Origin of the sequence: Shewanella sp. ALD9 (assembly GCF_002836315.1) — a bacterium.
Classification (GTDB): domain Bacteria; phylum Pseudomonadota; class Gammaproteobacteria; order Enterobacterales; family Shewanellaceae; genus Shewanella.
Map to the genome: position 1 here is coordinate 288,357 of NZ_PJCD01000042.1, position 44,542 is coordinate 332,898.

Consider the following 44,542-nt stretch of genomic DNA (forward strand, 5'->3'; position numbering starts at 1 on the left):
GGCTAAATCACTATCAGCTTAGTCCTCTATTTTGAAAGCGCTGGCATACGTTTTACTAAACACTTGGGGGGTTGTATAAAAATAACCCGTAAGCACGGTATGTGTGCTCCGGGTTACCAATAAGCTATTGCAGGTTGAGACTATTTAGCAGCATTACGTGCTTCAGTCAGCCAACCGTTCCATTGATCTTGGTTTTTGGCAATCCACGCATCAACGTGGCGTTGAATGTCCTGTTCACTCTTTTCGCCATCGTTCATCCGAGTATTCTGTTCGTTGACGTCGGCAAGCTGCAGGGTAAATACTTCAAAAAATCTCCTAGCTGCTGGATTTTGCTTGGTGAATTTTTTGTTGGCGACGACCTGGATGTCAGAAGCAACAAAACCAAGTTTTACCGGGTCAGAAACTGCGCCTTCAAGTCCCTTTATCGTCATTCGTTCAACAGCAGAACTTTGTGCTTTGGTCGGATTGATTTCAGGCACGTTGATCCACACAACGTCCTTGCCTGGCTTCAGTTTAAAAATGGTCCAATTTGGTGCCCAAGTATAGAAGAAGATTGGTCCACCATTTTTATAACCCGCCATCGCCGATGCCATTCCTGCTGCATATGCCGCTTTAACTGGATTGATAGCATCTTTGAGACCATATACGTCCATATGATGGGTGATTATTTTTTCACATCCCCAGCCTGGAGGGCAGGCAGTCAGATCGGCCTTGCCATCACCATTGGTATCAAAGGCTTTTTTCACCTCAGGGCGTTTAAAATCTTCAAGGGAGGTAATATTATATTTATCGGCCTCTTTTTTAGACACTAAATAGCCACCCAGTCCACCGGCTTTCATGACATAACCAATCTTTTCAGCTTTTTTATCAAAATTTTTCGGTAGTTGATCGTTATGCATTGGAAACCAACCATTGGTCCAATAATCAATATCACCAAGAGTGACCGTTTTGTAAAAGATTGGATTGACCAGCGTTTTGGGCTTTTCCACATCATACCCAAGAGTCTCAAGACCTCGTCGTACAAGCGCTTCCTGAAAAAAACCGGTGTCCCATGTCGCTCGAGCTGGTTTAACGGTTATGCCTTCTCCTGGCTTGAGAGTATCAGCAAGAGCTACTGACCCCGTCATTGTGATTGCAGCTAAAGCTGCGCCCAGTATTACTTTTTTAAGTATCATTTTACGTCCTTATTTTTTGGGGTTGCCATTGATTGGGTGATTCTATCTAGAATGATTGCTAATAAAACAATCGCAAGACCGCCAACCGTGGCCAAACCAATATCAAGTGTATTTAAGCCCAGAACGACAGGTGCCCCGAGGCCTCCTGCGCCAATCATTGCGGCGATAACCACCATGGAGAGCGACATCATGATGGTCTGATTAAGACCAGCCATGATGGTCGGAAGAGCAAGTGGTATCTGAACTTTAAGTAAAACCTGCGAGCTTGTTGCCCCAAAGGCGAGCGCAGCCTCGACTAACTCTGGGTGTACCTGCCTGATACCGAGACTGGTTAATCTAACCAACGGTGGCAGGGCAAAAATGATGGTTGCAAGAACACCCGCAGTGTTGCCAATAGAAAAAAGCATCACTATAGGTACCAAATAGACAAAGGCTGGCGTTGTCTGCATCGCATCCAAAATGGGTCGTAGAATGTTATTAACACGATCACTGCGTCCAGCCCATATACCAAATGGCACGCCAACAACGGTGCAGAACACAACAGATGAAAATACCATGGCGAGGGTTATCATGGTTTCAGACCAGAAACCAAGCAGACCAATGAGAATCAACGATGCAAGCGTAAAACCAGCAAGTTTGAAACCTGACACCCGCCAAGCAATGACGCCAAACAGTGCAATAACAAGCAGAGGTGAAGTTGCCAGAAGTCCATCTGACACACTCGATAAAATGAAATCTACGGGCCATTTTATCATCTGGAAAAACCATCGATACCCTTCTACCAACCAGTCAACAAGGCTTGTGATCCATGCATCTAAGGGAATAACTCTTTCATTAAAACTGAACATGATATAACACTCCTGAAGCTAGTATTCTAAGATGCTGACTGCTCAAAATAAGTCCCCTTCTCTGCACGGTTTAAGGTACGAAGAAACAGATTTTTAGAAACAACTCCGCGATATCTATTTTCTGAGTTTACAACTGGAATAGGCCAAGAATGAGATGCTACCAAAGATAAAATGTCTTGAAGACTATCGGTTTCCTGAACAGATTTAGCTTCTGCAAGAAAGGCATGCTCAAGTTTGCTGGTACCATTTCCTTGGTCAATAGCGTCGCGCAGGGAATCTGAAGAGACAACACCTAAAAACCGGTGTTCTGAATCTAATACATAGGCAAATTCGCGATCTTTCATACTCAACATTTCTAATGTGGCTCGTGGGCTACCTGCTTTAGTATGCCAAACGACCGTTGGCTGGCTATCGCGGGCAATGTCCCCAGCGGAGATAACACCGGTTGGATCAACACCGCGGAAAAAAGCGCGTACATAATCGTCAGCGGGATTTTGCAAAATCTCTTCTGGCGTCCCGACTTGGATAACTCGGCCGCCCTGCATAATGGCAATTCGGTCACCAATACGTAGTGCTTCGTCTAAATCATGGGAGATAAAAATGATGGTGCGCTCATGACGATCTTGCAGTTTAAGCAGTTCATCTTGCATCTCTGTCTTAATAAGAGGATCAAGCGCCGAAAATGCCTCATCCATGAGCAAGATATCAGGATCAACCGCTAAGCCTCGCGCCAATCCCACTCGCTGCTGCATACCACCACTTAACTCTTTGGGATATGCATTCTCCAAGCCTTCGAGTCCGACTTGTTTTAAAGCATCTAGAGCTCGCTCTTCACGTTGTTTCTTATCCATACCATCAAGCTCGAGTCCAAATGCAGCATTTTCTAACACTGTTTGGTGAGGCATAAGAGCGAAAGACTGAAAGACCATACTGGTTTTACTTCTGCGAAACTTTACCAGCTCATCCTTATTCATTTTGAGGATATTTTGACCATCAACTAACACCTCTCCAGACGTTGGTTCAATAAGCCTGTTTAGCATTCTTACTAGAGTAGATTTTCCTGATCCGGACAGACCCATCACGACAAAAATTTCACCTTTGTTCACAGTAAAGCTTGCACCTTGAACTGCAACAGTTAGTCCTGTCTGTTCGTAAATTTCTTCTTTACTTTTCCCTTGTTCAAGTAATTTTACCCCCTTGCGAGGTTCAGAACCAAAAACCTTATAGAGATTTTTTATTACTATTTTTTCCATAATATTTTCCATGACGCTCTTTTACGCCGTTCTGCTTTTTTGTACTAACGCTACATAAAAAGCACGTGAATAAATTTTGCGCTGTTAAATATTTACCACACACTTTCGCGATATATTTTATACAGTAGTCCCTAAACGCTAATCATGTCAATGTTAGTGTTTTCAAAAATAGACATAAATCATTGAATTTAATTGTAAAAATAAAACCCAGATTAACCTTATATTTGTTAGGGGTAATTTATTGATTTAGTTGTCTACATCATCCTCGTTAACTAAGCACTATGTGGTTAATCATTTAGGCTTATCGTTAATTGGCTAGTTAGTAAATTTATAGGCTTCAGAAACTGAATTAATTTGCTGTTTTTTAATTCACATGAATCAAGTGTTTTATGCAGTGATGACTTATCTTTTCATGGCTAGATTATGAATATTTATCGTACGACGACACAACCACTTTGACTCACTAAGGTTATTGTTGGCTTATACTTTTGTTAAGAAGTATTACATGAGTTTTTCTGTTTCTCTTGTCACATTAATTACGTTGATGCTCCTCGCCAAGCAAGTCACATCACGCGCCCTCTGTTTGATGGGTTATTTATGAGTGTTACCCCTGTCATCGCGGGTTGTAAGCGATGACAGCAAATTACAACCTTCGCCTATAGCCATTTAGAATGATTACAAAAACAGGATGATCATAGAGTCGGGATCGGATCACATTTAACATGATAGTGAAAATTCTATAACCGCAAATAATGATATTTGGTGATGCTGATAATAGCGATATTCGCCATGTGCCTAGCTTACTTGCGGTGATCCTAACGATGACGATGTTTATGTTTGTATCAGTGGCAATTATTCGTGAGAAAGCACTAGATAATACGGCGTTTTTAATTGTAACTCCGATGTCGCTATTGGATATTTTTAGAACCGCTACGCGCTGGTTTAGATTCGTTATTATTGGTATCTTTCTCGTCTATCTGTGTCTGTTTACCATTGAGCTTGTTCATTAATACCATTGCAAAAAACCAACTTCAAACGCTGTAATTATCCATTATTATATTGATGTCATCGATTTGATTATCTGAATTTGTGTTCCTTTATTAAACGATGCCCATATGCGGCACAATCGGTAGAAGAAGCACTGCCTACAGCCCATTTATGGCCAGAGGCATTGTACTTAAATGAGCACAAGTGATGTCATTAGGCCACAATCAACAGTCATTATTCGGCTTTAACTGTAATTTTAGCTGTATTGGTTTTTTAGCGGCAAAGAACGTTAATAAACCTTTATAAACAGCTTAAATAACGATAGTTAGGTAGCATTGATTAAATGACTGTCCTAAATCGCGGTACTTATATAATCAGGCTGCCGCTTAATCGCAACTGCCAATGAGAAGTGTAACGAGCCTTAACATCCAATAGTCAGCGATATGTCATTATATTTTAAACCGACTTAGTTGCTGTTTTAGCATATGGACTTCATGATCTAATCGGTCTCTTTCATCGAGTAATTGTAAAATTAAACCAATGCCACCCCAGTCGAGTGCCAGATCACGTTGAATGCGCGTAGCTTTTTTAACTTGATGTAAATTCTCGACACTAAATTGCCATGTTTCTATCACCTCGCCCTGCAATGGAATCGCAATACTGTGCTCCACAAGTTCAAGTAGTAAGGCTGAGCTGATATCACTGCACTCACACAGTTCATCACTACTCAACCAACAATCTTGTTCGCTTATATTAATCTGCAGCATCGTTATTTACTCCAACTGGCACGTGGGTCGAATTTATTTTTCTCTGCTAATTCAGTCCACAATTGTGTGCTTGTTTCGTCTGGTGATGTCGGGACGACTATTTTGAGTACAGCAAATAAGTCCCCATGTACTTTTTTACTGAGTAAGCCTTTTCCTTTTATACGTAATCGCTGTCCTGACTGACTATTAGCAGGGATAGTGAGCTGAATATGACCGGTTAACGTGGGCAGTTTAAGCTTGGTACCCAGCACGGCTTCCCATGGCGCTATTGGCACAACAATGCTCAAATCTCGGCCATCAACATCAAACATTGGATGAGGCACAAACCGAATTTGTAAATAGAGATCGCCATTGTCGGCCTTGGTCGGTCCCGGACCGCCCTGTCCTTTCAAGCGAATACGTTCGCCATTAACAACGCCAGCAGGAATTTTAACTTTTAACGATTTAGGTTGCTCAACGATACGACCGCTAGGTTCTCGTTGTTGTAAGGTAAACTCGACTGGCTTAAGAGTATCGACCAATGTTTCTTCGAGAAACATCGGAAACTCAATTTCAATATCTTGGCCTTTTGGGGGCTGGGTTTGGCGTTGCCTATGTTGGCCACCTTGTTCAAAACCACCGTGGCTTGAACCAAAAATTGAACTAAAAAAGTCTGAAAATTCTTGATCGGTTTGAGGATCGCTTTGCTGTTGTCCCCAATTTTGACTGGCGCCATTCGCTCCACCTTGATTGGCATAGCTATTTTGGGTTCTATTAAGATGATGATGACGTAACTCGTCATATTCGGCTCGCTTTTTAGTGTTATGCAACACCTCATAGGCTTCACCAATTTCTTTGAATTTTTCTTCTGCATCTGGATGTTTACTCACATCGGGATGATACTGCACGGCGAGTTTTTTATAAGCGACCTTTACCGCTTTATCATTCGCTTTAGGGTCTATGCCTAATACAGTGTAATAGTCTTTAAAATTCATTTTATCCCCTCACAGAGAGCAAGTTTGCAACGGATCAATAAACAGCTTTTAACCCATCTACAGTAATCAGTTTAGGCCCAGAGACAAACTATACGCTTGATCTTGATCAACTCTATTACAGTATGGTCAGTTTAGATAATGAGCATTAATTGATTAAAAAACATCTCTCCTTTAAATAACACTGCATCAGCATAGCCCTATGAAATGGATTTATATCCTAAACACTATGCCTTAACATCATTCACAAAAGTGCCAAGCTTAGTTAACAATATAAAGCTAACTCAATGACACCATAGCAGTACTATCATCCATTTTTGAACACGATGACACCTTACACAACGGCATGAAAACATAGTGTAAGCTGCATAAATTTGATCTGTAAAATATTCAGCCAAAATGGATAATACGCCCATCATCTCGGGCTATTTATGTTGATAAATATCAATAAATTGACTTAGATTGTGCTGCTATTACTGCTTAGTATTGCTTAGTATTGCTTAGTATTGCTTAGTATTGCTTAGTATTGCACTTAAATAAACTGGCACCTCGAGTGCAGCGCTTGCTATCGAATTACATTACGTTCTCCAACCTTATATCGATGTTCACATAATAAGAGACTCTGCTTCATGAACAGCCTTTATCCTCAGAGAAAATTCGTATTTTTAGCTTCTATGGCGTTAATTACGCACGAATAAGTATGGATAGATTAACCACTTAGGCTGGAATTTATAAAATTGCCTTATTAAAATCGAACAGTAAATGTCATCATTGATGACAATATTCAGCAATGTCACTTGTTTCACCAAATTAACTCAATATCTAACCACACAGAAATGCTTTGGGTACAATATCAGAACAGCAGTGCTACTATGGCTAATAACATAAGTAGATTATCGTTCGTTTTGGCTAGGCCACCATCATTACTGGTTAACACGTAAAGGTAACTAATGGCCTCAGCAACCGCTATATATTCGAACACAATAGCAATTTTCACTCGTATGATAGCTAAATAGATATTAACAATTCTCCAGTCATCACCAACTAGCAGGTCTATTCATGACAGCCGAAGTACTCGAAATCCAGAGCTTTATTGCTCAGTACGCCCCATTTGATCAGCTTCCAGAACAAGTGTTAATTGACGTTGCTAAAAGTGTTGAGATTTCTTATTACCGCACAGATAGCATGATTGTTAACTTTAATGACAACGTTAAAGAGCTATATATGATCCGCAGCGGAGTCGTAGAGTTATATCGCCGTAAAGGTGAACTTTATAATCGTTTAGACCAGGGTCAGTTATTTGGACAAATGGGCTTGTTAACCAATAATAAAGTGCGCTTCCCAGCCAAAGCGGTAAAAGATACGCTGGTATACTGTATTCCTGAGTCGGTATTCAATGATTTGTGCGAGAATTATGATGATTTTGCTGATTTTGTTGAAGCTGAGGATTCCACCCGTTTAAAACAAGCGGTAAAAGGAAAAACCGATGATGCTAATGCACTGACCACTTCCAAAGTAAAAACCTTAGTCACCAGAGAGCCTGTGGTTCTGTCCTGTAATAGCAGCATACAAGCTGTGGCCAAAATCATGGCCGAAGAGAATATATCTGCGGTATTAATTAATGACCCAGATATAGATGATCAACAAGATAGCAGTTTCGTTGGTATTATTACCGAACATGATCTCTGCGCTAAGGTCATTGCAGCCGGGGTAAGTGTTGATAATCCTATTTCACAAGTCATGTCGACCGATTTAATTTCGCTGGATCACAACGCGTATATTTTTGAAGCGATGTTGCTTATGCTGCGCAACAATATTGATCATCTGCCCATTCTAAAAAATAAGAAACCGATTGGTCTGATTGAAGTTGCGGATATCATTCGCTACGAATCGCAAAATAGTTTGTTATTTGTAAGCAGTATCTTCCAGCAAAAAAGTAGCGAAGATTTAGTGCTGCTTTCTGCGGAGTTAAAAAACTGTTTTGTACGCATGGTTAACGAAGACGCCAATTCACACATGGTCGGACGGGCAATGTCTGAAATCGGTCGTAACTTTAAACAGCGTTTATTAGAACTTGCAGAAGAAAAGTTCGGCCCGCCACCTGTTCCATATTGCTTCTTAGCTCTGGGTTCGATGGCTCGGGATGAACAGCTAATGGTGACCGATCAGGATAATGCTATTATCCTGGATAATAGCTATAACGTTGCGTTGCATGGAGCATATTTTGAAAAGTTAGCAGATTTTGTTTGTGATGGTTTAGCTGCCTGCGGGTACAGTTACTGCACCGGTGATATTATGGCAAGTAACCCTGAATACCGTAAAACACGCGAACAATGGGAAGAATGTTTCGGTGACTGGATAGAAAACCCCAACCCTCAAGCCTTATTAAACTGCTCTATTTTCTTTGATCTTACGGGGGTTTATGGTCGCATAAAATGGGCCGAACAACTCAATGCCTTTATCTTAAGTAAAGCCAAGAAAAACAACCGCTTTTTAGCCTGTTTAGCACACAATGCCCTCAACCGAAAACCACCTCTGGGATTCTTTAAAGATTTTGTGATGGAAAAAGATGGTCGTCATAATAACTCTATCAATTTAAAACGTCGTGGTACTGCGCCATTGGCCGATTTGATCCGAGTGCATGCCCTTGCCATCGGCTCACAATCACAAAACTCATTTGAACGTTTAGAAGACATTATCGATTCGGGTATTCTGCCCACATCCAAGGGCGAAGATTTACAACATGCCATGGAGCTTATTTCTTTGGTTCGTTTGCGTCATCAGTCAACAGACATAGAGTCTGGGATTGAGCCTGATAATAATATTGAACCCGAAAGTATGTCTGATTTTGAAAGACGCAACCTTAAAGATGCTTTTTTAGTGTTAAGCAATGCGCAAAACTTTTTAAAATATCGCTACAGTTCTAACAAACTTTAAAGGTTAACTCATGACTAATTTCAGCGACCAGGAGATTTTAAACTGGCAAGCCTTTCTAGAATTAAAAGCCAATAACAGTAAAGATAAACGCCTGCATGATTTTTATCATGCAGGTACTTATCATAATGAAACACCATTAAGTGATATTGAGTTTGTCGCATTGGATTTTGAAACTACCGGTTTAGATTCACAGCAAAACAGCATCATTAGTATTGGGCTAGTACCATTTAATTTACAGCGAATTTTTTGTAGTAAAGCAAAAAAATGGTATCTCAACCCTATAGATAAATTACAAGAAAACTCAATTATTATTCACGGTATTACCCACTCAGATTTACAAGGTGCACCAGATTTGTTGTTGATTTTGGAGCAGCTTTTAAATGAATTGGCTGGAAAAGTTGTGGTGGTGCATTATCGGCATATTGAGCGTGATTTTCTTGACCACACTTTACGCATGTTGATTAATGAAGGTATTGTGTTTCCGGTTATCGATACCATGCAGATTGAGGCTAATGTGCAACGGGCGAAGTCACAAGGGTTGCTTAATTTATTTAAAAGAAAGCGCACAGAATCAATTCGGCTTGCCAATAGCCGTGAACGTTATCACTTACCTGCTTATGCCCCTCATGATGCGTTAACCGATGCAATTGCCACCGCAGAGTTACTGCAGGCTCAAATTAAATATCATTTTAGTCCAGACACTGCGATTGACAAATTATGGTTGTAATGTGCTTTGATTGAACAAAAATTATGCTTAAAAAAAAGCCGATGAATCAATCATCGGCTTTTTTGTAGCAAATAAAAACTAGTTTTTATTATGTTTTTCAGTGCGCATGCCCATCAACAAACTGACACACATTACCAATAAAATAATGGTAAAGGGTAAGGCCGTCGAAATGGCACCTGCTTGTAATGCCTCAATCGCCTGAGTGCCACCAACCCAGAGTAATACAGCTGCGATAGCACCCTCAATTGTAGCCCAAAAAATACGTTGTGGGATCGGCGCATCAATTTTACCACCGGCAGTAATACTGTCTATCACCAACGACCCGGAATCGGAAGAGGTAATAAAGAAAACCAGTACCAGTAGCACAGCTATCATTGATAAAATATTGCCTAATGGCAGTGCATCAAACATCTGGAACATAGCAAGCGGAACGTCCGTTAGTCCTTCACTGCCTAATATGCCGACTTCATTGACAACTTGGTCAATAGCGACACCACCAAATACTGACATCCATAAGATAGTCACTGATGTTGGTATAATTAATACTGCGGTAAGAAATTCACGTACCGTACGGCCACGAGAAATACGAGCAATAAACATACCCACAAATGGAGACCATGAAATCCACCATGCCCAATAAAACACGGTCCAGCCGTGCATCCAAGCTTCATCTTCACGACCAATTGGATTACTCAAGGGAATGATATTCTTAACATAACCCATTACTGTGGTCGGAATAGTGCCCATAGAAACAGCAGCGGTCACAAGCGCAACAAAGACAACTAAAACAACAGCAAGTAACATATTGACGTTACTGATTACTTTAACACCACCTTCAAGCCCGCGTACCACAGAGACAATAGCCAGCATGGTCACTACAACAATAATAGTGATTTGCAAGGATAGGTCACCTTCAATACCAAACACGTGCTGGAAACCACCCGCAGCTTGTTGAGCACCTAAACCGAGTGATGTTGCCAAACCAAATAATGTGGCGATTACAGCTAAAACATCAATCACATGTCCGGGCCAACCCCAGGTACGGTCGCCTAATATAGGATAAAAAGCAGAACGTATGGAAAGCGGTAAGCCTTTGTTGTACGCGAAGAAAGATAACGATAAGGCGACTACGCCATAAACCGCCCAAGGGTGTAATCCCCAATGGAACATAGTTGCACCCAGTGCAAGCTCTGCTGCTGCCGGGGTATTGGCGACCACATTCAGTGGTGTTTCATACCAGCCGGTGTAATACGCTAACGGTTCTGCAACGCCCCAAAACATCAAACCAATACCCATACCTGCTGCAAAAAGCATCGCTATCCAGGAAAGTCTTGAATGATCGGCTTTTGCGCCGTCACCACCTAGGCGAATTTTACCATAAGGTGAAACAATTAATGCCAGACAGAAGATCACAAATAGATTCATAGACCACATAAAGAGACCGTCAAATGCCCCTATTATCTGCCATTTCATACCATCTAAAAATTCTTTTGATGTTGCCGGGTCGATAATTAAAATGGCAATTAAAAAAATAGCGATTAAGCCTGCACTCGTTCCAAATACAGGGTTATGTATATCAAAACCCCATTTTTGAATGTTATCTTGCCCGACAGTATAGTCGGTATTATCTATACTGTATTTGTCCTTATTTATCTTCATAAAACCTCAATTAGAGCCGCCTTGCCCTATTAAATTGATACTCGATTGCATCTTCAGGCAAGGATTTTAACAAAATCGGCTCATGATTTCAGGCTTATTTCAAAATCAGGTTAATTTAAAAATAAAAAACATATAAATAATCATATATTTATATATCACATTCTGTATTTTCGCTTCACCAAACACGAACATAAATAACAGCTATTAACAGGCTAATTTTGCGATCACTTTTGTTGCAGTTTTTGGCCTTAAACAGAAAAGCCTAAATATTTAACTTATTAGCCTTTAAAGACTAATAAGTTAAAGATAATGTTTTTACCGATATGAATAAACGGTATGTTTATGGGCGGTTTCTACAAGGTAATAATTTTAGCTTACTTGATTTTTTTACGCTGCTAATGTTGATTGTTAATAACGCACAACAATTGAATTTAGATTGCTGTTCATGTTAGAACTTAGTCAATGAATGAAAAACATGATTCCCCTGTGTTAAGTTTCGTTGGCAACATACTCATAAAATCATAAAAATTAGCCGGATAGAGCTAATTATTTATGACTCTTCGGCCTTGTAACCAATTCTAAATCCTCCCCAATGTTTGCCGTTAACATAAATTGGTGCAGAGAGATCATGCATCACCTCACCGGTATCACGCTTATATGTTTGCAGTAAAAAACTTTCAGTATTGTTGCCGCATCGCTTTCCTGTAGGGTCATTAAAAATGCGTTTGGTGCGATTACCAGCAAGATCTTGCTCCCGGTTTCCGCTTAAAGGCTGAGAAAATTTGATATTGTGGGTAGGAAAATACCCTCTTACATCTACAGCTCCGGCATAAATAATATCGGTGTTATTTTTTAAAATGGCCTCTTGAATGCTAGGTAAATTGGAGTCTGTAAAACGGTCAAAACCAGTGGTAAATTTTTGAGGGTCGGTTTTAGGGATTGGCTGGTAATTTGAGTCAAATAATTGGGCTTGTGTGAGTGAACCTTTTAACAGAGCATTTTCAAAAACCGCTCCGACATCAGCCGCAGCATTGAGTGCTACATTAGCGATAATTGCGTGTTTATCCGATAAATCGAAACTTTGTAAATGACGAAATATCTGTTCTGCAAAGCCACTAAGCTCAAGAACTCGATCTGAAGCTTCTATTAAGTCGGTATCAACTTTGAGTATAGAGGCCCCTATTCCTTCAATATTGGCACCTATGCCATTGGTGTTATCAACGGTAAAACCTACAGTTTGATCCATTTGCAGCATTTCGCTTGCTGCATCGGCCATGCTTTCTTGGCTTGCCTTTGTAAGAATATAAATCTCATTCATACGCTGAGAGAGTTTTCCCCCCATATCACTGACTCGTTGCATTGCTTGTACAGATTGAATGCTATTTTCACCAATTTCTGACAGCAATGATTCTATACCTTGCGTTGCTTCAGCCGTTTTATGTGCCAGATTACGAACTTCATCGGCAACCACGGCAAATCCTCTGCCTTGTTCACCAGCTCTAGCCGCTTCAATTGCAGCATTGAGTGCCAACATATTAGTTTGATCAGATAGTTTATTAATAGTGTCGGTGATACTGCTTATAGCGTTTGCTTTGTTGTTAAGTTCTATTAATAACACTGCAGTTGATTCAATTTCAGTAGACAAGCTGCGTTGTTGTTCATCAACTTGTTTTATTTCTTTGGCGTAGCTTGAAGCTTGGGTATTTGCCTCTTCAACCAGTAAACGTACTTTGGCTGATTGGCCTAACAGTTGTTGAGCACCTTGCTCTAAATTACCCGCACGCTCTGATATTTCTTGAACATGCTTTACTTGCAAACCCATTGCATGTGCTAGCTTTTCAATAAAAAATGACACTTCAGCCCCACCAATAGCAATTCGAGTGGCGGCTTTGCTGATACCACTCGCAACATGCTCATCGTGTTGAGATGACTCAAGGATTTCTGGGCTTATTTGTTTTTTGTGGGTAAGCAGTAGCGTGGCTACGGACGCGAGTGCGATCAATAATGCATACAGCCAAGGAGGTAAGGTTAAATAACTCAGCAGTACAGTGATGGCAAATACCACTAAACCATTAATCAAAATCATTCTATTTAGCATGAATACTCCAATCCATTTTTACTCAGATTAGCACTCTCTATGTCATTGTTGGCTATCGACTTTGGTCTAAGCGTTAATCGTCATCTCAACCGATGCGTTTAAACCGTATCAATGACGTAATCGAGCCATTGCATGATCTTGTTATTGCACATTATTTTCATAGATTGTTTTTCAACAAGCATTGCGTGACCGATTCAAGTATTTGAGTGAAGTTTACCGATGCAACAATTTGACATAACAGTCAGTACTAATACCTAAAGCAGCACGAATGAAACGTTTTTTGTTATCAATAGATCACATAAATAGCATGTCGATTTACCGCAAAAAAACCAACGATTAGTTAAGAAAAAGTCTCTTCACATTTGAATTAGATAAAGCGTTAGTGACTACATCAATTAAGTACAAATGTAGTTTATAGATTTTAAACGTCAGATTTTAAACGTCAGATTTTACACGTTAAGCATTAGACAGCATTGAGTGTTTGCAACTTCTTGTCACCTTTTAGACTAAATGGTCTGATTATTCAGCTTGTTTTTGGAAGGAATGGTTATGTTGTACACTGAATCAATGGAGCAGTTACTCATATCGTACAAAACAGCAAAGGTAATATGATTTACTCTTATCGAGGTCTATTTTTAATGCTTTGGCACTGCAAAGCTGCATAAAATTTATGCAGCCTCATGTTTATTATTGATGTAGTGATAATTTGCTACTTCCAGCGCCCGCTTGACCAAATAGAGAATAACAACCAAATCCCACCGACGGCAGCGCTCAGAAATCCAAGTATGCCAAATAACGGTAAACCAAATAAAGTTGGTCCTCCATCAACTGTCATCACAATAGAAGATCCAATAATCATGGCCGCTACCACATTGCCAATGGCGACTCGACTAGCAGCCCGGTCAAGTTGATTGCCAAAGGCTTTTAGTCTTGTGACATCAATATGCAGCTGAAATCTACCGCTACGGGCTGAACGTAAAAGTTGTTGTAAGTCTTGCGGTAATCCACTTAACAATTCACCAGTATCGACAATGGCTTGCCAACCTCTTTTAGCCAATGCGTCTGGTGCGTATCGTTGTAACATTAACTGGTGTAATAATGGTTTTGCTTCAGACACCATATTAAAGTCAGGATCTAATTGCAGGGCAACACCTTCAAGCGCAATTAATGCTTTGATCAATATAATAATATCAGGAGGTAAGCTGAGGCCATATTCTCTAAGCAGTGATATCAGTTCAGTCAACATCATGCTCAAATGGAAGCTTTTTAACGAAACGCCATGATACTTATCAACAAATTCTTCTACTTCAAAAGTAAGATTCTCACTATTGAGCGGAGGATCGCCAGCCCAAGTCAGTAATACATCAACAACACGAGAAGCATCCAATTCAACCATGCTATGTAAAAGTTGCACCACTTGATGGCGGCGTTCGAAAGACAATCGTCCCACCATGCCAAAGTCAATAAATGCGATTCGATTTTCAGGCAGATAAAAAATATTACCTTGATGGGGATCCGCATGATAAAAACCATCAATTAAAATCATTTTCAACGCAGCTTGACCACCATACTTAGCTAACAGCTTCCTATCTAATCCAGCCTGCTCCACTGCTGCTATATTCCGTCCAGAAATACCATCAATAAACTGTTGAACATTGACGCGTTCACTGCACCACGACCAATACACTTTTGGAATAACGATGTTGGGGTTACTTTTGAAATTGTTTGCCACCCTTTCAGCATTACGACACTCGGCCAATAAATCCAGTTCCCGCCGTAGAGAATGGGTAAATTGACGGACCACCTCACGAGGCCTAAAACGGCGTAGTGTCGGTGACTCTGACTCCATCACCTCTGCAATACGGGCAAGTAAACGTAGATCAGCTTCCATAACAGGTCTTATGCCTGGCCTGCGAACCTTAATAATGACTTCAGCACCATCGTGTAGGCGAGCCCGATGAACTTGGGCAATCGATGCGGCAGCAAAAGGGGTTGGATTAAATTCGGCAAAAGCCTGTTGCGGACTACAACCTAAGTCTTCCTGTAACTGTTTACAGATTAATTCAAATGATACCGGCGGCGCATGATTCTGCAATTTTTCAAATTCAGCAGTCCACTCTGGTGGAAATAGGTCTGAACGCGTAGCAAGGATCTGTCCTAGTTTGATAAAGGTTGGTCCCATTTCTGCCAGTGCATGGCAAAACCTAACCGGTGATTCTAACTGGGTTATTTCAGCTGCATGCTTCCAATGCAGAGCCTTACCGGCGACATTAAACACATTAGCAAGGCCAAGCCTGCGCAACACATCGCCGAAGCCATAACGAATTAAAACCGAAGCAAGCTCATTCAGTCGGCCAATATCTCGCGCGGTACCTAACGTTTCCCAAAGCATGCTTCACCCATTATTGACTCTTATTTGAGTTGGAATTAGATGTTGATTTCTCATCCAATTTTTGTGCAAAAGCATCAAGAAAACCTGCTGCCGCATAAGCGAGGTTACGGGTTACTTTAGCTGCAGAATCGACTCCAGCTGCCACAGTGTCGCTTAACCGCTCAGTTAATTGTTGGTTTAATAATGTAGAAACTTCAGTTACTTTCTGGCCGACGGCGGTACCGCTTACTCGACCATGACGAGCCAAATCATTTAAAGTAACGGATACCGCCTCATTAGCCTCATTAGCCTCTTTTGCCACGTCTTTTAACGTCTCTAAATACATAGCTTCAAGTTCACTAAGGTCATTAATGGTGCGTTGTAAATCTTGTTTACTAAAGGTGTTAACATGCGAACTGGCTTCTTCAACAGCTAATTTGGATGCCTCTACGGCAGAACATAAGGCATCCTCAAGCCCAGCAACCGCCTTAGTGAGCTGATGGGATTGACCATCACGACTATGAATAACTGCACCTAAACCGGCACCTTTAATCACGCAGCTTGCAATCTGTGAGAGCTCATTGAGGTCCAATTTGCATTCACTCAATGCTTTAAGAATAATGCACCGAACGGTTTCCCGAATATCCTTATCTGCCTCAACCGCCTCTTTAATGTCTCCTTCGAGATTGTCACGATGTTTATTGGTATCACTTTTAGCTTTACTCATATTGATTCACCTATAAAACGTCAGGCTGCTAGGACAATCCAAACATTATCGGTCTATTAATGATGCTATTTTACCTTTTTGCTAACCCACCTTGGCTAAGTAGAGCTGAAAGAATCTGATACATAACAGCAAATAAAAATAACACTTACCTAATAAATTTAAGTCAAATGTGTCGATGAAACCTTGATGCACCTCAAAGATGTCGTAAATAACGGACAATAATCACACAACCCTGAAACCTCACTTTTTTAAATGTTTATATTTATGTGAATGTTAAAAATCTAAATCCACTAAATGTCCGAAGCGGTCGAGAAGACGAACTGGAGTATTTTAAAATTAGCAACAATTCAAATATTTACTATTGCGTTGAGTGGCCGTTAAGTGATTGGATTGTAGATATTTTTAATAGAGTCAATTATGATACTCAGTTGAATTAAACTGAGTTCTAAGTGTATCAATGACCTCATCGACATATCGAATAACATCATCAATGCAGGTTTAATGGTCAATAGCCCTAAGCTGATACGATATTATTTTAGATAAAATTATCCTAACGCCGTTACTAAGTGATCTATCAATTTTCTAATCCGAGCTGTTAAATGACGTGCAGAAGGATATACAGCGTATAAGTTAAATACGCTAACCATCTTATCGTCAAACAACAATACCAACTCACCACTTTTAAGAAAGGGTTCAACGGTGTACAGCGGACAACGACCAATACCTAAACCTCCAACGGCCATATGCGCGACCGCCCGAGGCGAATTTGCCGTAAAAGACCCATTTACCCGATATTTTTGTTCTGTGCCAGCAACCGTAAAGGCCCAATGCTCCGGATCTGCTGACGATGATTGTAATAAACAATTATGTGTTGATAAATCGCTAGGATGTAATGGTTCACCATGTGTATTGATATATTCCGGTGATGCAAACACCACTAATCGCATAGTAAGCAACTTACGAGCAATAAGCGTAGAATTTTGCAGTGGACCAAAACGAATGGCGAGATCAAAACCTTCGTCAAGTATATCGACATGCTGATCGGACAGATGCAGATTGATAGACACTTTAGGGTGTGCAATTTGAAAAGGTCGAATCGCTTCTACCAATTCCCTTGACCCAAATCCTGTTGGCGCAGTAATACGAATAGGCCCCGCAAGTTCGGATTGACGCTCTTGAACTAAACCTTCTAACTCATCAAATTGATCAATTATAAACACGCAGCGTTCAAAATACGCGAGTCCTGTATCACTCAAAGTGACACGTCTAGTTGTCCGATGAATAAGTTGCGCACCTAAACGGGCCTCTAACTGTCGCACATGCTTGCTGGCCAAATTGGTACTAATACCTAGCTGTTTTGCCCCCGCCGTAAACGATTTTTGCCCCGCTACAGCAACAAAAATACGCATACTATCAATCGTATCCATAGATGATCCTCACATGAGTAATGACCATTAATAACAGCCATTAATATTATATCCATAATAGAGATAATGTTTCAATAAAACAGGTCATTGTATTTATGCCGTGTGAACTTTATTCTTTTCTCACGCACAAATCATTCAACCCTTAAAGGAACACATCATGTCTAATGCCATTAAAATTCACAGTTTCCCACTTTCAGGTCATGCTCATCGCGTGCAGCTATTTGCGAGTGTCGCGGGGATTGCGCACAACATTATCCACGTAGATCTTCCTGCTGGGGAGCATAAAAAAGCACCGTTTCTTACCCTTAACCCTTTGGGTTTGGTCCCTGTTATTGAAGACGGTGATGCGGTTGTTCACGACTCAATTTCAATCCTCATTTATCTGGCTCGTAAATATGCGCCTTCGTTTATCCCTCAAGATCTGCAACATGAAGCAGAAATGCATCGTTTTCTTGCGATGTCAGCGGGCGAAATCTCTTATGGCGTAGGCGCAGCGAGGTTAATTAATGTTTTCAATTCACCATCAGATCCGGTGTTTGCTAAAGCCACAGCAGAAAAAGCGTTAACAAAATTAGAAGCACAACTTATCGACCAAGATTATTTGGTCGCAAATAAAATCAGCTTAGCTGACTTTGCTATATACAGTTACGTTGCTCATGCACCTGAAGGCGATGTGTCATTAGCACCTTACCCAAATGTACGTCGCTGGTTAACAAACATTGAAGGGTTGAGAGGATTTGTTGCTATGCCAGCAACCAAAGCTGGATTAGTAGCATAAGACGACTAGCTCTTGGCAGCTCGCACATCCACTGCGGATTTTTGGTACCGATGAGTTTGTGAGCCAGTCGTAGGGCCTGTTGATTTATTCAATATCCAGTGCCACCGAAATCCCGCTAAGAGATGCCTATTATGCAAAACCAAACTCGCGATAAGACCCATCAAAAATCAGCTTTATCGCCATTTCATCCTGGTGAACAGAACATTCAGGATCGTGTTGGTAAACGCGCTGTGATGGAGAGTTTTGGACAACGCGCAATACGTCCATACATTCCGGAACAACATCGTGAGTTTTATCAACAACTGCCGTTTATTGTTGCTGGCAGTGTTGACCAACAAGGTTGGCCTTGGGCATCGATACTTTCGGGATATCCAGGATTTATAACATCACCAGACTCAACAACATTAACGATTAATGCATCGGCAATAGCTGGAGACCCTATCGCGCCACAACTAAAAAATGATGGTAGTCCTTTAGGGTTACTTGGTATTGAAATGCACTCTCGTCGTCGTAATCGTGTAAATGGCCGGGTTCATAAAATCAGTCCTACTCATTTTTCAATATCTGTCGATCAATCTTTTGGCAATTGTCCGCAATATATACAAAGCCGCAGTATTCAATTTAATAAACAATCTCACGTCACTAATCCAGCCTCTAACATAGAAGAATTTACGGTATTGAGTCATGATGTTAGTAAGATAATCCGTGATGCTGATACCTTTTTTGTGTCCAGTTATGTGCCAGCTAAAGAACACCCAGAACATGAAGGTGTCGACATTTCACACCGTGGAGGACGGCCTGGTTTTGTGAAAGTAGACGGCAATACACTGACTATTCCTGATTATTCAGGCAACAATTTTTTTAACACTCTCGGTAACTTTTTGGTTAACCCTAAAGCAGGCTTGGTATTTATCGACTTTTCGACTGGTGACTTATTTATGTTAACCGGCACTGTCGAATTATTATGGGAAGACACTCCAGAAGTCAGCGCTTTTAAAGGTGCTGAACGAGCATGGCGTTTCACTCTCAGCCACGGAGTGACATTAAGGAATGCACTACCCTTTCGCGCATCGTTTACTGCGTATTCACCAAATACTTTAATGGCTGGTGATTGGGAACAAGCACATGCTTCACTGGCAGCTGAAGCCACAAGAGAATCTTGGTTATCTTATACAGTCAAACGTATTGAAAATGAGAGTAGTGTTATTCGTTCATTTTATTTAGAACCAAAAGACAACACCCCGTTAGTGTCTTCAAAAGCGGGGCAGTTTTTAACGGTGCGTCTTACCCCACCCAATGCAAACACAGCCGTGATAAGAACTTATACCGTATCATCAACACCAGACGACATGTATTACCGCATTTCAGTTAAACGAGAAGCTAATGGCACTATTTCGCAATGCTTACACGATAATGTGCGCATCGGCGATGTTATTGAAGCTAAAGCTCCTTCGGGTAATTTTTATATTGATGCAGCAGAAAAGCGCCCGGCCGTATTAATCGGCGCAGGCGTAGGGATTACGCCAATGATTGCGATGACCTCGCATATCCTAAATGAAGCTGAGCGTACCCGTCATTTAAGACCATTGACCATATTACACGCCGCTAAAACGACCCAACAACGCGCTTTTACACAAAACTTCCGTGATGCTGAAATAAAATCTAATGGTAAAATTCGATATTATTCAATTATCACTCAACCTAGTGAGCAGGAAAAAATAGGCATTGATTTTAATGCAATCGACCACATTACCGCCGATACACTTCGGCAAATATTAGCACTAGACGATTATGATTTTTACTTATGTGGTCCACCTGCGTTTATGCAAGCACTCTATGATGAAATACGCAGTTTAGGAGTACGTGATGCACGTATTTTTGCCGAAGCGTTCGGGCCTGCGGCACTTATTCGCCAAATCGATAATGAATCAATGTTACTTGAAGAAAAAATGTTACTTGAAGCAAAAAAGTCACTTGCAGCAGAAAACGAAGCCGATGAAGCCGTCATCAAATTTGTTAAGTCTGGTTTTGAACAAAGATGGAACGCAAATGATGCGACACTTTTAGAAACAGCAGAAAACCATGGGCTCACGCCTAACTTCAGTTGCCGTAACGGAACTTGCGGCACGTGCGCAGTAAGACTGCTAAAAGGATCAATCACTTATCGAACTAAGCCAGTGGTCACTCCAACCGAAGGTGAGGTATTGCTTTGTTGTGCGGTTCCTAAAAAACAATCATCACACAGCAATTTAAATGAAATAAGCATCGTCGAAATCGATTTATAAGCGTTGTAACACATAACGATACCGCCATTGATGAATGAACGTTATGAAAATAAAACCACAACGGCCTGCTTTCACCGCAGTATCCACTTGCCAAAAGATAGCACGCCATAATATACCGCTACAGCAACGGTATTATGGTGTGCTTCTGGTATTTGATTTCATTTGCTCACCTAAAGTCATGTACGAGGCAATAATATTACCTCTATTTAGGTGGCTAAAATACCATGTCACTACACAATTAGTTGCCGTACTTCTTCATGTAGAGGGCCATGATTTTTTATTTGTAGGTTCCTCTTATTGGGTAATTGTTTTGTGGATTACGGATAAAACCTAAACCCATAATCATTGACTTCAGCTCTGGGCGAGAGAAAGGAACATTCGATATATCAATAATTTGTGCCTGTTTTTTATCATTAATAATAAACAATCCGGGTTCGGCAAAAGGTCGGTCAGTTTCTTCCGGCGAGCGAGGATTTGAAATATACACCCCGATTTGTTGCATTTGTTCAATACTTAAGCCGTACGCCACATCAAATAAAGGCTTAACCAGCTCCATTTGAGCCATCGCTTTTTCTATGGGATCGGCGGATACAGCTACAACATCAACACCTAACTTCTTGAATTCAGGCAACAGCTCGTTCAACGTCGATAGATATTGAGTACAAATGGGACAGTGCTTACCCCGATAAACAACCACCATACGCCAATCGCAGCCCTCTGCCGGAACAGCCGTAAGATTAATTTCACCACCACCAAGCAGCGCTAGAGTGATGTCTGGAAAGGTTTGTCCTGCTACTAATTTAGATGAGTTCATGTTTATTCCAATGTTTTGTAGTGAATATTATAAAAACAAAATAATGCCAAGGTGTCAATATTTCATAGTGATCGTTACAAAATTATATTGCCAATATAGACAACTTCCTAGAGCATAATCATTACCTTACCGAGGTTAATGGGTTTTAATTAATTGAATTATGTATCATTTGATACTAAAATAAATCATTAAATCCACAGCGTTGAGGTATCCGATATGATTCAAAATAAGGCTGGTAGGCCACGCGCTTTTGATCGTAGCGAAGCGCTTTTGTCCGCCATGCATGTTTTCTGGAAACAAGGATATGATGCCGCCTCCATTAAAGATTTAACCCAAGCAATGGGTATTAACAGCCCTAGCCTTTACTCGGTTTTTGGTGACAAACGTAAACTCTATTTAGAAGCTATAAACTGCTACGCCACAATTGATGCATGCGCACCATTAGTAGCCTTTGAAACAGAACCCGATATTAACCAAGCTGTCCGCTCGTTCATGATTGCAGTGATTGATTACAGTACTGCAAATGGTAGCGGCGCAAAAGGCTGCTTTCTCAGTTCCAGCGTTGCCACAAGTGCTGGCGAGGTCGAGGGAGCACAAGAACTATTACAAAGAGCAGTATTAGATACCGATGCGCGATTATCGCGACGCTTTGAGCTAGAAAAAGCAAGAGGTGTTTTACCTGCCAATTTTCCATCATTAGCACGTGCAAAGCTTATGTTTGATATTCGACAGGGCTATGTATTTCGTGCCCGCGCGGGATTCGAATCAGAAAGTATGAAACAAGATGTCGAGTATAGAGTGCACATGATATTAGCAAGCCCTTGACTGTATCAAAACAAAATTGCCAGCCAATTTTAAGCAACAACCTAATCCAAAGCGCCTGCATGAGTGTTTATCTTTCATTCATTAAAGTAAATCCAGCCACCATTTAAGCTTCATCGAAACGCTTAATTTAGTCGACACGTTTGAAGAGTATTTAAAGGTCTGTGTGTCTCAGGCCCGCGAGGTTCTTGTGTAATGGTCTAATGAATCTGATGGGAGTCTTTCATCAACACAAAAAAGCTTCATCATGTCTGATAAAGTTTTATCGTTAAATGTTGAAAACAGATAGCTTGTTTTTATAATGGGTACCCCTTGGGTTCAAAGTCATCGTCTTAAATATTAAATTAGTCTACTATTTTCAATTGATTGCAGCAATTTCAAGAAGAAAAAACTGCAATGACTAACTGATATTGACTATATTTTCATATTGAAATAGATAATTTACTCCAAGAACACTTTTTAAACAAACAACCTAAACACGACAGCCAAACACCTCATAGAGAGGTAATAATGTTATCCATCATTATGGCCATAATGAGTATGCAGATTTTGCTCATGTTCAAGATCGAAAGGCACTGATGGATCGTATGTGGGAGCATCTTTCACTTGCTGCTGCGTCATATCAACATAAATTTTAGAGGTAGGCCAACTCACCTCTTTAATCGATTTGGGCGCAATCAAAACCAGATGACCCAACCACCAATTACTGGTGTTAATAATCAAATAACGAATAGCCCAAGTGTCGATATCTATTAACATACCTTGCAAATGACCCAATTCACCGTCTATGGCATCAAGGTGATAACCCGCCACGGCATGACTGCTGCGTAGATGATGATCATTATCCCGTGATAGTGCTGCCTCAACATCTGCGGACATCTCTGGGTTATCTAAGTTATCTGGCTTTGGCGCGACACTATAATAACCAGGTGCCATCATGTTTGGACTGGGCTCACTTCCCCAAATACCAGTGTTACCCCAGTATTGTGAGTAACCATAATATTCCATATGATCGACCTCATGCTGCCTAGAGACTGGTTTCTCGCTATCGATGTCAGGGCTGTTTTTTACCTGCTCTCTTGAGATTGTGACAGCAAGCGTCTTTTGTTCCTGATTAAATTCTTTGATTGATATGGGTGAAAGCAATATTTTTTTGCTTGATAACCAAGAACCCGTTTCGACTACCAAATATCGGATCACCCAATGCTTGTCATCAAAATAAAAATCTTTGGTTAATCCAATATCGCCATCAGAGGCGTGAATAGATAAATTTTGTAAATCATTCAATGTATGTAACATGATGTATTTGCTCCAGATTAAAGATGGCAAACAATAAATCATTGCTTTCCTAATAGAGTGGATATCTATCAGCTTGCACCAAATTTTCTATTCAATCTGTTCGGTGTCGCACCGATGGAGCATGAATAATAGTTTAATCTGGAGTTATCTATAAACTTTTAAGGTGAACGAGCATGACTGACATAGAAAAATTAGAGTTAGCGGCCCATCGCAGCGATATCATCGAAGACGTCAACAATTTGATTAAGAAATATCGCGCTATTTTTGGATGGGATGTTCCCGATATCGATGAAAAAGTGGCAAACAGATTAATTTTGGATGAAGTTCGTCAGGCGCTTGATGATATTCAAAATGATTAAATTGTAAATATCAGTCAAAGCACTTCAACATGTGAGTTTAGGTCGACGAAAAATCAGATGTTAAATGCATCTTGCATCAGACTGCACATAAGCTTAAAGCACATAAACTTAACTAACTCCGGCGGCAAAAGCCGAATGTATAGCCACTAGAAAAATGGCTTTTGCAATCACTTTGCTGCTCAGCCCTTTTATGCCATCCATCTTCACAAAACTGCAGCCTTAGCAGCTGACTTGCGGCCTAAACGTAATCGCTGTAGGCCGTTGTTTAGTCTCTTTCCTATGAGCGAAACGCAGCTTTGCAAAGGTCTTTTTACTATCTCCCCCCCCCAACTAAATATCCTGTCGATGAGTATAAATACAACTCATAAATACAACTCAACATGCAATGCCTTTTGAACCAAAAATAATGGTTCCACTCGCCTGCTGTGATCGCAAATCACGCTAAACAAGGCATTTTAACCCTCTCGATTCAACAAACTCTGTTATATTGATAACAAGATCACTTAAATATTATGCAATATTGAATAAAATCAATAGCATAAGAAAGATCATGGCGAGTAGTGAATGTCTCACTTTAATATATTGAAAGGTTATCAATGATTGACCCAAATGAGAACGCATTACTTAAAGCATTACCTGAAGCGACAAAACAGCGCTTATTTCCACAGTTAAAGATAATAAAACTGCCCTTAGGTAAAGTTATTTATGAAGCTGGTCAAAACCTTGAAAATGTCTATTTCCCCATTGATAGTATTGTCTCTTTACTGAATGTTCTCGAAGATGGCGCATCGGCAGAAATATCTGTTGTCGGCAATGAAGGTTTAGTGGGTATTGCCGTGTTTATGGGGGGAGAAAGCACCATAAATCGCGCCATAGTTCAAAGCGCAGGCCGAGCCTATAAATTGTCCGCATCGATATTGTTCGATGAATTTAACGACAATCAAAACCTTCGCGAACTGTTGTTACGTTACACTCAAGCACTGATGGCACAAATGGCGCAAACGGCAATATGTAACAGGCACCATTCTATCGACCAGCAACTTTGTCGTTGGCTGCTGCTATCACTTGATAGACTGGCTAGCAACAATCTCACAATGACCCAAGAGTTGATCGCCAACATGTTAGGCGTCAGACGAGAAGGCGTAACTGAAGCCGCCGGTAAACTGCAAAAACTTGGGGTAATCAACTATAAGCGCGGTCAAATTACCGTGACCAACAGACAAAAACTCGAAACGCTGTGCTGCGAATGTTATGCCGTGGTAAAAACAGAAACCGATAGACTAGAAACCTATTAACTAATCATCTATTAACTAAATTATCTATTAACTAAATCATCTATTAACTAAATCATCTATGCCAAGCTACCCCTCATTGGTGGCTTGACATGGTATATTTGGCCATCTTGTCGTTTATAACAAATCATCCCAAACATTAAAAACAATAACGTCATGCCCTTTCTATATCCTCCCAAGCAAGATTAATCGGCTTCACAGCTAGACGCTTAAAGTGCTATGAATTAATTTCATTCAAACTCAGCATTGTTAAACCACAGCATCGTCAAACCATAGCATTGTCAAACCACAGCATTTTCAAACTACAGCCACCTAACCCATCGATTTAGTTAAACTCTCGATAACTATGTCGCTATCTTAGATAACTAAGCTCGTTCGCCATCTTATGCCGTTGCCATATAGGGTATTGCTTGTGAAATATTAATATTTTCAGTTTGCTAGCCCCTAGCTGTGCAACCGTTACACCGGTGCTGCCATCGAAATGGTGCGAACCAGCTTCTTATTAACGAACTGCTGAATGCCCATTTCGCCGAGTTCGCGGCCATAACCGGAATCTTTAACGCCGCCGAACGGAAGCGCGGCATCGGTCCAATCAATATTGTTGATGAACATCATACCGGTATCAATCTGACTGGCGACGCGTTTGCCACGAGCGGCATCTTCGGTAAACACAGATCCACCAAGTCCGAAGTCAGAATCGTTGGCAAGCGCTATGGCCGCGGCTTCGTCCTTGACCCGAAAAATCAACGCAACTGGGCCGAAGAACTCAGTGCGATAAGCAGGGTTGCCTGGCGCAATGTTGGTCAGTATCGTGGTCTGCATGAAAGAGCCCGGGCAGTCGATACGCTTGCCGCCCATTAACACCTTAGCACCATGGGCTACAGCATCATCGACCTGCTTCAAAATATTAACCAGAGCGGCTACTTGCGACATCGGTCCCTTGGTCGTTGTTTCGTCCATCGGATCGCCAGGTTGCTGAAGTTCAAGCGCGGTTTGAAACTTTTCGATGAATTTGTCAGCAATCGAATCGAGCACAATAAAGCGTTTAGCAGCACAGCAGGTTTGTCCCTGGTTGTACATACGGCCCCAAACAGCCCAGGGAATAGTGTTGTCGAGATCAGCGTCATCAAGCACGATAAAGGCATCACTGCCACCGAGCTCCATCGACGAGGGTTTGAGGTTTTGCCCTGCTCGGGCGGCAACGCTTCTGCCAGCGGCAAAACCACCTGTCAGTGCCACGCCCTTGACGCGCGGGTCGTCGATAATCTGGTTAGACTGTTGGTGCGAAACCAGCAGATTTGTGTACAACCCCTCAGGTGCGCCCGCATCAATCAACAACTGCTCAAAGGCAATAGCACATTGGGGTACATTGCTGGCATGTTTCACCACCAAAACATTGCCCGCCATCAGTTGCGGGCCTACGACACGAGCAAGTTGATAAAAGGGAAAGTTCCACGGCTCGACGCAGAAAATCACGCCTATCGGGCTGCTTTCCATATGGGCTTCGCCATGTTCCGGGTCAAGTTGCTCTGGAGCTAAAAACGCTTCTGCGTGGTCTGCATAATAGCTGAGGATTTTACCACTGAAATTGACTTCGCCACGGGCTTCATCAATTCGCTTGCCCATCTCCAGTGTTGCCAGCTTGGCATAGTCATCAGTATGCGCATGCAGAAGTTCTGCAGCCTTGGCCATAATAGCGGCGCGTTGCTTATAGCTGGTGTTTTTCCATGTCTGGTAACAGGCATGCGCAGTGGCAAGCTTGATCTCAAGCTGTGCATCACTGATTTCATCAAAGGTCTTCAATATTGTTCCGTTATTGGGATTAATGCTTTTGTAAGTCATAGTGAAATCCTGTTTCAATTTGGTCTTATGGACGCAGCAAGCTTCTACTGAATTGTGCTACCTCGGCGATAACTTTTGGCGTTAACGCTCTGGAGAAGTCGCGAGAGTTGGATAGTCGGTATAACCCTTGGCGCCAGGTACGTAAAAAGTCGCTTCGTCTGCCGTGTTGAGCGTTGCATCTTGGCGCATCCGAGCGACGAGATCAGGGTTAGCCAAAAACGGACGGCCAAAGGCTACCAGGTCGCCATATTTATCGCGTAACGCCTGTTCAGCGCTTTGATGATCAAACCCTCCAGACAGAATGAACAGACCATCGAAACCAGCGCGCAGCTTAAGCTTAAAGTCTGCGGGTACCGTTGGTGCCCCCATGGATGAATGATCAGCCAAGTGGATGTAGAGAAGCCCCTGTGAGGAAAGTGCCTTAGTCAATGCCAGGTACTGCGTCTCTATGTCGGGGAATGCGCCGGTGCCATTGAACACACCGTAAGGAGAGAGCCGGATACCAACCCGATCGTTGCCGATGGCTGCCACTGTCGCACGCACAATCTCCAGCGCGAGTCGGTTGCGGCCTTCAATGCTGCCGCCGTAACCGTCAGTGCGTAGGTTGATCAGCGGATTCAAAAACTGCTCGATTAAGTAGCCGTTGGCGCCGTGTATTTCGACACCGTCGAAACCTGCCTCCAGCGCGAGCTTCGCTGACGTCACATACTCATTTATCACATGAGCGATGTCGGCCTCGGTCATTTTGCGGGGCGTACTATGGGGCTGCATCCCTAGGGTGTCGGTATACATCTCGCCGGGACATGCCGCGGCATCTGGCCCGAGTATTTCGGCACCTGTTGGCAAGTTGTCGACATGCGCGACTCGACCGCAGTGCATCAACTGTAAGAAGATTTTACCGCCTTTGGCGTGTACCGCTGATGTGCTTGCCTTCCATGCATTCATCTGCGTGCTATCGAAAAGACCGGGGATGCGTGGGTAGCCCAGTCCGTTCGGGCTGGGCGAAGTGCCCTCGGTAATAATCAGTCCAGCCGTCGCACGTTGGCCGTAGTACGTTGCCATCAGCGCGTTAGGCGTGTGCTCAGGCGTAGCCCGACTGCGTGTTAACGGCGCCATTACCATGCGATTGGATAGCTGCAGCGAGCGGTTAGAAAACGTTTCGAAAAGCATAAGCTAGATATCCTGTTATGTATGATGAGGATGAATCCTGCCGAACCCGAGGAAAAGATCATTGCGGCAAGTCCTGAGAACTACAGCTTGCGCGCTGGCATTTAGCTGGTCTGTTCGTTAGAACACATACCCACAAATGATGCCTGCAGATCTAATAGGGTCATTGGCTGGCAGAAAGTTCGCTAGCGAACAGATGAAATGTCGTCAATCGCATATTGTATGTGTGATGCTTACTCGTCAGACATGAGAGCCAAGATGATTTATGAAGGAGTTTCACTGAATGCTGCGACTTCTGTATTTGGATCTGGCTTGGCCTGCTTGTTCGCACCCCTACTACTGAGCGGAGGAATACTATGCTAACCAGACCAATGATACCGACAACACTTTGGGGCTCAACATCCCGACGCGTTACTGAACTGACCCTACTTGCGATACTAACCCTATGTGGGCCGTCTGCTACTGCAGGCGATGGACCATGGCCGTCATTTACAGCGACGGCGCTTAGCGGCGAAAAAGTTGACAGTAACAAACTGATAGGTCAACCGACACTGCTCATACTTACGCCGTCTCGCAATGCCGCAATATCCACTCGGGAGTGGGTTAACACATTGCGCTCAGAGATAGATCATAGTAAATATCGGGTTCGCGACGTATTGGCTGTCAATTTACCCTTCTTTATGTCGGAAGAAGATGTCATTGGCCGAGCCAAAGAACAAGTGCCGCAGCGCTATCACGATCAAACCTGGATTCTCAACTCACAGATCATGGAAAGCGCGTTGGGTGTGCCCTCTGATAGCGAAGAGGCGGTCATTGTTGTTTTGGATAAGAACGGTAATCTGATATCGCAGGTTCATGGTAAAGTCACGGCGGCGCGGATGAGTGAAATCACCAATGCCTTGCAGAGCCTGACTAGTGACTAACCGCCTCCGTCGCCGTCCATTATCACTGTAATATCGCTTTGCCAATATCATATTGGTCGGGCTTCTATGTATCGTTATCGAGTTTTGAAAGAATGTTTTGCGTTTGCGGATAGCAAAATTATACGAGTTATAGTGAACGATGAGATTAGAAATAGAGTGCGTTGGATCTATACCCAGGAAAAGCTAGCGAATTGGTCAACAAAAAAATGAATCTTGTATGCTAGGGTCTGTTGATCTTTGCTGGTTAAATTTTGTTCGAGATAAAAGCGTTTTAATCGAGGCGAGTGGATTGCTGCCTAGCAATCTAAACACTACTCGCTTAATGAAGATTTTCTCAACAAAGAGTAAAACGTTTTTAGCCGACCCCTTTGGGCAGCGTTTGTTGGTCATTTTTACTGCGTTATCGACTTTTTATGTAGAATAAAAAGTCTCTGCCTTGTACAAATGAGCAACAATTCGCTGCAAAACCAACCTTGAAAGATCAACAGCCCCAAGTATCCGTCTAATTTGCATAAAACTAATCTTTCCCAACTAATGCGCTCAATGCAAACTGACCGTCCAACGATTCACGCACCTTGGACAGTCGCATTTCGAGCCGCGCGCGATCATAACTAGATTCAAAGCAGCGAGCGGTCAACTCTGCAATCAACTGCAACTGTTGGTCAAGTGCTCTCAAGCGGCTCGGACAGATCGTTAAACTTCCGATGGTCTCGAAGGCACCGAGCATGCGTACCAGTATCGCAAGATTCTTTTCAGCGCTACTTCGAATCTGGTCGAAAGCATCGGCCAATAGACTATCAAAGCTCGGAACCATCGCCACCATTCGCAGAGTGTCTCCCTCATAATGGTACAATGGCGGAAATTGCCGACTGGCCAATCGAGCCATAATCGAGGTGAGATAATCCACGCACATCACTGCCGTTGAAGTGTCGTTAACCCCGGGGGACAGCGCTTTTATGGCCATATCCACAATCTGTCGAATACCGAAAGTAGGATCCTGATCCACTGTGCGATGGCTACCAATACTGTAAGCTGTATTCAAAGCATCAATGAGTTTCTGCTCTGGCGGGTAAGTAAGAGCTAGCGACACCAGAGCCGTATCTTGGACAATGAACGAGCCGATGCCTTGCTCCATACGCACTATGGTTCTGTTGTCACTCGCCAAGCAAATTAATGTATTGTTGTTCACGCCTAAAACGTAACCACTGCGAGCTGCCGGCACGGGATACCAGACCCGCTCATCCAGAGACTTTAGTATCGGGTGTCGCATTTCATCTTCATCAAGTTCCTCATCCGGTTTTATCGGCAGCAACTTATCTATGGCAGCATTGGTTTCCTGAGCGACCGAAGCAATGATGCTTGATGCCTGGATAGACAAGGCAATATGATGAATAAAATAGATAAGGACCCCCACACCACCAAGCGACATCACAAAGGCAAAAAATACCGCAAGACTGGGCACAAATTCATCACCACCACCACTGCCACGAATGGTGCGTAAGACTATAAGACAATAAGCGAAAATGCTCGCAAAAACCCCCAGTGTTGCTTGCGTGACACTGTTACGCATGAAGTTCCTCAAAATGCGAGAGGTGTACTGGCCCGACGCAAGCACTAGGGCCAGCAGTGTCATGGAGAAGGTGATCCCCATTACAGTCATCATCGAACCAGCCAAGGTGGACAACATCTGGCGAGCGCCTTCTGCACCGACCCCAAACAGTCGTGGCCACTGAATTAGCCATTGGTTTAAACCGGCAGACTCTACTTCGATCAACACAACCGCTAAGGTCATACTGACAGCGACCATCAGTGAAGGCATGAACCAAAAGCTCGATTGCAGATTCCCCCAAAACTGTCTTAACTTAATCATGTGGCCACTCCTAATTTGAATTTTCAACATGTATCGTCGTGCTTAAGGAACTAGGCTTTCTTCTTAACCAAACTAATTATGAATAACAAAATAACAGCGCCTATAGTAGCCATAATGGTAGAGCCTAATAAACCGCCTGTTGATATGCCGAGTAAGCTAAATATAAAACCACCTACTACAGCACCAACAACTCCTACAATAATATTGCCTATGACACCAAATCCTCCGCCCTTTATTATGTTGCCTGCAAGCCACCCTGCCAAAGCGCCTATTCCCAAAAATATGAGTAAACTAATAATGTCCATGTTGCACTCCTGTGCTAATTTATAGTGCGCCTATTTGGCGCAATGACCATGCTGTTTATTTGAATCTGGAGGTAGCCGACTTCAGCGAATTGCCAAGCGAGTTCCACGCACCATCCATACCTGCCTTGAGCTCCTCCCATGCACCGTCACTCGATTCCTTAAGTTCGGTAAGTTTGCTGTTGGCCGATTTTTGCATCGTTCGCAGTTCCTCGATTTGTTTGTAGTACTCAATTTGTGCATCGGCCTCCGCGTGATCAGCTATGGCCTTGAGCTTATCGATCTCTGCGCTCCACTGGTCTAATTGTGCCTGTAGTTTTTTTTGGTAAGCTTCTTTCTTGTTCATGGTTAAACTCCTTTGTCGTTGTGAGACCTATTAGGGCCGATATTGATGTTATGGCACTTTTAATGTCGCTCATCCCTTCTGGATAGCGCTAAGATCAATCAAGATATGATCAGATCAAAAACCACAAAATAAGCAATAAAACGATACATAAAACCACAGAATCTAGAAGCTGCGGTGCTTTAATTAGATACAAGATGTCATCGATTTTCGATAACAATTTAATCCATCTGGGTCGATATTGATCCAATACGTTAACTCGTTTATCTATCGCTTTGGCCGCTCTTCTGCCACTTTCAACAGCACCTTCAATACTCCAGACTTGAGCCTGAGTCTTAGTGTGGGCTCCGGCCAAGAATAGATTAAACACTGGCGTTTTTTGAGATGGCATAAATGCTTGAGTGTTGGTGGTGTTTACCCACTTTGGCTGTAGCGGCGTTATTCCATCACGGGAAAAGTGCCATTCATGCCACACTTCAACTTTTTCAATTGTAAAATCTTTCAACTCTTTGCCGTCATTCGCTTGTTTAATCAATTGATTTAGTGCACCGCAACTCAAGATTTGAGCCTTCACTTCTTCGATAAATTCTTCTTTGGTGCAGAGATTGACGGGCTTATGGAATATCCTCCCAGGGAAGCCGCCAATACAAGACGTGCCAGTCCAAAGAGATTTGATGTTTTGCCCCAAATCCACATCCTTGTCCCAAACTTGTTCTTCGGCGAACACGGTCAAATTAAATTCTGAATCACTGATCACCGCTGCAGTCCGCTTTCGAGGAAGTTTGATTTCGTCTGAAAATGCTAACCGAAAAGAGACTTGAGTGTGTGGGCCGTCTTGAACAAGCGGTGTAAACAATTTTAATTCTTCTTGGCGCTCAAGCGCGGGAGTTTTACTTAAAATATCAACCATCAAGTAAGGATTGATGGCCACAACATAAATATCGCCTTTGATCTCCTCATCACCGACAAAAGCGGAGACTATTTTGCTGCCGTCGAACACTAATTTGGTGAGCGGTTTCTGCCAATAGAATTTCACGCCCTTGTGTTCAAGGTGTTTAACCCAAGGATTGAACCAGTATTCACTACTGGGCCCTTTTAGGAGCAGCCAACCGTCTCCGGCACCTTGCTGCCATGCGGGTCCATCTTGATCAGATTTATGCTGGTGCGCGGGCTTTGTCGTAAATTGCTTTCTAAAAAAATCCCCTGCGGTGTGCAGTGACACGTTGGACCAATCAGAGCCAATCCAAGGACCGAAACAAGAACGCCACGCGTTATAACTTTGCACGCTAAGCATAGGTTTCCAAGCTTGAGCCGCATTCACCTTGGCATATACCACATGGCTTCGATGATTTGAGGTCCAAGTCTTTAACATTAAATAGCACGCTCTGGTAAACTCCCAATTGCTCATGCCAAACATCTTGTTAATACTTTTAAATCCCTCATCGTAAAATTGCGCCTGACCAGCATCAGGGAATATGCCAAAATCAATGGGCCGAGACAGGGCCAAATCATAAACGCTGCCCTCTTCATTGAATGGAATTTTTTTCATCAAATCAAAAACATTATGGTACCAAGGTCCCATGCCGTGCCAAGAATACTCGGTCGGTATATTGTCGTGACTAAGGCGTGAACTTCTGAAGAATCCTCCCGGCTCATCAGCCGTTTCATAAACTGAAACAAGATACCCCAGTTCGGCCAGCTCATGTGCGGCGCTTAATCCGGCAATGCCAGCCCCAAATATAACGACAGATTTCATTATTTATCTCCATGATTAAAGTTCGTCCTAGTGAGTGAGCCCCTACACAGCTGCATTCAGGCTGTCTCGGGCAGTTAGCACTAAAAGGTCGTATTGGGTTATTTTCATCCGTGGTTGTGTTTTTTGGGCTCGATAGGGTTATGTCGTAAAAATAGGATCTCAACAAGCAGAATAACCAACATGACAACACCAGCGACACCTAACACCAATGGATCGCTGTTTATCTTGATCCAGACAAAACCGGCTAGAACGATCAAGTCAAGGATAATCGCGACCATAGGGAATGCGCGTTTAGCACCCACGTCGTCTCGCAGGTGACGTAAAACCCCCCAGTGGATCGCCATGTCCATAATCAAATAAAAGATGATACCCATGGCCGCAATCCGCGTCAGGTCAAAAAATATGGTCAACAGCAAACCTAAAATGACGGTATAAAACAGGGTGTGCTTTTGGATGCTACCGGGCATGCCAAAATGGCTGTGGGGAACGAGTTTCATATCCGTCAGCATTGCCAACATCCGCGAAACCGCAAATATACTGGCAATAACACCGCCTGCTGTTGCTATCATGGCCAAAACAACCGTAAACCAGACCGCGTATTCGCCCAGTGCAGGCTTTGCGGCTGCAGCCAACGAGTAATTTCTTGTTTCGATTATTTGCGCTAGTGATAAGTTACTTGCGACGCCAAAACCGACGAGCGTATAAATTACCACACAAAGACCGATGGAGATCATGATAGCTCAGCCCACATTTCTGTGAGGGTCAGTAAGCTCTGAACCACTATTGGTAATGGTGGTAAAGCCCTTAAAGGCCAAAATACCCAGCGCGGTTGCACCAATAAAACCAGCTATTGTTGCACCAGAAGTTGAGGCGTCTGGACTGACTGTTGAGAAATCGACTTCAACCGTGCCAGCTACCATTACGCCAACGATACCGAACAAAACGATACCGCCAATCTTAATAAAGCCGAGCACCGACGCGACACCTTCGATCATCTTGTTGGCGGATAAATTGATCAGAAACGCCACCAGCAATAATCCAGCACCCAGTGTTGGCACTAACACGCTGCTATCATCGATACCAAACAGCTGTAATGTATAAGTCCCAAAGGTACGCGCCAGAAAACTCTGGGCAATCACCATAGAAAAATACATCAACAGGGAATGAAAGGCGGTTGTCACCGTGCTGCCATAAGCTTTTTTTAGGTACATGGCAATCCCACCGGCGGAAGGATAAGCATTGGACAATTTTACGTAAGAGTATGCGCTGAATAACACAACCACCGCAGCCGAAAGAAAAGCCAGCGGGAAAAGACTTCCGGTCATCTGGGCCATCTGCCCCGTCAAGGCAAATATGCCAGCACCAATCATAACGCCGGTGCCAAGCGCAACCGCACCAACTAATGTCAGACTATCTTTTTGATAATGTGACTTTTTATCTTCATGGTCATGCATACGCCCTCCGTGATTTGTCTTTTATATAAGCAACTTTTTATCCTGCTATCCTAAAGTGCCTGTTTCAACAACGAGAAAGCGAACACACCAAGTTTCATCATCGAAATAAACGTCTTTGATATGACCAATGTTGCCATCTGTAGCACTGATGACATAGTCCTCTATATTGTTAACGGTACGTAACATAGGTATCGTCTCCTTCGAATGTTAAATGTACCAACATGAGAGCGATACAGAACGATTAAAAGGTAAAAGCGGCAACGCTGTCTGTACGCTATCAAACGTTGGTGTCATTTTCATGCGATTGACGAACCGCTCTGTGTCTATGTATCCGAGTTAGTTGCCAAATCAGGACTATTGATGAATGTGTTAACGCACGGACACCAGACCGAACGTTATTCACCGTAGAAGAACCGTCGGCAATCTTGCCGACGGTTAGAAAAATGCTGGAAGAGGATATGAATACAGTTATTAAACCTTCGTTTTAGCGTTCGGTCTGACTTTGGCGTTGCTGCCGTGTAGTTGCTGCTGTGTAGTTGCATAGCGCGGGCTGACAGCGTGTCTCAGGAGAAGACCTACTTCAGTGTCGCTTGCAGGGTAATATTCTCAACACCGGCAAGAGCCTTCGATACCGGGCAGTCACACTTTGCCGCAGCCGCAATCTCCTGAAATTTCGCCTCGTCGATGCCCGCAACCTCTGCGCTCATTGTCAACGCGATGCGGTCTATAACAAAACCTTCGCCTTGTTTAGCGAGACGAACGCTGGCCTTAGTGTCGATATTGGCGGTGGCAAACCCTGCCTTATCACAGGCGAATGAAAACGCCATCGTAAAACACGCGGCATGGGCTGCGGCTAGTATCTCTTCAGGGTTAGTGCCACTTCGGTCATCCTCGAAGCGACTACCGAAGCCGTAAGGATATTGCTTCAGTGCACCGGTCTCGGTACTTATTTTACCTTGGCCTTTCTTACCTTGACCTTGCCACTGGATAGTTGCTATTTTTTCAATCATGGTCTGTCTCCTAAATATCACATTTCTCAAGAAGGGTTTCATTTTTGACAGTAATGGTAATTATTCCCTTGTTATTAAAACATTTATAGCTTCTCTGATTACCATAAGCCGGTTGTCACAAACAGATGTAATCTGGTCAGTTTCGGCGCTAAGGATTGGGTAAACTGAGACGACTTATACTTTCAATGTATGTCAGTCTGGACTTGACCATAGGTATTCGTCTGTGCGATATCCAACAGATGTGACGGCTGCGAAGGCGCTAATCTGATTACGTAAAATAGCGCTGGGACGTTGCAGAACCTCATGTTCCAATCGAAGACATGCTTCTCAACTTCACCTCTGTACACTTTCGTTTCAGCACCAACTAGCCTCATCTGTTGGATGCTTCAAAAGCTCTTCAATATTGGCAAGAATTACGCCGAAACCTATGTTGCCATACAATGTTTGACGCCCACCATCAAGGACATATGAAGGACTACCGTTAATGCCTTGACTCTTTGATTTTTGATAATCACCCATTAAAGATGCCATAGCAGAGCCATCACCAATGCTGGTATTAATGGTGTTTAGGTCTAGTCCATTGGCGTTAACTAAATCACAGAGGACTTCAAGGTTGCCAATATCCAAGCCATCAACAAAAAATGCGGTTCGAAATGTTAGCGCCATATCGATACTTTTCTTTTTATCATAAGTAATCTCTACCGCTTTAAGCATCAAATGCGCATTGGCTGAAGTGGTGGGTCTAACTTGCGTCCATACTTTTGGGTTTATATAGGCATATTCAAAGGCAGATGCTGACTGTTGTATGTGCTCGGCAAAGCCAATAAACCCGCCTTTTGATTGCCATTGAGTGTTTATTTTTGTCGGTACATCACCAAAAACGTCAACGTAGTAACATTTAAGTTCGATTTTGTGTCCCAATTTTTTATTAAGTTCATCAACACGTTTCTGAGCAATCCAAGCCCAGACACAAAGAATGTCAGTGTAATAATCTATGATTAAGGTTTTATCCATTTGGCATGTCACTCCTTCATCTGAGGATCTTTAATCGCACGGTACGATAACGTCAGAACTTCAAATCATGTCATCAGCCAATCTGACTGTCTGTGCGACTGCGTACATACACTTATTTACAGGCATTTCTACGCCATTGTATGTACACAAGCGTGTAGATAAACGGCACAACTTTGTCATCTATTGAGCCATACTCAATAGATGACATAGTGCTGAAAAAGGAAGTGTTTTTGTCGCAACTGTCGATAAACTTGTTAGCAAGTTCAACCAAACAAATACTACTATGTTTGTCCTTATAGGCATCAATACTCGAAGTATCAACCGGCGTAAAACCAATGAGGCGGTAAACTGCAAACAAAGTGAGCGATGCCCTCGATGAGTGCGATGAGTGCGATGAGCAACGAAGTTAACGGGCGGAGAGCATAAAAAAGCCATTCAATGGCTTAATAAATCAGCGATTTCCCTAGCGGTAAAACGCCGTTTTATTGGTGTTTTCATAGCGATATAGGCTGCCGTAATCATAATTAATAGGTTGTGCCATGTTATCGTGATGTTATTACACCCAACCGTTCATGTAGATACATACAAGCTATGGTAAATTTACACTCACATTGCAATTGCTAGTATCTTTTTGTTTTATTGGGTAAACCTATCACGACCTATGACAGAGAAAAACTAAAATTGAAACCAAGGCATCATCTATGCGAAAGCAAATCGCACTCAGATAGCACGTGAACAGACCAATTTAAACACGTTTCCTGCGGATCTACAGTCGGTGTCTATTTTTATGTACGGATCGCCTGGGGCCGGCAAAAAAAAGCTTCAAAAACGTTTATTGACATGTTTGATGATACGGGAACTATTAGGCTGGCCCCAAATCAGCTAAGAGTCTTTTTTCAAAAGTACACAGGTGAAAATTCATGCCTATTTCAGAAAGCTGTCAGCTTTATTATTGCGCGACCCCTAGTTTGCCACGACAGGCAGTCGCTCAGGTGGTAGAGATGCACTGGGCCAAGTAAGGCGCCGTTCGGCTCTCCGGGTGGGCGGCCACAGCATGGGGCGTGCCAGCGACCACTATAGCGCCTCCCTTGTCACCGCCTTCAGGGCCGATGTCAATAACCCAGTCGGCGGCGGCAACCACGTCCATGTCGTGTTCGACCACGATCACGGTATTGCCGGCATCGACAAGCCGGTTGAGCTGGGCGAGCAGCAATAGCACGTCGGCAGGATGCAGCCCTGTTGTGGGCTCGTCGAGAATGTACAGCGTATGGCCGCGGCGTGCCCGCTGCAGCTCGGTCGCGAGCTTGATGCGTTGCGCCTCTCCTCCGGAAAGCTCGGTGGCGGGTTGGCCGAGTCGTAGGTAGCCGAGCCCCACCTCACTAAGGGTTTTAAGGCTGCGCAATGCCGAGGGTACATCGGCGAGAAACACCATTGCCGCATCCACTGTAAGCCCAAGCACCTCGGCTATATTCTTGTTACAGTATGTCACCTCGAGGGTCTCAGGGTTGTACCGCGTGCCACCGCAGTCGGGACAGGGCGAGTAACTGCCAGGTAAAAAAAGCAGACCGACCGCCACAAATCCCTCGCCAAGGCAGGTCTCGCAGCGGCCACCCGGCACGTTGAACGAGAACCGGCTAGCGCCGAACTTTCGGCTCCGAGCCTCGGGGGTCGCGGCGAATGTGGTGCGCACGGCATCGAACAGGCCTGTATATGTGGCGAGGTTGGACCGCGGTGTGCGACCGATTGGTTTCTGGTCAACGCGCACCAGTCGATCGATCAGATCCGCGCCGTTGATCGCTTCAACCGTGGTGATGTCGACGGGTTTAGGCTCGGGTTGTTCATCCTTATCCCCGGCCACCGAGGCTGTGGATGCGTTCCCGTCACTGGGATCCAGGTCAGGATGAAGGTGCAGGCCAACAGTCTCGGCAAGCACCTGGCTCACTAGAGTGGACTTGCCTGAGCCCGAGACACCCGTGACCGCGGTCAGTATGCCGAGCGGAAACTCAGCGTCGAGTCCGCGTAGGTTATGGCGGGTGATACCCGTCAGGCCAAGCCAACCGAGCGGTTGTCGCAGCTCGCGTGCAGCCGGGACTGGACGCTCGCTTGCAAAGAGAAATTTTCGCGTGATCGAGGCAGGTACATCTTTGAGTCCAGCCGTCGGTCCACTGTAGAGGACCACTCCGCCCTGCTCTCCCGCATGAGGGCCGACGTCGATGACCCAGTCGGCGCGGCGTACCACGTCCATATTGTGTTCCACGATAAAAACTGAGTTACCACTAGATTTGAGCTCGTCGAGTACGGCTAGGAGCGGCTCGGCATCGGCCGGGTGAAGCCCAGCGGAAGGCTCGTCGAGTACGTAGATTACGCCAAAAAGCCCAGAGCGCAGCTGGGTGGCTATGCGCAGCCGCTGCATTTCACCAGGAGAGAGCGTGGGTGTTGCGCGGCCTAGACTTAGGTATCCGAGGCCGAGATCGAGCAGCACGTCGAGGCGGCGAGTGAGATCCTTGGTGATAGTCGCACCCGGGGTATTGGCGGCCGCCGGACGGTCAAGCACGTGGCGGAGCTCGGTGAGCGACAAGCTGTTGAGCTCGGCTATGGTGCGGCCGTTAAAGGTAACGGCGAGTGCTTCGCTGCGCAGTCCGCTGCCCGCGCATATTAAGCATGGTCCAGATTCAACATATTTCAGTACACGGTTACGCACCGAAGCGCTTTTTGAATCGGCGAGCGTGTGCATCACATAACTCTGCGCGCTCCAGAACTTCCCCTTGTAAGGCCGGGGCCGTTCTCGCTCCGGCATGATGTCGACCACGGGTTGTTCCTCGGTGAACAAGATCCAATCGCGATCGGCGCGGGACAGCTGTTCCCAAGGTATGTCCACATCATGGCCGAGCGCAGTGAGGATGTCGCGCAAGTTCTTACCCTGCCACGCCCCAGGCCAAGCCGTAACGGCGCCTTCGCGAATGCTCAGTGAAGGGTCGAGCACCAGCGATGCCTCGGTGACTGTGTGCGCGGTTCCGAGTCCCTGGCATTTAGGGCAAGCGCCCATGGCGGTATTGGGTGAAAAGGAGTCCGACTCGAGGCGCAAAGCCCCATCAGGGTAAATACCTGTACGGGAATAAAGCATCCGCAGAGAATTCGAGAGGGTGGTGACGGTGCCTACACTTGAGCGTGAGTTGGGTGTACCTCGGCGCTGTTGGAGAGCGACGGCTGGCGGCAATCCAGTAATTTCGTCCACCTGAGGCGTATGACCTTGCTGGATCAGACGCCGGGCGTACGGCGCGACGGACTCGAAGAAACGTCGCTGGGCCTCAGCGAAAATGGTGCCAAAAGCGAGCGAGGATTTGCCAGAGCCGGACACCCCTGTGAAAGCAACTATCGAGTCCCGGGGTAGATCCACGTCGACGTTCTGCAGGTTATTTTCTCGGGCGCCGCGCACGCGCACAAACCCCGCGGATATGGAGTGCGAAACTGATGTTGGTGTTGGTGTTGGTGTTGGGGTGTGGCTACTGAAAGTGTCAACTGGCAAATCAAGGCTGCCACTATTCTTTGCTTTATTCATGCTAAAAGACCCCTTAGGTTAATTCTTGTCTAGATGTGCAGGATATGATGGGACGTGCAGAATATGATTGCTTCTACTGGCATTAATGCGGAATTCTCAGCCTATGTTGCCATTTATTTCATGGCACAATAATAACAATAATCAAGCCATAAATGGCCTAGTTTACTCAGTCAGGATGAACAGAGTTCATGGTATGTTCTTAACCAAGAGCTTAAGATCACTATCTCCATCAAAATATTCCAATTAAAATATGCTACCCGTTTTTAAGGTAACACATAACGCCTTTCGTTTTTGAGTTGCCAACACCTGCTATGATTTTCTTAACGTACAGATTCAACCGAGTGATTTGAAAAATGTTTACTCAATAGCCACAAAATGACTCATTAGTTAAAACCAAGGCAACAGAAAAGCTTGATATCAATCAAGTAGAAAATGGTTTGGTGGGATTAACACGTGATTGTATACGCACACAACCCGCGCTGGCAATTTTACAACGCCTTGTCGTCGTTTTCGGTCTAAATGCTGGTAATGTCTTTTAATATGGGCAAAGCCCCCTACTTCTTCTTTGAATAAGGCGCCAAGCTCTATTATGATTTTTAAGCAGTAATATTCAATCTATTAAAAATAAATGGCGCCATGGTTATCCGCCAGTATTTCGGGTTATCAGCATCAACTCTAATTACTACATCTAGAAATAATTGACTATGCCAGCCATTTTCAAGATAACAACATAGATGGATGACCATGTTTATAACAAACAAGAATTAGTGGGTTTAAAGTCCTATCTATTTATTTATTCAATATGGCAAAGATATAGCAATCTTAAAACTATTAGTCTTGGATTTAAATATTTATAGAATAGATTTTCAATAAATTATTTTTTATGAATTATCAAATTTTTTAACATCGTTTATATATTTAATTCCTATCAATTAATAAGGTCAGATAACAAACGATTATGCCGAGCTTGCTCTATGCCTTCTTTAACTTCATTTAATTCAAAATATTTAATACTTTTTTGTTGGATCATTCTAACAGGCTTCCAGTCCCCACCTTTTACAACTATTCCATTTATCCCTAAAAAAGACATAGCATCTAGGCTATAGCTCCAAAAATCGACATTATCTGTATAAAATCTATCCTCTTTGATTTGACCATACATAGTAATTAGAGGGTTAATGTTCAGAGATTTATAAAAGGCACATTCAGATTTAATTATCGATTCAAAAATCAGCAATTCATCTTTAGGTAATCTGCTGAAATCACAATTTTTAGAAAATGATAATACTGTTCTAATATTTCTCGCATCTATAGGTGTTTTTTTGAACTGAAAAGCCCCACCATGCCACCCAACCACTGATTTTTTATTAAGATACTTAATCTTGCCAGCGGGGAAAATATAGTTGGCACATGAAGATAAACAGTATCTATCAACTTCGATGTCTAAATCATGGTTGATAATCCACTTAGCGAATTTCATAGCAATGCCGGACTCGCCACCGGGACTATTAAAAATTAATTTGCTAACCTCTGGTGTGTAAAGCTTCCTAACCGTATTGAAACCTTCATTATCAATATGATAATTATAATAAATAATTTGGTCTTCTTTATAGATTGGAAGTTGTTCAGCACCAACTGTGTCACAAAAAAAATAAACAATTATAACTATGAAAAATCTAGTCATAGACAATCCTTTGTCAAAAATAATTCACAAATGAGTTTATAAAAACTGTAGATGTTTTGTTTTCTCATTAATCTCACACGATCAGAAAGCGAAACATCCACCATTGCGCTCCCCCTGTAGCTTATTTGCTGCGTGCTGCAGCGAATTTACGATTAAATATCTGCTTTGGCAACGTTTAAGACAATTGTATACAGTAAAACCAAGCCACCCATCAGTAAAACCAAGCCACCCATCAGTAAAACCAAGCCACCCATTATTTGAACAAGTAACATAGCTCGTTTTCATTTCTTTGGCGATAGCTCTGCTCGATGTACTCAACTAATCAATTTCAATCAACATGGTTAAAAAAATAGCGTTATATGATCGATTTATCAGTCATCTACGCAATTCAGCACAGCAGAAAATTTCGATATCAATCAAGGATAAGGAGAATTGTGGTTTTTGAGGAATTAATGCTTAAGCACACAGCCAGCGCTGAAAATTTGCAGCGCCTTGTCGTCGTTTTCGGTCTAAATGTTCACAATATTCAGTTAATGCGGGTAATGCTCCGACAGCGCCTTTAAATAATGCACCAAACTCTGTAGTGATTTTAAGCCAATTCTCTGCGGGGATGTTTAGCCTATTAAGTATGTCCAGGCTGCTTGAACTAATGGATCCACGCTTATCTTCTCGAATCAGTTGAAGTGGATGACCATGTTTTAATTTCGAAGACTTTGTTGAATCTTGCGGAGGGATAGCTTGCTTGTAATAAAGAGGAACCCGTGGGTTCAAAGTCCTATCTTTCGCCAAATAAAAAGGCCCGCTATAAATAGCGGGCCTTTTTATTGAATGTGGCGGAGGGATAGGGATTTGAACCCAAGAAACCAAACACAAAATAAAACTAAAATTCATTATAATCAATTACTAATCGAAAAATCACATCTCAGAAAGTGAACATTCGTAGTTGATATATGACATTTAAATATTTATATAATCTTTTGTCAAGAAATCCATAGTCTCTTGTTATGTTTCACTTCCACGCATTGTTGTCAGATGAAACGAATGTATTGAACAATGACTCATATTCCCAACCATCACTAGCTAAAACCGTACAATCAGAATTTTGCATACAAGAATGTAGCAAGCCAATTGGATCTGATATGTTGGGAAGAGCCAGTTTGCTTTTTAGTATGGACTTAGCTTCATTATAATCAGGGTAATCTTCATTGAACTCAGAAACCATAAAATATGCTGTTTTCCTCATTTCAGATAATTGACCACCACCTGAAAATTTAAGCAAGTCAAACCAATATGGAATTTCGATGATCATAGACAAAAATTCGGAAAGGTTGTTTGCAAGTTTTCCCGCTTGTCCTTCAGATGAAATAAACAGTATAGGTTTGTTTTCAGTTTCTCCTTCACCATAAGCAATATAAAAACCACCAGAACCTTCTCCAGCAAGAACTTCTTTATGATAATTTGGAGTTAATTTTAACCAGTCTATATTTTTATCTATATTTGATAATTCAAAGTCCAGATAATCACCTAAGTAATTCAAGACTTCGTTATCAAAAAGATCTGAATATTTGAGCATACTCGAAGATTCCGTGTGAAACATAACACTGAGCGCACCGACGGCCTGACAAGGCCGTCAGAGTGACGCGGCTTGTTACATGCTGATGCCATAATGGCTGCTCAGCCGGTTAATTTGATCTTGGTGTTGGTTTAGGAATGGGCTTATCAACATTGCTTCTTTGCCACCATTCCTTAGAGTGCCAACGACTTCAGTTGGATCGCTATACTTACGCAGAAACGGCAGACCACGCTCGTTAAAGTATTCATAAAGTTCGAATGCAGATGATTTGGCCGACTGCTTTTTCGATACGGAAAATCGGCACTGTCCCGTGCCTTCAATATTTCCCAACTCTGCACCAACAATACAAAGTCGTTCCTACCTGCTTTGAACTCTACGGCAACGTCGGCCACTGCATCGAAATCTTCCAGGTGATTGATGCAACTTATATGGAGACAATGAAAAACGAA

At 43.0% G+C, this 44,542-nt stretch carries 34 protein-coding genes and 2 pseudogenes; 10 read left to right on the forward strand and 26 right to left on the reverse strand.

Going from position 1 to position 44,542, the window contains the following annotated elements; all coding sequences use genetic code 11:
- Positions 1-140: 140 nt before the first annotated feature.
- From proX to proV, 3 genes are read right to left on the reverse strand one after another with little or no spacing between them, the layout of a single operon-like run.
- Positions 141-1,175 carry a glycine betaine/L-proline ABC transporter substrate-binding protein ProX gene (gene proX / locus CXF88_RS19530; RefSeq protein WP_101088452.1) on the reverse strand — a complete coding sequence of 345 codons (1,035 nt, stop codon included), beginning with the start codon at positions 1,173-1,175 and terminating at the stop codon, positions 141-143.
- Positions 1,172-2,023, reverse strand: a complete 852-nt coding sequence (locus CXF88_RS19535) for a proline/glycine betaine ABC transporter permease (protein WP_101088453.1) — start codon at positions 2,021-2,023, stop codon at positions 1,172-1,174. Before CXF88_RS19535 ends, proX begins: the two co-directional genes overlap by 4 nt.
- Positions 2,024-2,049: 26 nt before the next feature.
- Positions 2,050-3,276, reverse strand: coding sequence for a glycine betaine/L-proline ABC transporter ATP-binding protein ProV (proV, locus tag CXF88_RS19540; protein WP_192114803.1), 1,227 nt, complete (start codon positions 3,274-3,276; stop codon positions 2,050-2,052).
- Between the two features lie 752 nt (positions 3,277-4,028).
- Between proV and CXF88_RS19545 the strand changes: the two genes are divergently transcribed.
- Positions 4,029-4,286: a hypothetical protein gene (locus tag CXF88_RS19545; protein ID WP_101088455.1), complete on the forward strand. Its 258-nt coding sequence runs from the start codon at positions 4,029-4,031 to the stop codon at positions 4,284-4,286.
- Between the two features lie 426 nt (positions 4,287-4,712).
- Here CXF88_RS19545 and CXF88_RS19550 read toward each other — a convergent pair whose 3' ends face one another.
- Positions 4,713-5,030, reverse strand: coding sequence for a chaperone modulator CbpM (locus CXF88_RS19550; protein ID WP_101088456.1), 318 nt, complete (start codon positions 5,028-5,030; stop codon positions 4,713-4,715).
- Positions 5,031-5,032: 2 nt separating this feature from the next.
- Positions 5,033-6,004, reverse strand: coding sequence for a DnaJ C-terminal domain-containing protein (locus CXF88_RS19555; RefSeq protein WP_101088457.1), 972 nt, complete (start codon positions 6,002-6,004; stop codon positions 5,033-5,035).
- A gap of 1,056 nt (positions 6,005-7,060) precedes the next feature.
- Here CXF88_RS19555 and CXF88_RS19560 point away from each other — a divergent pair.
- Both CXF88_RS19560 and CXF88_RS19565 read left to right on the forward strand, forming a co-directional pair.
- On the forward strand, positions 7,061-8,938 hold the full coding sequence (locus CXF88_RS19560) for a DUF294 nucleotidyltransferase-like domain-containing protein (protein WP_101088458.1): 1,878 nt from the start codon (positions 7,061-7,063) through the stop codon (positions 8,936-8,938).
- Positions 8,939-8,948: 10 nt separating this feature from the next.
- Entirely contained in the window at positions 8,949-9,665 is a 717-nt protein-coding gene (locus CXF88_RS19565; protein WP_101088459.1) for a 3'-5' exonuclease, read from the forward strand.
- Positions 9,666-9,743: 78 nt separating this feature from the next.
- Here the strand turns inward: CXF88_RS19565 and CXF88_RS19570 are convergent, their stop codons facing one another.
- From CXF88_RS19570 to CXF88_RS19590, 5 genes are all read right to left on the reverse strand, one after another.
- Positions 9,744-11,324, reverse strand: a complete 1,581-nt coding sequence (locus tag CXF88_RS19570) for a BCCT family transporter (RefSeq protein WP_101088460.1) — start codon at positions 11,322-11,324, stop codon at positions 9,744-9,746.
- A gap of 550 nt (positions 11,325-11,874) precedes the next feature.
- Positions 11,875-13,422 (reverse strand): methyl-accepting chemotaxis protein, encoded by a 1,548-nt coding sequence (locus CXF88_RS19575; RefSeq protein ID WP_101088461.1) that lies wholly within the window; start codon positions 13,420-13,422, stop codon positions 11,875-11,877.
- Between the two features lie 709 nt (positions 13,423-14,131).
- Positions 14,132-15,814, reverse strand: coding sequence for an AarF/UbiB family protein (locus CXF88_RS19580; RefSeq protein WP_101088462.1), 1,683 nt, complete (start codon positions 15,812-15,814; stop codon positions 14,132-14,134).
- 10 nt (positions 15,815-15,824) lie between these two features.
- Complete coding sequence (locus CXF88_RS19585) at positions 15,825-16,520, reverse strand: DUF6781 family protein (RefSeq protein WP_101088463.1); 696 nt, start codon at positions 16,518-16,520, stop codon at positions 15,825-15,827.
- 545 nt (positions 16,521-17,065) lie between these two features.
- A complete protein-coding gene (locus CXF88_RS19590; protein ID WP_101088464.1) occupies positions 17,066-17,947 on the reverse strand; it encodes a LysR family transcriptional regulator in 882 nt (293 codons plus the stop codon).
- Positions 17,948-18,104: 157 nt separating this feature from the next.
- Here CXF88_RS19590 and CXF88_RS19595 point away from each other — a divergent pair, with 157 nt between their 5' ends.
- A complete protein-coding gene (locus CXF88_RS19595) occupies positions 18,105-18,725 on the forward strand; it encodes a glutathione S-transferase (protein ID WP_101088465.1) in 621 nt (206 codons plus the stop codon).
- 131 nt (positions 18,726-18,856) lie between these two features.
- A complete protein-coding gene (locus CXF88_RS19600; RefSeq protein WP_101088466.1) occupies positions 18,857-21,010 on the forward strand; it encodes a pyridoxamine 5'-phosphate oxidase family protein in 2,154 nt (717 codons plus the stop codon).
- A gap of 277 nt (positions 21,011-21,287) precedes the next feature.
- On the opposite strand, the gene CXF88_RS19605 is transcribed toward CXF88_RS19600, so the two are convergent.
- Complete coding sequence (locus CXF88_RS19605) at positions 21,288-21,824, reverse strand: peroxiredoxin-like family protein (protein ID WP_101088467.1); 537 nt, start codon at positions 21,822-21,824, stop codon at positions 21,288-21,290.
- Between the two features lie 216 nt (positions 21,825-22,040).
- On the opposite strand from CXF88_RS19605, the gene CXF88_RS19610 reads away from it, so the two are divergent.
- On the forward strand, positions 22,041-22,649 hold the full coding sequence (locus CXF88_RS19610) for a TetR/AcrR family transcriptional regulator (RefSeq protein WP_101088468.1): 609 nt from the start codon (positions 22,041-22,043) through the stop codon (positions 22,647-22,649).
- 510 nt (positions 22,650-23,159) lie between these two features.
- Here the strand turns inward: CXF88_RS19610 and CXF88_RS19615 are convergent.
- Entirely contained in the window at positions 23,160-23,945 is a 786-nt protein-coding gene (locus tag CXF88_RS19615; protein WP_101088494.1) for a PRC-barrel domain-containing protein, read from the reverse strand.
- 173 nt (positions 23,946-24,118) lie between these two features.
- On the opposite strand from CXF88_RS19615, the gene CXF88_RS19620 reads away from it, so the two are divergent.
- Both CXF88_RS19620 and CXF88_RS19625 read left to right on the forward strand, forming a co-directional pair.
- Positions 24,119-24,304, forward strand: coding sequence for a hypothetical protein (locus CXF88_RS19620; protein WP_101088469.1), 186 nt, complete (start codon positions 24,119-24,121; stop codon positions 24,302-24,304).
- Positions 24,305-24,900: 596 nt separating this feature from the next.
- Entirely contained in the window at positions 24,901-25,599 is a 699-nt protein-coding gene (locus tag CXF88_RS19625; protein WP_101088470.1) for a Crp/Fnr family transcriptional regulator, read from the forward strand.
- 456 nt (positions 25,600-26,055) lie between these two features.
- Here the strand turns inward: CXF88_RS19625 and CXF88_RS19630 are convergent, their stop codons facing one another.
- On the reverse strand, positions 26,056-27,438 hold the full coding sequence (locus CXF88_RS19630) for an NAD-dependent succinate-semialdehyde dehydrogenase (RefSeq protein WP_101088471.1): 1,383 nt from the start codon (positions 27,436-27,438) through the stop codon (positions 26,056-26,058).
- 81 nt (positions 27,439-27,519) lie between these two features.
- Positions 27,520-28,608 (reverse strand): alkene reductase, encoded by a 1,089-nt coding sequence (locus CXF88_RS19635; RefSeq protein WP_101088472.1) that lies wholly within the window; start codon positions 28,606-28,608, stop codon positions 27,520-27,522.
- 353 nt (positions 28,609-28,961) lie between these two features.
- On the opposite strand from CXF88_RS19635, the gene CXF88_RS19640 reads away from it, so the two are divergent.
- On the forward strand, positions 28,962-29,528 hold the full coding sequence (locus tag CXF88_RS19640; protein ID WP_101088473.1) for a hypothetical protein: 567 nt from the start codon (positions 28,962-28,964) through the stop codon (positions 29,526-29,528).
- 517 nt (positions 29,529-30,045) lie between these two features.
- Here CXF88_RS19640 and CXF88_RS19645 read toward each other — a convergent pair.
- From CXF88_RS19645 to CXF88_RS19700, 12 genes and pseudogenes are all read right to left on the reverse strand, one after another.
- Positions 30,046-31,398, reverse strand: a complete 1,353-nt coding sequence (locus CXF88_RS19645) for a DUF2254 domain-containing protein (protein WP_101088474.1) — start codon at positions 31,396-31,398, stop codon at positions 30,046-30,048.
- 50 nt (positions 31,399-31,448) lie between these two features.
- Positions 31,449-31,703 (reverse strand): GlsB/YeaQ/YmgE family stress response membrane protein, encoded by a 255-nt coding sequence (locus CXF88_RS19650; protein ID WP_101088475.1) that lies wholly within the window; start codon positions 31,701-31,703, stop codon positions 31,449-31,451.
- Between the two features lie 55 nt (positions 31,704-31,758).
- Complete coding sequence (locus CXF88_RS19655; RefSeq protein WP_101088476.1) at positions 31,759-32,046, reverse strand: coiled coil domain-containing protein; 288 nt, start codon at positions 32,044-32,046, stop codon at positions 31,759-31,761.
- A gap of 109 nt (positions 32,047-32,155) precedes the next feature.
- Positions 32,156-33,799 carry an FAD-dependent oxidoreductase gene (locus CXF88_RS19660; RefSeq protein WP_101088477.1) on the reverse strand — a complete coding sequence of 548 codons (1,644 nt, stop codon included), beginning with the start codon at positions 33,797-33,799 and terminating at the stop codon, positions 32,156-32,158.
- 104 nt (positions 33,800-33,903) lie between these two features.
- Positions 33,904-35,253 (reverse strand): annotated as a pseudogene (locus CXF88_RS19665) (APC family permease).
- Positions 35,254-35,298: 45 nt separating this feature from the next.
- On the reverse strand, positions 35,299-35,439 hold the full coding sequence (locus CXF88_RS19670) for a PRC-barrel domain-containing protein (RefSeq protein ID WP_242445210.1): 141 nt from the start codon (positions 35,437-35,439) through the stop codon (positions 35,299-35,301).
- Positions 35,440-35,828: 389 nt separating this feature from the next.
- Positions 35,829-36,263 (reverse strand): OsmC family peroxiredoxin, encoded by a 435-nt coding sequence (locus CXF88_RS19675; protein ID WP_101088478.1) that lies wholly within the window; start codon positions 36,261-36,263, stop codon positions 35,829-35,831.
- Positions 36,264-36,617: 354 nt separating this feature from the next.
- Positions 36,618-37,277: a DsbA family protein gene (locus CXF88_RS19680; RefSeq protein WP_101088479.1), complete on the reverse strand. Its 660-nt coding sequence runs from the start codon at positions 37,275-37,277 to the stop codon at positions 36,618-36,620.
- 988 nt (positions 37,278-38,265) lie between these two features.
- Complete coding sequence (locus CXF88_RS19685) at positions 38,266-40,836, reverse strand: excinuclease ABC subunit UvrA (protein WP_101088480.1); 2,571 nt, start codon at positions 40,834-40,836, stop codon at positions 38,266-38,268.
- 928 nt (positions 40,837-41,764) lie between these two features.
- Positions 41,765-42,520, reverse strand: coding sequence for a hypothetical protein (locus tag CXF88_RS19690; protein WP_101088481.1), 756 nt, complete (start codon positions 42,518-42,520; stop codon positions 41,765-41,767).
- A gap of 456 nt (positions 42,521-42,976) precedes the next feature.
- Positions 42,977-43,201, reverse strand: a pseudogene (locus CXF88_RS19695) (transposase); the annotation flags it as partial.
- A gap of 328 nt (positions 43,202-43,529) precedes the next feature.
- Entirely contained in the window at positions 43,530-44,093 is a 564-nt protein-coding gene (locus CXF88_RS19700; RefSeq protein WP_101088482.1) for a hypothetical protein, read from the reverse strand.
- Positions 44,094-44,350: 257 nt separating this feature from the next.
- On the opposite strand from CXF88_RS19700, the gene CXF88_RS22025 reads away from it, so the two are divergent.
- Positions 44,351-44,542: hypothetical protein (locus tag CXF88_RS22025; RefSeq protein ID WP_206780910.1), on the forward strand; the 192-nt coding region annotated here is incomplete at its 3' end.

What these genes read in the sequence shown, in the direction of transcription:
- CXF88_RS19535 (WP_101088453.1), bottom strand. Translation starts at nt 2,023, where the DNA reads ATGTTCAGTTTTAATGAAAGAGTTATTCCCTTAGATGCATGGATCACA.
- CXF88_RS19675 (WP_101088478.1), bottom strand. Translation starts at nt 36,263, where the DNA reads ATGATTGAAAAAATAGCAACTATCCAGTGGCAAGGTCAAGGTAAGAAA.
- CXF88_RS19685 (WP_101088480.1), bottom strand. Translation starts at nt 40,836, where the DNA reads ATGAATAAAGCAAAGAATAGTGGCAGCCTTGATTTGCCAGTTGACACT.
- CXF88_RS19630 (WP_101088471.1), bottom strand. Translation starts at nt 27,438, where the DNA reads ATGACTTACAAAAGCATTAATCCCAATAACGGAACAATATTGAAGACC.
- CXF88_RS19700 (WP_101088482.1), bottom strand. Translation starts at nt 44,093, where the DNA reads ATGCTCAAATATTCAGATCTTTTTGATAACGAAGTCTTGAATTACTTA.
- CXF88_RS19645 (WP_101088474.1), bottom strand. Translation starts at nt 31,398, where the DNA reads ATGATTAAGTTAAGACAGTTTTGGGGGAATCTGCAATCGAGCTTTTGG.
- proX (WP_101088452.1), bottom strand. Translation starts at nt 1,175, where the DNA reads ATGATACTTAAAAAAGTAATACTGGGCGCAGCTTTAGCTGCAATCACA.
- CXF88_RS19605 (WP_101088467.1), bottom strand. Translation starts at nt 21,824, where the DNA reads ATGAACTCATCTAAATTAGTAGCAGGACAAACCTTTCCAGACATCACT.
- CXF88_RS19610 (WP_101088468.1), top strand. Translation starts at nt 22,041, where the DNA reads ATGATTCAAAATAAGGCTGGTAGGCCACGCGCTTTTGATCGTAGCGAA.
- CXF88_RS19555 (WP_101088457.1), bottom strand. Translation starts at nt 6,004, where the DNA reads ATGAATTTTAAAGACTATTACACTGTATTAGGCATAGACCCTAAAGCG.
- CXF88_RS19570 (WP_101088460.1), bottom strand. Translation starts at nt 11,324, where the DNA reads ATGAAGATAAATAAGGACAAATACAGTATAGATAATACCGACTATACT.
- CXF88_RS19650 (WP_101088475.1), bottom strand. Translation starts at nt 31,703, where the DNA reads ATGGACATTATTAGTTTACTCATATTTTTGGGAATAGGCGCTTTGGCA.
- CXF88_RS19620 (WP_101088469.1), top strand. Translation starts at nt 24,119, where the DNA reads ATGACTGACATAGAAAAATTAGAGTTAGCGGCCCATCGCAGCGATATC.
- CXF88_RS19660 (WP_101088477.1), bottom strand. Translation starts at nt 33,799, where the DNA reads ATGAAATCTGTCGTTATATTTGGGGCTGGCATTGCCGGATTAAGCGCC.
- CXF88_RS19550 (WP_101088456.1), bottom strand. Translation starts at nt 5,030, where the DNA reads ATGCTGCAGATTAATATAAGCGAACAAGATTGTTGGTTGAGTAGTGAT.
- CXF88_RS19625 (WP_101088470.1), top strand. Translation starts at nt 24,901, where the DNA reads ATGATTGACCCAAATGAGAACGCATTACTTAAAGCATTACCTGAAGCG.
- CXF88_RS19590 (WP_101088464.1), bottom strand. Translation starts at nt 17,947, where the DNA reads ATGGATACGATTGATAGTATGCGTATTTTTGTTGCTGTAGCGGGGCAA.
- CXF88_RS19655 (WP_101088476.1), bottom strand. Translation starts at nt 32,046, where the DNA reads ATGAACAAGAAAGAAGCTTACCAAAAAAAACTACAGGCACAATTAGAC.
- CXF88_RS19615 (WP_101088494.1), bottom strand. Translation starts at nt 23,945, where the DNA reads ATGTTACATACATTGAATGATTTACAAAATTTATCTATTCACGCCTCT.
- CXF88_RS19635 (WP_101088472.1), bottom strand. Translation starts at nt 28,608, where the DNA reads ATGCTTTTCGAAACGTTTTCTAACCGCTCGCTGCAGCTATCCAATCGC.
- CXF88_RS19545 (WP_101088455.1), top strand. Translation starts at nt 4,029, where the DNA reads ATGATATTTGGTGATGCTGATAATAGCGATATTCGCCATGTGCCTAGC.
- CXF88_RS19585 (WP_101088463.1), bottom strand. Translation starts at nt 16,520, where the DNA reads ATGAGTAAAGCTAAAAGTGATACCAATAAACATCGTGACAATCTCGAA.
- CXF88_RS19595 (WP_101088465.1), top strand. Translation starts at nt 18,105, where the DNA reads ATGTCTAATGCCATTAAAATTCACAGTTTCCCACTTTCAGGTCATGCT.
- CXF88_RS19580 (WP_101088462.1), bottom strand. Translation starts at nt 15,814, where the DNA reads ATGCTTTGGGAAACGTTAGGTACCGCGCGAGATATTGGCCGACTGAAT.
- CXF88_RS19640 (WP_101088473.1), top strand. Translation starts at nt 28,962, where the DNA reads ATGCTAACCAGACCAATGATACCGACAACACTTTGGGGCTCAACATCC.
- CXF88_RS19565 (WP_101088459.1), top strand. Translation starts at nt 8,949, where the DNA reads ATGACTAATTTCAGCGACCAGGAGATTTTAAACTGGCAAGCCTTTCTA.
- CXF88_RS19600 (WP_101088466.1), top strand. Translation starts at nt 18,857, where the DNA reads ATGCAAAACCAAACTCGCGATAAGACCCATCAAAAATCAGCTTTATCG.
- CXF88_RS19670 (WP_242445210.1), bottom strand. Translation starts at nt 35,439, where the DNA reads ATGTTACGTACCGTTAACAATATAGAGGACTATGTCATCAGTGCTACA.
- CXF88_RS19575 (WP_101088461.1), bottom strand. Translation starts at nt 13,422, where the DNA reads ATGCTAAATAGAATGATTTTGATTAATGGTTTAGTGGTATTTGCCATC.
- CXF88_RS19680 (WP_101088479.1), bottom strand. Translation starts at nt 37,277, where the DNA reads ATGGATAAAACCTTAATCATAGATTATTACACTGACATTCTTTGTGTC.
- CXF88_RS19690 (WP_101088481.1), bottom strand. Translation starts at nt 42,520, where the DNA reads ATGACTAGATTTTTCATAGTTATAATTGTTTATTTTTTTTGTGACACA.
- proV (WP_192114803.1), bottom strand. Translation starts at nt 3,276, where the DNA reads ATGGAAAAAATAGTAATAAAAAATCTCTATAAGGTTTTTGGTTCTGAA.
- CXF88_RS19560 (WP_101088458.1), top strand. Translation starts at nt 7,061, where the DNA reads ATGACAGCCGAAGTACTCGAAATCCAGAGCTTTATTGCTCAGTACGCC.